The sequence below is a fragment of the Rhodoblastus sp. 17X3 genome (genome assembly GCF_030056575.1).
Classification (GTDB): Bacteria; Pseudomonadota; Alphaproteobacteria; order Rhizobiales; family Beijerinckiaceae; genus Rhodoblastus.
On record NZ_JASHHX010000028.1, the window covers coordinates 1 to 43,949 of the forward strand.

General features: G+C 59.2%; 41 protein-coding genes, 1 tRNA gene and 4 pseudogenes. 25 read left to right on the top strand and 21 right to left on the bottom strand.

The annotated features are described in order from the left end of the window. Window positions 1-62: 62 nt before the first annotated feature. Window positions 63-521, top strand: a pseudogene (locus QM467_RS18190) (transposase); the annotation flags it as partial. On the opposite strand, the gene QM467_RS19955 reads toward QM467_RS18190, so the two are convergent. From QM467_RS19955 to QM467_RS18205, 4 genes are all read right to left on the bottom strand, one after another. Continuing rightward, window positions 472-849, bottom strand: a complete 378-nt coding sequence (locus QM467_RS19955) for an AAA family ATPase (protein WP_446737801.1) — start codon at window positions 847-849, stop codon at window positions 472-474. The pseudogene QM467_RS18190 and the gene QM467_RS19955 overlap by 50 nt on opposite strands. Window positions 850-899: 50 nt before the next feature. Further along, window positions 900-1,145, bottom strand: coding sequence for a hypothetical protein (locus tag QM467_RS18195; protein ID WP_283367757.1), 246 nt, complete (start codon window positions 1,143-1,145; stop codon window positions 900-902). 293 nt (window positions 1,146-1,438) lie between these two features. Then, a complete protein-coding gene (locus QM467_RS18200; protein WP_283367758.1) occupies window positions 1,439-2,173 on the bottom strand; it encodes a hypothetical protein in 735 nt (244 codons plus the stop codon). A gap of 72 nt (window positions 2,174-2,245) precedes the next feature. Continuing rightward, entirely contained in the window at window positions 2,246-3,541 is a 1,296-nt protein-coding gene (locus QM467_RS18205; protein ID WP_283367759.1) for a tyrosine-type recombinase/integrase, read from the bottom strand. A 322-nt stretch (window positions 3,542-3,863) separates the two neighbouring features. Between QM467_RS18205 and QM467_RS18210 the strand changes: the two genes are divergently transcribed. The 4 genes from QM467_RS18210 (at window position 3,864) to QM467_RS18225 (ending at window position 6,818) form a co-directional block, all read left to right on the top strand. Then, a tRNA-Arg gene (locus QM467_RS18210) sits at window positions 3,864-3,934 on the top strand. A gap of 474 nt (window positions 3,935-4,408) precedes the next feature. Continuing rightward, the gene (locus tag QM467_RS18215; RefSeq protein WP_283367760.1) at window positions 4,409-5,668 is read left to right on the top strand and encodes a hypothetical protein; all 1,260 of its coding nucleotides are present in this window, start codon (window positions 4,409-4,411) and stop codon (window positions 5,666-5,668) included. Beyond that, window positions 5,665-6,168 carry an N-acetyltransferase gene (locus QM467_RS18220; protein ID WP_283367761.1) on the top strand — a complete coding sequence of 168 codons (504 nt, stop codon included), beginning with the start codon at window positions 5,665-5,667 and terminating at the stop codon, window positions 6,166-6,168. The genes QM467_RS18215 and QM467_RS18220 overlap by 4 nt, the downstream gene beginning before the upstream one ends. Window positions 6,169-6,197: 29 nt before the next feature. Continuing rightward, on the top strand, window positions 6,198-6,818 hold the full coding sequence (locus QM467_RS18225) for a hypothetical protein (protein ID WP_283367762.1): 621 nt from the start codon (window positions 6,198-6,200) through the stop codon (window positions 6,816-6,818). Window positions 6,819-8,386: 1,568 nt separating this feature from the next. On the opposite strand, the gene QM467_RS18230 is transcribed toward QM467_RS18225, so the two are convergent. The 6 genes from QM467_RS18230 to QM467_RS18255 all read right to left on the bottom strand — a co-directional run bounded on the left by QM467_RS18230 (window position 8,387) and on the right by QM467_RS18255 (window position 16,428). Continuing rightward, complete coding sequence (locus tag QM467_RS18230; protein ID WP_283367763.1) at window positions 8,387-8,947, bottom strand: hypothetical protein; 561 nt, start codon at window positions 8,945-8,947, stop codon at window positions 8,387-8,389. 69 nt (window positions 8,948-9,016) lie between these two features. Next, window positions 9,017-12,190, bottom strand: a complete 3,174-nt coding sequence (locus QM467_RS18235; protein ID WP_283367764.1) for a type I restriction endonuclease subunit R — start codon at window positions 12,188-12,190, stop codon at window positions 9,017-9,019. After that, the gene (locus QM467_RS18240) at window positions 12,187-13,158 is read right to left on the bottom strand and encodes a restriction endonuclease (protein WP_283367765.1); all 972 of its coding nucleotides are present in this window, start codon (window positions 13,156-13,158) and stop codon (window positions 12,187-12,189) included. Before QM467_RS18240 ends, QM467_RS18235 begins: the two co-directional genes overlap by 4 nt. Further along, window positions 13,155-14,438, bottom strand: coding sequence for a restriction endonuclease subunit S (locus QM467_RS18245; protein WP_283367766.1), 1,284 nt, complete (start codon window positions 14,436-14,438; stop codon window positions 13,155-13,157). The genes QM467_RS18240 and QM467_RS18245 overlap by 4 nt, the downstream gene beginning before the upstream one ends. After that, window positions 14,431-16,026: a class I SAM-dependent DNA methyltransferase gene (locus tag QM467_RS18250; RefSeq protein ID WP_283367767.1), complete on the bottom strand. Its 1,596-nt coding sequence runs from the start codon at window positions 16,024-16,026 to the stop codon at window positions 14,431-14,433. Before QM467_RS18250 ends, QM467_RS18245 begins: the two co-directional genes overlap by 8 nt. A 210-nt stretch (window positions 16,027-16,236) precedes the next feature. Further along, a complete protein-coding gene (locus tag QM467_RS18255) occupies window positions 16,237-16,428 on the bottom strand; it encodes a helix-turn-helix domain-containing protein (protein ID WP_283367768.1) in 192 nt (63 codons plus the stop codon). Window positions 16,429-16,608: 180 nt separating this feature from the next. Between QM467_RS18255 and QM467_RS18260 the strand changes: the two genes are divergently transcribed. After that, a complete protein-coding gene (locus tag QM467_RS18260; RefSeq protein ID WP_283367769.1) occupies window positions 16,609-17,328 on the top strand; it encodes a hypothetical protein in 720 nt (239 codons plus the stop codon). A gap of 102 nt (window positions 17,329-17,430) precedes the next feature. Continuing rightward, window positions 17,431-17,688 (top strand): hypothetical protein, encoded by a 258-nt coding sequence (locus tag QM467_RS18265; RefSeq protein WP_283367770.1) that lies wholly within the window; start codon window positions 17,431-17,433, stop codon window positions 17,686-17,688. A gap of 95 nt (window positions 17,689-17,783) precedes the next feature. Here QM467_RS18265 and QM467_RS18270 read toward each other — a convergent pair whose 3' ends face one another. The 8 genes and pseudogenes from QM467_RS18270 to QM467_RS18305 all read right to left on the bottom strand — a co-directional run. Beyond that, window positions 17,784-18,266, bottom strand: coding sequence for a hypothetical protein (locus tag QM467_RS18270; RefSeq protein WP_283367771.1), 483 nt, complete (start codon window positions 18,264-18,266; stop codon window positions 17,784-17,786). Beyond that, window positions 18,263-19,810 (bottom strand): YfjI family protein, encoded by a 1,548-nt coding sequence (locus QM467_RS18275; RefSeq protein WP_283367772.1) that lies wholly within the window; start codon window positions 19,808-19,810, stop codon window positions 18,263-18,265. Before QM467_RS18275 ends, QM467_RS18270 begins: the two co-directional genes overlap by 4 nt. Further along, window positions 19,807-20,031, bottom strand: coding sequence for a hypothetical protein (locus QM467_RS18280; RefSeq protein WP_283367773.1), 225 nt, complete (start codon window positions 20,029-20,031; stop codon window positions 19,807-19,809). Before QM467_RS18280 ends, QM467_RS18275 begins: the two co-directional genes overlap by 4 nt. Before the next feature lie 205 nt (window positions 20,032-20,236). Next, the gene (locus tag QM467_RS18285) at window positions 20,237-20,566 is read right to left on the bottom strand and encodes a hypothetical protein (protein WP_283367774.1); all 330 of its coding nucleotides are present in this window, start codon (window positions 20,564-20,566) and stop codon (window positions 20,237-20,239) included. A gap of 203 nt (window positions 20,567-20,769) precedes the next feature. Beyond that, window positions 20,770-22,050 (bottom strand): tyrosine-type recombinase/integrase, encoded by a 1,281-nt coding sequence (locus QM467_RS18290; RefSeq protein ID WP_283367775.1) that lies wholly within the window; start codon window positions 22,048-22,050, stop codon window positions 20,770-20,772. A gap of 416 nt (window positions 22,051-22,466) precedes the next feature. After that, window positions 22,467-22,832: a DUF2019 domain-containing protein gene (locus QM467_RS18295; protein ID WP_283367776.1), complete on the bottom strand. Its 366-nt coding sequence runs from the start codon at window positions 22,830-22,832 to the stop codon at window positions 22,467-22,469. A 5-nt stretch (window positions 22,833-22,837) separates the two neighbouring features. Beyond that, complete coding sequence (locus tag QM467_RS18300; RefSeq protein WP_283367777.1) at window positions 22,838-23,368, bottom strand: hypothetical protein; 531 nt, start codon at window positions 23,366-23,368, stop codon at window positions 22,838-22,840. A 561-nt stretch (window positions 23,369-23,929) separates the two neighbouring features. Then, a pseudogene (locus tag QM467_RS18305) lies at window positions 23,930-24,073 on the bottom strand (iron dependent repressor, metal binding and dimerization domain protein); the annotation flags it as partial. A gap of 592 nt (window positions 24,074-24,665) precedes the next feature. Here QM467_RS18305 and QM467_RS18310 point away from each other — a divergent pair. Genes QM467_RS18310 through QM467_RS18325 form a run of 4 tightly spaced genes read left to right on the top strand, consistent with a single transcriptional unit; the run spans window position 24,666 to window position 29,110 of the window. After that, window positions 24,666-25,373 (top strand): ABC transporter ATP-binding protein, encoded by a 708-nt coding sequence (locus QM467_RS18310; RefSeq protein WP_283367778.1) that lies wholly within the window; start codon window positions 24,666-24,668, stop codon window positions 25,371-25,373. Next, window positions 25,370-27,721, top strand: coding sequence for an ABC transporter permease (locus QM467_RS18315; protein ID WP_283367779.1), 2,352 nt, complete (start codon window positions 25,370-25,372; stop codon window positions 27,719-27,721). The genes QM467_RS18310 and QM467_RS18315 overlap by 4 nt, the downstream gene beginning before the upstream one ends. A 10-nt stretch (window positions 27,722-27,731) precedes the next feature. Next, the gene (locus tag QM467_RS18320) at window positions 27,732-28,916 is read left to right on the top strand and encodes an efflux RND transporter periplasmic adaptor subunit (protein ID WP_283367780.1); all 1,185 of its coding nucleotides are present in this window, start codon (window positions 27,732-27,734) and stop codon (window positions 28,914-28,916) included. Beyond that, on the top strand, window positions 28,913-29,110 hold the full coding sequence (locus tag QM467_RS18325) for a hypothetical protein (protein WP_283367781.1): 198 nt from the start codon (window positions 28,913-28,915) through the stop codon (window positions 29,108-29,110). Before QM467_RS18320 ends, QM467_RS18325 begins: the two co-directional genes overlap by 4 nt. A gap of 516 nt (window positions 29,111-29,626) precedes the next feature. On the opposite strand, the pseudogene QM467_RS19850 reads toward QM467_RS18325, so the two are convergent. Beyond that, window positions 29,627-29,848, bottom strand: a pseudogene (locus QM467_RS19850) (recombinase family protein); the annotation flags it as partial. Between the two features lie 251 nt (window positions 29,849-30,099). Here QM467_RS19850 and QM467_RS18335 point away from each other — a divergent pair. Next, window positions 30,100-30,744, top strand: a complete 645-nt coding sequence (locus QM467_RS18335; RefSeq protein ID WP_283367782.1) for a LysE family translocator — start codon at window positions 30,100-30,102, stop codon at window positions 30,742-30,744. Here the strand turns inward: QM467_RS18335 and QM467_RS18340 are convergent. Then, complete coding sequence (locus QM467_RS18340; RefSeq protein WP_283367783.1) at window positions 30,741-31,634, bottom strand: LysR family transcriptional regulator; 894 nt, start codon at window positions 31,632-31,634, stop codon at window positions 30,741-30,743. The two genes, QM467_RS18335 and QM467_RS18340, sit on opposite strands and share 4 nt — an antisense overlap. 146 nt (window positions 31,635-31,780) lie before the next feature. Between QM467_RS18340 and QM467_RS18345 the strand changes: the two genes are divergently transcribed. The 8 genes from QM467_RS18345 to QM467_RS18380 all read left to right on the top strand — a co-directional run bounded on the left by QM467_RS18345 (window position 31,781) and on the right by QM467_RS18380 (window position 36,820). Next, on the top strand, window positions 31,781-32,701 hold the full coding sequence (locus QM467_RS18345; protein ID WP_283367784.1) for an AEC family transporter: 921 nt from the start codon (window positions 31,781-31,783) through the stop codon (window positions 32,699-32,701). Window positions 32,702-32,713: 12 nt separating this feature from the next. Next, window positions 32,714-33,010 (top strand): monooxygenase, encoded by a 297-nt coding sequence (locus QM467_RS18350; protein ID WP_283367785.1) that lies wholly within the window; start codon window positions 32,714-32,716, stop codon window positions 33,008-33,010. Between the two features lie 32 nt (window positions 33,011-33,042). Further along, on the top strand, window positions 33,043-33,552 hold the full coding sequence (locus QM467_RS18355) for a PaaI family thioesterase (protein WP_283367786.1): 510 nt from the start codon (window positions 33,043-33,045) through the stop codon (window positions 33,550-33,552). After that, window positions 33,549-34,124 (top strand): peroxidase-related enzyme, encoded by a 576-nt coding sequence (locus QM467_RS18360; protein WP_283367787.1) that lies wholly within the window; start codon window positions 33,549-33,551, stop codon window positions 34,122-34,124. Before QM467_RS18355 ends, QM467_RS18360 begins: the two co-directional genes overlap by 4 nt. Before the next feature lie 273 nt (window positions 34,125-34,397). Further along, complete coding sequence (locus QM467_RS18365) at window positions 34,398-34,586, top strand: hypothetical protein (protein ID WP_283367788.1); 189 nt, start codon at window positions 34,398-34,400, stop codon at window positions 34,584-34,586. Window positions 34,587-34,800: 214 nt separating this feature from the next. After that, a complete protein-coding gene (locus QM467_RS18370) occupies window positions 34,801-35,676 on the top strand; it encodes a hypothetical protein (RefSeq protein ID WP_283367789.1) in 876 nt (291 codons plus the stop codon). Window positions 35,677-35,682: 6 nt separating this feature from the next. Then, window positions 35,683-36,354 carry a Pr6Pr family membrane protein gene (locus QM467_RS18375; RefSeq protein WP_283367790.1) on the top strand — a complete coding sequence of 224 codons (672 nt, stop codon included), beginning with the start codon at window positions 35,683-35,685 and terminating at the stop codon, window positions 36,352-36,354. A gap of 214 nt (window positions 36,355-36,568) precedes the next feature. After that, window positions 36,569-36,820: a bestrophin-like domain gene (locus tag QM467_RS18380; protein WP_446737802.1), complete on the top strand. Its 252-nt coding sequence runs from the start codon at window positions 36,569-36,571 to the stop codon at window positions 36,818-36,820. Window positions 36,821-37,290: 470 nt separating this feature from the next. Here QM467_RS18380 and QM467_RS18385 read toward each other — a convergent pair whose 3' ends face one another. Then, on the bottom strand, window positions 37,291-39,156 hold the full coding sequence (locus tag QM467_RS18385) for an FMN-binding glutamate synthase family protein (protein WP_283367796.1): 1,866 nt from the start codon (window positions 39,154-39,156) through the stop codon (window positions 37,291-37,293). On the opposite strand from QM467_RS18385, the gene QM467_RS18390 reads away from it, so the two are divergent. The 5 genes and pseudogenes from QM467_RS18390 to QM467_RS18410 all read left to right on the top strand — a co-directional run. Then, complete coding sequence (locus tag QM467_RS18390; protein ID WP_283367792.1) at window positions 39,155-41,227, top strand: di-heme-cytochrome C peroxidase; 2,073 nt, start codon at window positions 39,155-39,157, stop codon at window positions 41,225-41,227. The two genes, QM467_RS18385 and QM467_RS18390, sit on opposite strands and share 2 nt — an antisense overlap. A 16-nt stretch (window positions 41,228-41,243) precedes the next feature. Beyond that, window positions 41,244-42,347, top strand: coding sequence for a catalase (locus tag QM467_RS18395; protein WP_283367793.1), 1,104 nt, complete (start codon window positions 41,244-41,246; stop codon window positions 42,345-42,347). 541 nt (window positions 42,348-42,888) lie between these two features. Beyond that, complete coding sequence (locus QM467_RS18400) at window positions 42,889-43,392, top strand: cytochrome c oxidase subunit 3 (RefSeq protein WP_283367794.1); 504 nt, start codon at window positions 42,889-42,891, stop codon at window positions 43,390-43,392. Window positions 43,393-43,396: 4 nt separating this feature from the next. After that, a complete protein-coding gene (locus tag QM467_RS18405) occupies window positions 43,397-43,789 on the top strand; it encodes a hypothetical protein (RefSeq protein ID WP_283367795.1) in 393 nt (130 codons plus the stop codon). A 67-nt stretch (window positions 43,790-43,856) separates the two neighbouring features. After that, window positions 43,857-43,949 (top strand): annotated as a pseudogene (locus QM467_RS18410) (c-type cytochrome); the annotation flags it as partial.

Here is a 43,949-nt window from a genome sequence, read left to right on the forward strand (position 1 = left end):
GCCGTTGCGGCGGCGGGGGCGGCGTGATTCACTTCTTCTGCTGATTTGCGGGAGAAGCGACCATGATGGGCGTGCAGGCGGTGGCGGCTCGGTTGTTCTACGACTTCTGCCTTGATGACCACGTTCCCGCCGACCACCAGCTGCGCGGCATTGACCAGCACCTCGATCTCGAACGCATCCGCGCCGCGTTGAAGCCTTTCTACAGCAGCACCGGCCGCCCCTCGATCGATCCCGAGTTGATGATCCGCATGCTGCTGGTGGGCTATTGCATAGGCATCCGATCGGAGCGCCACCTGTGCGAGGAGGTCCATCTCAATCTTGCATATCGCTGGTTCTGTCGCCTTGGTTTGGACGGCAAGGTTCCCGACCATTCGACCTTCTCGAAGAACCGGCATGGCCGCTTTCGCGACAGCGACATCCTGCGCCATCTGTTCGAGAACATCGTCGAACGTTGTCTGGCGGAAGGCCTGGTCAGCGCGGAAGGGTTCGCCGTCGAACCGTCCATGAATTCGCCCCAGGCGATCGACGAAGCGAACACGCCGGGATGACGACGTTGCCGGTAATGCAACGGCTTCCATCAGGAAATTCGCCCCCGCTGGTTACAATTGCGGCTATCGAAATGGCGAGCGTCGTCTTTCCCGTTCCCGGTTGACCTCCGAGAATGTGGGTCTTGCCGCGCGCCAGCCATCCACGCCAAATCCAGGCGATCGGTTCGGGCTTGATCGTCGAGCCGCGGATCAAGGTAACTTGGGGAGAAGTTTCTGACGAGGAATCGCTAGAGTCGGCGACGAATGTACGTTTGGGAGCATCGATTTGACGCACGTGATAGAGTTTGGCCTGTTCGGCCATGAAGGCATCGCGGCGCTACTGCGACCACTGAAGATAATCCTGCGGAGTGCTCATTTGGCCTCTCCGGGATTTGAGCCTGTAATTTCTTTGAATACCCAAATCGCTTGAAGCAACACGTGGCGGAGTTGGCGCAGGAGCGTTTCGGTCTCGCGATCGCTGCTGCGCCAGGTGGCCTCCGAAAGCGAAATCCCGAGGGATTCAAGCAAGTTTGCGCAATCGTAGAGATACTGGCGGTTCAAACGAGCAACATCCTCGCGAGCCGACTTCGACGCAAGAGCGGGGGCGTTTCGCGTCATGCGCAAACTCCCCCGAGTCGCGCCAACGCGACCCAAATGCGAGCCTGAGGCAGCGCAAGGTTATATCGCCGCGCGATATAGAAGGCGGCGAAATCAATCTCAGGCGCAGACGTATCGAAGCGAGGGGCCGTGTCGTTGCGAAGGATCATGGCCCCGTTGCGGATGTTAGCGCCCATATCGGGGCTGCGCATTTCAGCGGGCGCGACCATTGGGCGCCTCCCGCGAAAAAATTTGAACCTGGCCGGGATCGTTGCGGATCGAGCGCGACGTCGGCAGAGAAGTCAGCCAAGCGTTCAGGTCCTCGACGGAAATGACCGTGCGGCGACCGACTTTGCGTCCCTTGAGGCGACCGCTTCGCAATCGCTCGGAAGCGTTTCAGACAAAGAGGCGACGATACGCAGTTCCGCAAGCAATTTCTTCAACTGCGATATTGGTTGGTGTGCGCACCATTTCTCGCGCTCGATCAGATTCGCAATTCGATGAGCCCAAACTTCAGCGACGCGGGGTCTGCCCGGCTTGCGTTTCGCCCGATTAACTTGTGACGGCCACTTGCCTTTTCGTTTTTCTGTTCGGTACCAGCGTTCAAATGCGTTTGTTTCAACCAGCAGTTTGCAGCCGATCAGCTTCCACCGCCATTCATCAAAATGGCCGTTGGAAGGGGCGGGTTTAGCAAGGCGCGTTGGGTGATCGGGCAGCCCCTGACGGCTTGGGATGACAAGGCTTAGGGCCACGGCGGGTAATAGGATGGGTCCGCCATCGACTGATGCCGCCATCGTACATTCGCTCATCGTCGCCGGAATAAAATAAATTGGCAAAGAACCTCGAAGAGCCGCCTGTCGAATTGTCGCTGCGGCCTTCTCTTTCCATAGACTCCAATCAATCGATGCATCGCGCCCAACACTCGGGTGCTTCTTCATTTCATTCAAGGGCAAAGGACGCGGGGATTGGGCAAACATCCCGTGTTGAAGTCGCTCGACAGCAGCCGATATGGTCAAAAATGGCTGAAATTGATTGGGATTTTTTGCCATTTCGAATTCGCCTCAGCGCCAGCCGATGTTTGCTATGCGGAGTATGAGCGGAAGTGAGATTGGCGGAAAATCTCAGGCGCGACCAATGGCCATTACATTGGTTGCTTCGATGGTGCCGAGGCTCGGAAGCGCCGCCCGAATGGTGTCGGCTACGTAGTTGGGCGCAAGGTGAGCATAATGCTTCTCAGTCATTCGGGTATCGCTGTGCCCGAGTTGGGCAGCGATGACGCCCATCGGAACGCCCTTCATGGCTAGCGTGCTCGCATAAGTGTGACGGAGGATATGGAAGGTTGCGGGTGGTTCAAACTTCGCGTGAGTCGACGCCGCAGCAAGCGGCCGCTGTTGCTGCGACGGAAGCCATTGTTCCCCATCGTCGCGCCGGAAGATGAAATCGACCGGTGCGCGGCCAGCGGTCAACTCAGCAAAAAGCCGCTGACCTTCATCATTGAGGACGACGTGACGAGGCTTGCCGGCCTTTGACCGGCGAACGGTGATCGTGCCAGCGTCGGAGTTGAAGTCGCCTGCCTGCATGCGGACCAATTCGCCGTAGCGGCATCCGGTGAGGAGGGCGCCTCGAACGAGGTCGCGAAAGTCCTTGTCGCAAGCATTGATAAGGCGCTGGCATTCGGCGCCTGTCAGAAAATGAACAACCGGCGTGTCAACTTCACGGAACGGTTTCACTTTTCGCCAGGCTTCGTCAGAGCCGGCACGACCTTCGTGAAAGGCATGGTTCAAAGCCGCCTTGAGAATGGTCATTATCCGGTTTGCGGTCGAACGGCGGGCGCGAACGGCCTCGGCGTCGGATTTGTCCAACACTTTGGTCGCGCGCGTCGCGGCGGTCCTCTTGGTGCGGACGAGTTTGGCGGCGGCGGCAAGCGTCGAGTGCCAATCTCGAATGCGCTTCGTGGTCAGCTTCGCAAGTTCTGTGTCTCCAAGTTCCGGTACAATACGAGCGTCAGAAGCGTGACGGTCCGCCTTTGTCCCCTTTGATCCGCGACGTTCACGAGCCTCGAAATAGTCGCGCAACGCATTGGCAACGGTATAGGGCCCAGTATCAGGGGCAAGTCCGAGTTCCCGGCGCTCCTCAATCTTCCACCAGTCGCGCGCGCCTTGCTGAGCCTGCTTGAAGGCAAAGATGGTTACGCCATCGGCGTCCTGCAGATCGTCGGCAATGCCCAGTCTGGTTTCGGCGTAGCGGCCTTCACCGATAAAACGGCGCGCCACCCATGTCCCGCCGCCTGTCTTGGTGCGGCGGTAGCCAACGTGGAGTCCGATTTCAAGAACGCGCCAATAAGGATTGCGCCGCGGAACGAGACGAAGTCGGGCGGCGCGGGTTTCGAGGTTGGTGTCGCGGACGGTGCGAGCCATGAAGACTTTCCTCAGAATTAGGCGTACCCAACTTGTGCCCAATATCCGTAGGCGAACATGCGCGAACGGTCAAGGTCCGTAATGGCTTATATATCAATGATTATAAGGTGTTTACCCGTTCGCAAGTGATCGCTGAAGTACATGTTATCACTCTCTCACGGCGAAAACATGGGTTCGAGTCCCCTAGGGAGCGCCAATAAAATCAAATAGTTGGCGTCGCGATTCCAATTGTTGTGCAATATCGCCTAGCGTTGATTGGCTACAGCACTGGTAATTTCTCGACAACAGCCAGATACGAGTTCTGATCGGGTTGTTCCTAAGAGCGCCTGAGCCGGTCCGAGCGCTGTCCTCCGAAGGCAGAGGCCAGGGGTTCGAATCCCTTCGGGTGCGCCAATAAATCAATAAGTTAGCTTGTCCGCGCGGCCGGGGTGTATTGGCTTAGCGACCACATAGCGACCGTGTTGCGGCGCCGCGGCCGCAGACGGCTTTAAGGAGACTGTCTCGGACCGGAAACGCGTCTTCCGAGCTTTTTCTCGCAATGCCCGGCGCAACTCCGTCAGTGGACCGAAAGCCGGTGGAGACGTTCTCACCCCATAGAGGTCTAAATACCGCGGATACCGGAAGGCATGGGCCCTCGGCGGCAAGGGTAAAGACGGGCGGGAAGTGGACATTCAGCGAATTTCCGGTCCGCTCGGATTAGCGACTATCCGGAGGAAATCCGCAGCGTCGTGGAGGCCCCAGAGAAGTTTTTTTCTGACACCGCCGAGGCCCTTATGATAAAAAGCCCGGTGAAGTTTAAGCGAACAAGGCGCATCGCAGAGGTAAAAATTGATGGCGGGTTCTGCGAGCAATGGCCAAGGCAGGAGCATGGCCATCTGGTTTCCGATGAAAACGCAAAGAGTCGGGACGCCATCAGTCATTCTCCACTTCAACCTTTGGCGGCTCAAGGGCAAAAAAACTGGTCTCGCACGTCTAAAGTTTTGGTCTGATCAAAGGGAGGAGTCGCAGTACCTGCTCGATATGGGCATCATGGTCACGTCACCAGCCGATTTGGCAGAGATATCGATCCATCTGCCTATCCAAATCACGGACGGCGATATCAAGGACCTGGGCCCCAGTTTCGCCGACGGCAATCTTGCCACCGCGGTATTCAATGAGAGCCTGGAAGCTACCAATGGCCCTTCGCAATCAGTGATAATCTTGCAAAAGGCTGTTGGCGGGACGTACTGCCGTGTACTCAAATTCCCTCTATCACGTGATAGAATTCCGGCTTCCCACCTTGCGATCAGTCCCGAATTCGATGGCACAACTCTGACGATAACATCGGCAGCTTTGGCCGCGGGCCTAATCGGAATTGCGCCGAACGAGGATCTTTATTTCAGGCTTCGGCTCACGATTCCAAAGAATGGGGCTAACACGTTTGTGAATGCCGCCATCCCTGATGACGACTTTCTGACCAGCAGCGTCGATGTCACCGAATATCTGGACTTCAGGCTCAACCAGGCACGCAACCTGAACCTAGGAATTGTTCACAAAATGGTCGGCGCGAATTGGCCGATGGCTGTTCCGATCACTCGTCTCGACTTTCTGATGGCAGTCGGAGTGACCGTTGATGTGGTCGTTGGCCATCCAGTGTTCCATAAGTGCCGTCTTTTGGAGCCAGGGAAATTGTGGGAATCCTATGTCAATGAAGACCATTTGCAGAAGGGCATGGCAATTTACCATTGGAAACAAGAAGCCAAAGGAAGCTACCTCGTTGACTTCAATGCCTTTGTAAAGTTGCGAATGAGGACGAGCAGCGGGCGGATCATTGGGCGTTATCTGTTGATCGCGTTGATTTTTGGTGTATTCGTCGGCGTATTAGGTAATTCTGTGTACGATTCGGGCAAATGGGCTTGGGCCCGACTGTTCGGGAAATCAACGGACATGGGTTCGCCGCAGCAGACCTCATGTCCAGCGCCTGCCGCAGCCAAGCCGTTGGAGACGACGCCAGCCGCGCTGCCCCCCAATCAGATCGAGGCGCCCAAAGGCAGCAAAGTCGAACAGCCTGCGTTAAATGGCGCGAAAACAGAACCCGCGCAAAATGGAACCGCGGGGACGAATTTGGGTGGAAAGGTTAAGCAATGACGACGAAGCATGCGATAGCTCATCGCCATCTGCACGGTGGCGACTTGGAACTAACGACCGCCGAGTTGGAAGCCTTGGCGTTCGTCCTGCCGCTATCTCCAGACTATCCCGATATCAGAAGCTGGTTCGTCGAAAAGGTCGTACCGGGTCTGCGGTGCGGGTCGCGGCATATCGTTCGTATCGATCGTAACAACAAGATCGTAGCCCTGGGAATTGCGAAAGCCGAAGAAGAAACAAAGATATGCACTGTCCGTGTTGCGCCCGAATTTGCTGGCCGCGGGATGGGGATACGTGTCTTCGAGAACCTGATGAGTTGGCTTGGCACGGACAGGCCGCTGGCAACGGTCAGCGAAAATAAGTTGGCTGATTTCCAACGGATTTTCGATCACTACGGTTACCGGCTGACTTCGGTTCATACCGGCCTTTATCGGCCAGGACGTTCCGAATTCGTCTTTAACGAGCCTAATTCGCCCTGGGGCCAGCCATTCCCGATCAAATGAAAAATTTTGGACTGGAAGCCCTCTGAGTCTTGAGCGTCTGCGGCGACGAATGGCACGCCCATGGTCAGCGCCAGTTCCTGCGCTCGTTGGACTTCGGCCTTTTGAATAAGGTCGACGACTTCCTCTGTGACTGCTGGTCGGGCTCTCGTCTGATCCTGTATCCGCCACCTAAGGATATCCGTCAGGCGGCCGGTTACGACGACAATAGCCTTTGGGGCGAGCTCATTGACTGCATCCGGCGGCACCTTGTTCCCATCGACGATCAGATGGCCGTCCACCAGACAAACTCCCTCTTTGGAATGTGCGGCAGCCCGGATGCGTTGGGCGAGCACCAACTGATCTACAGGACGCAGGCCATCGACAAAAGAGCCCGCGACGATATGGCGGATGCGCGGCTCTCTGGCTACCAGCCGCTCGCACAGAGTGGATTTCCCGACACCGGATACACCGGCGACAAGGATGATGCCGTTCTTGATCACGACAGTTCTTTCATTAGTTCAAGCTCCGCCGGCTTCGCTCGCCGCCACGACATTGGGGGGGAGAATCCGCTTGAAACTCGAAGCTTACGAAGCGGGATAGGGCTGGGTAGCATTGCAGGAGCGCTTAAGAACAAAGCGCTCGCCTCTTTGGCCCCCTCAAAATACGTTTGAAATTCGATTTCTGTTACGCACGCTCGATCGGCTACACATGGCCACAGCATATCTGGCGGCATGATGACGGTACTGTCGATATGGACGAGCCCGACCATGGCCATGGTCGGGCTCGAGGCATACACCAACGCAGCGACTTTCGTGCCGGACAACTTTGGAAATCGACGACGCAACTCCACGGTCTTTCGGCCCGACATGATTAGGTCCGCCCAGATTGGCTTGATGCTCAACACGATTTGATCAGTCCGGTCCAGCTTACACACCGCCTTTTATGTCTGTTGGCTTTCTTTGGGGCCTCGGTCGACGCTGATCGACAATACCTAGTAATTGGAGATTCGGGTGATTATGGCAGCCCAATATGCGATTTCGGCGACGCCGCCAATGCCTCATCGCATTCTCGCCGAGGCTATAGGACTGGGTTATTTTTGTTGAATAGCCGCTAATGTATCCGTTGCCGACCGCTCCTACGCAAAGATGCCTTTGTGGTATTGAGCCCTGACATTGTTCCTTGGATGAAAAAGGAAAACGTACCTGTTCGTATCGTAAGCCGATATAGATCGGCCATTTAGAGAAGCGTTCTTGTTTCTTTTACAGGCTGGCCCGAATCGAAAAAAATTCGTTAGAATCATCGTTGAAGCTAGTTGAAAGCGTGAAAGAATGCACGATCCAAAAAGTAAACTACGTCAGCCATCGCAACTCTGTAGCAATCACCTTTCCATCGCGTATCAAGCGATAATAGCAGTCTTGGTAACAGCATGCCAAGCGCCCTTCGGCACTTCGTCCGTGAATCAAAGCACTGTAGTGCGCCCATACCTCGTCTCCCGATTGGTATTGAGGAAACGAACTTATCGCCCACGGGTCGGATTCGACGTCAATTCGAACTGATCGTTTCAATTCGCTTGGGTACGGTCGCATGTCGGGAGGACCGAATTCGCCATCGCGATGCAGCCAATGTGGATCGTGCCCGAGGCGGATCTTAATTCGTCGCCATAAAGACGGACGTAAGGCGGAGGCATCGACACTTTGCGTCATCTTTGCGCCAGCCGAAGAATAAGCGTCGACCCTATGCTGATGTGGTTTATGAAACCTTAAGCGTTCGCCGTAGGGTTACCAAAGTGTCAGCGCAGTTTGCGCTCCAGCCGCCGAAGCGTTCGGCCGCCTGGCGACGCGAAAGATCTTCGGCGACCGCCGTCAGAACACGCGCCGACGTAGCACGGCCATCGGCAGCATAACGAACCGATATCGCGGGGCGATATGGACCGCGCAGGAGATTAGCGATTTCCCAGATTTATCCGGAAATGGCCTTGGTCCCTTTTGAGCGTGATCTTTGCCTTATTTATATCGTTCAGACTGTTCCTTAGCGCTCGATCGAGCGCGAAAGCCCCTTTTATATTGGAAGGCGATAGCGATCGGCTTGCAGATAGAGTGCTGTTTTTCTCCTTCACGACTTGCAGGATTTGACGAGGAAAAAACCGCTCAAACTATAGGTGGCTCTAGGTGTAGATTTGTAGAGCACTGCGCATAGCCGAGTGCATGTGGTCGTCTGTTCGCGAGCGAGTAGGCGTCGTTCAGGCTAGCCGCGGATATCCGGCCAGCATTTGGGCCGCTTGGCCGTGTGTGATCACACGCTGAAAGCTGGCGAGCCGAGGATCGGTCAGCTTCTCTGGCCCGCAGAAAAGGACGGTGGTCCAGTCGTGATGGGCATTCAGGGTCGGCCGCGACTCATGGGTCTTTGCGAAGCAGGCGGCGCGCATCGGATAGGCTTCTGGCTGCCCGGGTGCGAACAATTCGCTGACAAGCTTGAACTCGATATGGATCGCCAAAATGCGGCTGGTAGCTTGGTTTTCAAGGAAGAAAATTGCGTCAGATTCGGCTCTCTTGGTGTTGATCGGTCGGCAGGTGCAATTGCTTTCTCGGCCGCACCAATAGTTCGCCCAGAAGGGCTGTTTCGTTGGCTTGGTCGACCAGCGCACGTTGCGTTGCTCGTCGATGAGGATCCGCGCACCGCTGTAGGTGGATTCGACCGGCGTGCCGGCGATCAGCCAGTCGCGAACCTTCTGGGACTGGAAAACGCCCTCTGCGATGGCGTCGAGGTAGGGCTGAGCCTTGGCGGAATAAGCGGTCGGCATGGGTGGCGGTTCTTTCGGGAGCCTAGGTTGAAGCGGGTCAAGTCGATCGACGACGAGGAGACGCCGCGCTCACGCCGCCCATGCCGCCGAAAGCGCCTCTGCCTGCTGTAAGACATTGAGCACAGCGGCGTCCTGCAGATCGGGCGGATAGCCGTATTTCCGCAGTAGCCGTTTCACATGCCGCCGGATGTTGGCCCGGGCGCTATCGCGGTGGGTCCAGTCGGTCGTCACGTTGCTCTTGATGACGATCACCAATTCATGCGCGATCACCCGCAGCGCCGGTTCGCCCATGGCCTCGCGCGCGCTCTGGTTTTTGGCCAGGGCGTCATAGAAGGCGAGTTCCTCGTTGCTGAGGCCGGTGTCCTCGCCTCGCGCCCGCGCCGCCCTTATGTCCTTCGCCAGCTGGATCAGTTCTTCAAGAATTTGGGCGGTCGTCAGCGCGTTGGCATGATAACGGGCAATGGCCGCCACCAGCCGATCGGAAAACAGCTTGGCCTGCGTGACGTTGCGCTGGGATTGAGCGTGGACGTCGCCATTGATGAGCTTTTTCAACGCCTCGATGGCGAGGTTCTTTTTACTGGTCTGGCGCACTTCGGCCAAAAACTCGTCTGACAGGATTGAAATGTCCGGCGATTGAAGCCCCGCCGCCTTCATGATGTCCACGATCTCGGTGGAGACAACCGCGCGGCTCACGATCTGCTGGATGGCGAGTTCACGATCGGCCGAACTGCGCTTTCCGTCGCCAGGCATGGTTTTGAGCAGCGCCGCGCGGATCGCCTGGAAGAAACCGACCTCATCGCGGATGACACGGGCCTCGTCGCTCGCGCCAGACAGCGCAAACGCCTTCGACAGCGCCACGACCCCATCGGCATAGCGGCGGTGCGCCCGCTTCTTGCCTTCGTCTGTTGCCTCCTTGGCGGCGTCCTCCTGCGCGAGCGTCAACACCCAATCCATCGCGCCGGCCATAACGGCAAGCCGAGACTGCGGCGTCGCCTTTGGGTCCAGCGCCGGCCGATAATCGAATCCGCCCAATGTATCCGGCCGGAACATCGCCTTCACGACCTCGTAACGCTTGACCATTTCCTCAATGGCCTGCGCCTCGTCGATGCCGGTCTGGTCGCGATCGCCGCCGGAATAAAGCCCCAGCGCGCTTTTCAGGTTCTGCGCGATGCCGATGTAATCCACGACCAGCCCCGCGGGCTTGTCCTTGAACACGCGATTGACGCGGGCGATGGCCTGCATCAGGCCGTGGCCTTTCATCGGCTTGTCGACATACATCGTGTGCATGCAGGGCGCATCAAAACCGGTCAGCCACATGTCGCGCACGATCACGAGTTTTAGGGCGTCCTTCGGGTCCTTGGCGCGTTTGGCGATGCCCTCCCGCCGAGGTTTTGGGCGCTTGCCGATATGCGCCTGCCACTCCAGCGGGTCGGACGCAGCGCCGGTCATAACGACCTTGATCGCGCCGGCGTCGTCGTCGTCGCTATGCCAGTTGGGCCGGACCTGGATAATCGCGTCGTAAAGAGCCACGCAAATCCGGCGGCTCATGCAGACGATCATAGCCTTTCCGGCGAGCGCCTCGGTCCGCGCCTCGAAATGTTTGACGATGTCCTCTGCCACAAGCGCGATGCGCTTCTCCGCGCCGACCAGCGCCTCGACGCTTGCCCATTTACGCTTGAGGCGTTCCTGCTCGCTCTGCGCCTCGTCGCCGGTCACTTCATCGACTTCTCCGTCGATCAAGGGCTTTTCGTCCTCGTCGAGTTCGATCCGCGCCAGGCGGCTTTCATAATAAATCGGCACCGTCGCGCCGTCCTCGACCGCGCGGCTGATGTCGTAAATGTCGATATAGTCGCCAAACACGGCGGGCGTGTTTACGTCCTCTTTCTCGATCGGCGTTCCGGTGAAGCCGATGAAGGAGGCATTAGGCAGGCCATCGCGCAGATATTTGGCGAAGCCATAGGAAATCTCGCCGGTCTTGCTCTCGACCTTCGCGCCAAAGCCATATTGGCTGCGGTGCGCCTCATCGGCGATGACCACAACATTTCGACGCTCAGTCAAAACTGCATAGTCGGTCGTGCCAGCGTCCGGCGAGAATTTCTGCAAGGTCGTGAAGATCACCCCGCCCGACGGGCGATCCAGCAGTTTCCGCAAATGGTCGCGGTCCTCGGCCTGGAGCGGAGTCTGGCGCAACAGGTCCTTGCACATGCTGAAAGTGCTGAACAATTGATCGTCAAGATCGTTGCGGTCTGTCAACACCACGAGCGTTGGGTTTTCCATGGCCGGATGCTTGATGATCTGGCCAGCATAGAAGGCCATCAGCAGGCTTTTGCCGGACCCTTGCGTGTGCCAGATGACGCCGACCTTGCGGTCGCCGCCAGGCGCGGTTGCGGCAATCGTGCAGGTCACCGCTCGGCGCACGGCGTGGAATTGATGATAGCCGGCGAGTATTTTGATGACATCGCCGCCGGTGTCGCCAAAGACGATGAAATCTTTGATAATGTCGAGAAAGTGACGGCGGTCGAACACGCCCTTCAAAACCGTCTCTAATTCCGGCTTCCCCTTGGGCGCCAAATCGTCGCCGGTGATCGTTCGCCAAGGCATAAACCTTTCGCGGTCAGCGGTCAGAGAACCGATCCGCGCGACGATGCCGTCCGACGTCAACAAAGCCGCGTTGGTGCGAAACAACGAACTGATCTGGTTCTTGTAGGTTTGCAACTGATTGAAAGCGCCGTCGATGGTCGCATTCTCGTCGCGGGGGTTTTTCAATTCGATGACGCCGAGTGGCAGGCCATTGACGAAAATCACGACATCGGGGCGGCGGTTGGTTTTGTTCTCGATGACGGTGAATTGGTTGATCGCCAACCAGTCGTTGGCGTCGGGTTCATCAAAATCGAGCAGCCGCGCCTGTTCGCCGCCGATGGTCCCGTCGTCGCGCCGGACCTCGACGGGGACGCCCTCGACCAGATAGCGATGCAGCCGCCGGTTCTCGCCAATGAGCGACGGCGTTTCGGATTGCAGGATTTTGGCCAAAACTTCTACGCGCGTTTCTGTCGCGAGACTCGGATTCAGCTTTTGGATCGCCTTGCGCAGCCGCTCGACGAGAACGACATCGCCATAGCTCGCGCGCTCGGCGTGCCGTCCATCCGGGCCAATGTCGAGGCCGCTGACCGGCTGATAGCCCAATTCTTCAAGCCAAGCGAGCGCGGCGTCCTCGACATGACTTTCGGTGATCTTTTGTATCATACGAGCACTAAACCGGGCCTGAGGCCGAGTTGCTCGCGGAATGGTTCCGGGATGTCTTGCCAGTGTTCGATCAGCAAATCGACAAGCTGGCTGCCATTGATCAGCCCAATCCGGGGGAAGCCATTTTCCAGCGCAACGTCCATGGCGGTGGCTTGAAAGTCTGCGGTCGTGATAAACGCTCCCTGGCCGCCGAAGGGGATCGCCTGCCGAAGCTGACGAACAACATTGGCGCTGATTTTGGAACCCAATTTATATCGCTTGGCTTGCACAAAGAGCTTCACTTTGGCGAGATTGGATGCGTTTAGTTCGCCCGTCGCATCCACGCCGCCGTCGCCGGTTTTTCCGGTCACTTCCGATCCATCGAAGCCCAACGCCGTCAAAAGATTGGCTACAAGGTATTCAAATTCTTTGGGGTCGAGTTCCAGCACCCGGTTCAGAACAACCTCGTATGGGTCATAAGCCTTGTGGGCGAGTGCGGGAGCTAGATTTCCATGACCGGTCGCCGCCAAGATTTCGTCCGCCGGCGAAATCCCAAAGACGGTTAGCGATGAACGCAGCGTATTTTGTAGCGGCACCGAAAGACTGGAGCGCGCCAGTGGCTTGCTGGCCCAAGCCACAGACCGTCGATTTGGATACGGGCACGCGGGATCATCTGGAACATAGGTATAGGTGTTTCCTGGCCCAACAATTCCATGCCAGAGCAATTCGGTGTTCGCGTCTGGAGTAATCACGAGGTCGCCCGGTGCAATTTCCAATAGGAATCGTCCGATCTGCCCGACTTGTATGCCGATGACCGTGTTGCTTTTGTCGTCGGGATAAGCCGCCTTGTAGAGTGGATAGAGCGCGTCGTGCGACGTTACGCTCGAAAGATCGCCCAAGTCAGACCACCCGATCCCTGCGTAGCCGCCCTTCAAAAATTGAGGGGTAGACTTGCCGCCGTCCGCTCGAACGCACCACGCCTTTGTCACGCGCAAGCCTCCATAATATTTTCGGCGTCCCGCACGCGGATTTCGCCGGACATGAGTTTGGGGAGGAGGAGGTCGCGTGCAGCAGCAAGAGAATTATTCTCGAAATATGTTTGAGGGAAGCGGAGTAGCATTGGACGAATTTTGTCGTTAAAGGCTTGGCGTATTTCAGCACGAGGAATAATTACGGGCATATTTTCTAACGAGTGTCTCCATGTCGCATAAGGAATAGTTGTGCCTGTCGAATGAGTTGTTGCATATTCAATAGTAGATTTGCTATGCAGCAACATGCAAGTAAATGCAAAATCACTTGCTTTGAGTGGATGAAAAACAAATACAGTAGTTCTTGTCGTGCCCTCAAATGGCGAAATGCAAACTTTGTGAAAATATGGACGCATTGCACCAAATAAAATATCATTCTTATAGAATTTTATAAGACTGCTCTGCGCGTCCGATCCTGGCTTGGTCTCGGTCAAGGTCAGTGACCTAGGCGAAATGCAGTCGATCGGAACGTATGGTTTAGCTCGTGTGTCTTCCGATGGTGTTGCGCGCTCATTGCGCTGGCCTATCAAATCGCCCAGACAACCAATTGTCCACCCTTCTGGTTTTCCATCGTCATCGATACGGTCGGGGAAAAGGGACCAAATGTCCGTCGCAAGATAAGGGGCTCGGCCTTCCATTTTCGCCCGCGTGGGGCCGAAATCGAAGAACCAATCCTTGAAGATCAATCGTGCCATAGATTCGAGCGTCTCGTTCATGCGGCGGTTGAGGTCAATTTTGTCGTCGAGTGCGCCGAGGACGGAAGATATAGCTTCTTGATCGGGCTTCGGAGGAATTAACAACTCGAATTTCGGCACATCGCCGCATCGGAGGCTATCGAAAACCGCGCCAACATTATTGAATTTCTCAATCTGAGCCCACCAGCCCGGAGAAATTGTGAGCCATCGCAAAAACTGCGGAAGTACGCATTTTCCGTTGGCACGTAACAGGACGAGGTTCTGGCCGAGTGCAAAATCACAATTTTCGCCAAAAGTCGCCGTAACGCCGGGATTGGTCCTCCTCGAAAGGACGACATCATGAACGCGTGGCTTCGCCTTCTTTGTCCATTCTATGAAATCATCGGTACTGATACGCCGCGCATCGCTGAAATCAATGCGGCCATTTTTCATCTGCGGAATGGCTACGTAGGGATAGCCATTCGGTGCGGCTGCCGGCGTCTTGTGAACGCAGTCAATCAACTTCACCCCTGCATTTTCGAGGGTAAGAGTGCGCCAGTCATTCATCAACGCCAACTTTCGCTAAGCTGGCGCGAATTGTCTTGGCTAGATCATCCGCCTCAGAAAACTGTGCGTCTAAAACGCTACGTAATGCATCAAACCGCTCGGCAAATGGCACATCATCATCCTCGACATCCGCCGCGCCAACATAGCGCCCCGGCGTCAGCACGTGGTTATGGTTCCTTATATCCTCCAGTGTCGCCGCCTTGCAGAAGCCGGGCGCGTCGACAAAATCCTTGCCCTCGCGCCATGAGTGGTAGGTCTCGGCGATACTGGAAATGTCCTCGTCCGAAAACTCTTTCCGCGTGCGGTCTACCAGCGTTCCGAGCTTGCGCGCATCGATGAACAGGACCTCGCCGCGCCGGTCGCGCAGCTTGCCGCCGGGGTTCTTGTTGCGGGCGAGGAACCACAGGCAGGCCGGGATTTGCGTCGAATAGAAAAGCTGGCCTGGCAGCGCCACCATGCAATCGACCACATCGGCTTCGACCATCGCACGGCGGATCACGTCCTCGCCGGATTGGCCTGATGACATTGAGCCATTGGCCAGCACCACGCCCGCCGTTCCGTTTGGCGAAAGGTGCCAGAGGATATGCTGGAGCCAGCCAAAATTGGCGTTGCCGGCCGGCGGCGCGCCAAAAGTCCAGCGCGCGTCCTCCCGCAGACGATCGCCGCCCCAGTCGGAAATGTTGAAGGGGGGATTGGCCAGGACATAATCGAAGCGCAGGTCTTTTAGCTCGTCCCTGTGAAAGCTGCCCTCATTGTTCCAGCGGATGTCGGCGTCGATGCCGCGCACCGCGAGGTTCATCTTGGCCAGCCGCCACGTCGTGTAATTGCTCTCCTGCCCATAGATGGCGATGTCGCCGAGTCGGCCGCCGTGGCTTTCGACGAATTTTTCAGACTGGACGAACATGCCGCCTGAGCCGCAGCACGGATCATAGACGCGGCCCTTGTAGGGCTCCAGCATCTCGACCAGCACGCCCACCACCGAGCGGGGCGTATAGAACTCGCCGCCGCGTTTGCCTTCCGAGCCGGCGAAACCGCCGAGGAAATATTCATAGACGCGCCCGAGCAGGTCCTTGGCCTTATCGCCGGGCTCGCCGGTGGCGACGCCGGAAATGAGGTCGATCAGTTCGCCCAGCATTACCTTGTCGAGGGCAGGGCGGTTGTAATCCTTGGGCAGCACGCCCTTGAGGCCGGGGTTCGCCTTCTCGATCTCGGCCATGGCATCGTCGATCAGCTTGCCGATGGTCGGCTGCTTGGCATTGGCCTGCAAGGACGACCACCGCGCTTCCTTGGGCACCCAAAACACGTTTTCCGCGAGATATTCATCCGGGTCTTCTGCAGCCTCCGCGTCTTCGGCCAACAGCAGGGCGCGCTTGGCCTCGAAGGCGATGGAAATGTGCTTGAGGAAGATCAGTCCGAGGGCGACATGCTTGTAATCAGAGGGCTCAAGATTCTTGCGCAGCTTGTCAGCAGCGAGAAAAAGCTGGGCCTCGAAGCCGAGATTGGCACCATTGCCGTTGCTTTTCGATTTCTTGGCTGCAGGCTCGGCGGCGGGGCTGGCGGCGTCTTTTTTCGGGCGGCCTCTGGGCATTTCATTCCTTAAAATGTTTTGAATTCAGAGCGCGTAGGCACCGAAAAAACGTTAGTCCAGCCGCTAAAATGCTCGGCAGGGAGAAAGAACCTCGCAAACCCAAAACGGCAAATCACCGGAATGATTAGTCTAGACCATAACCGCGCTGGTTGGCCTCGAAAATAGGCTAGGTCATCAAATTCGCAAAGCGGCATTCCGCCCGAACTTTGCCTAGGCGCCTGTCAGATCGTCCTTGAGCAAGGTCCACGCCTCGACCCGGAGGCCAACCGCGATACGGGCAATGTTGTCGACCGACACGTTACGTTCGGCTCGCTCGACGGCGCTCAGATAGGTTCTGTTGATTCCGCATTCGTGGGCCAACGCTTCCTGGCTAAGGCCGCGCTCAGCACGGATCCGGCGCATGTTCTTCGCCAGGATATCTCGCAGGGGGCCTTTGTGCGTCCTTTTCACGGACGCAATCGTGCGGATTGCCGGTTTTAAGGCGACCGCTTTTAAGTTACATTCGTTCTTGGTCTTGGCCCTTTTGTTTTTGCGAAGCTGGCTCCTCCGATACCGAGGCCGCTGGCCGCGGCGGAGCGGCAAATGCGATTGTTTGAATGTGATAGATGCAAAGCAGTAAACCGGATTAAAGAGTTTCGCCTCGATAAACAGCCGATTTGCGGCGCTTGTGGTCAGGAACTTACCGATTTTCCATTTTGTCGAATTGTTCGACGTGCACGGTCAGCGTGGGGAGCAATAATTTTCGTGCTGACCATCGTTGGCTTTGGCGGTGTCTTTGCGCTAGCGCTGCCTGATGCTTCTCAGCGAGGCCAAACGGCTTCGCCTGCCGCTGTTGCACCGCCTCCTACTGCTTTGGTGCGTCCCCCCACTCCGTCGCCGCCGGCTGTTTATCAGTCAAACGCCATACTGGATGCGGGCAGAAAATCACGCGTGGCTCCTTTGTCCGTTCGAACGCCAAGTGGGAGCGGCGGCTATTACGTGAAGCTTACGGATCCTTCGAGCGGCGAGCCGCGATTAGCTTTCTTCGTCAACGCGGGGAGCCAATTCGATACGAAAGCAGCGCTCGGTAAGTATCATATTCGTTTTGCGACAGGAGAGCGGTGGCTAGGGTGCGCATACAATTGCAAAAAGCCCATATTTTGGCCAAAGACGCATTATTTTCGCTTAGATTCAACATTTACTTTTAGCTCAAATACAAAAGACGAAGGCATAGAATACCAAGGCCATACCCTGGAACTTATCATGCAGCGCGATGGAAATCTGAGCGAGACGGAAATCTCCGAAGCCGAGTTTGGAGATTAACGCCGCCCGGCCCAGCCCACGTCTCCAAGGAAATCACGGATGACCTCATCGATACCAGCGTTTCAGAGACGCCAAAAGCTCTTGGATCGGGCATCGCGAAAAATGGAAAAGCTGCTGCAAGAGGAACCAGACGCCGCGCACGCCATGGAAACGGTTGAGGCGATCTTCGAGGAAGCGGGTCTGCTATCGGGAACGACCAGCAAACATAGCGTGTTTCATTTCGTCGAAAACGCCATCGCGGAAAATCCGCTGCTTTTCGAAATCAGCGTCCCATGGATGATGGAGCATTCCGCAGATCCAGAGAGCGCCGAAACGCCGGAGGAGCTTGCAAACATGTTCGTCCCGAAAGAATGGGACTGACACCAAAATCTCAGATCGGCCTACGGCACGCAGAAACCCCGTTTGCGACGAAATATGCGAAGACTTTGTGTCGCTCATTGGCCCGGGCGCATTCATCAGCAGCGCTCGATAATCGTCTCATCATCTAGGCGCACATAGTCCGGACCATAGGAGATAACGGAACGGCCGCGAAGTCGCCAAATGAGGCCGCCCGGCTTGCCCGGGCTGGGAATGTTGAAAAGTTCGCACGCTGTCCAAGCCCACTCACTTTCCGTGACCCAGCCCCATGTGTCGAGAAAATGCCCCCCATCGTCCAGCGCCTGCCGGCATTCGGTTTCAGAAACGCGATCGGTGAATAGGCCCGCAGTCTCATCTTGCCGCGCATTTATCTCAATCTCCGGCCCGTCGATTGTTGCGACAATTGCGACATTGCGACAATCGCGTGGCAAGGTCGAAACGGGAGGCGTTGCGACAGTTGCGACATTGCGACAATTCGGCTCGTTGTGTCGCAATGTCGCGATTGTCGCAGGAGGCGAGGCGTTCGCGCGGGCAAAAACCTCGTCCATAATTTCAATGGGATCGAAAGCCGGCGCGCTCATTGTTGGGCGCCTTGAATGACAATCCAGCGAGCGCCGCGACCTTCGCCGCGCCGTCCAATGTGGCCATGCTCCTCCAATTGCGCGATGGCCTGTTCAGCCGCCGCTTTCGAGCGCAGGACATTGGGGCCGCTGTTGAGAATGTCGCGCAAGGCGAATTCGGCCTTGCCCTTGGCGCGGAGCCAATCGGACAGTTTGACCGCGTTACGCAAAGCCGGCGTTTGCCGCGCAGCGCCAGAGAGCCGCAAGGCTTCGGACAGATACCAGGACATGAGCTTGCAGGCGGCGCCCATCACCGCGCCGTCTATCTCTTGCGCCTCCGCATTGGCGACGATGGTAAGAACGCCAGCGATGCGGGCCGCGTTTTCCGCCGCCTTTGCTCCAACGTCGCGCAATCCTTCAAGCGATTGATCCGGCGCCATGCGCTTTTCGATGGCGTCGTGGAATCGAACCCAAAGCCCGCGCGCTTCCGCGCTCAGTTCGATGACGCGCGGCGTCAATTCATTGCCGACGACGTTGGCCGCCGGCGCGGGCCGTTCCAACAAATCGAGGATGCAAGCGAAATAGCGGCGCAATGGCGCGGCCATTTCTTCCGTAGGTTCATGATAGAGCCGCGAACCGGCGAGGGTTTCCGGCGCCGCGATCAGCAAACGCGACAATAGGCCCTGATCGCGCAAGATCGGATCGGAAAGAAAGGCCGCCGCCGCGTCGGGCTGGACCATCAAATGCAGCGCCAGCCGCCGGCCCGGTAGGTCGGTAATGCCATCGCCAGCGCGCAAGCGGCGAATCCCTGAGCCGTCCCAAAGCGTCGAGAGCGCTGCCGCCGTCTTAAGACGATGGTCAGGCCCGAAACCATGGCCGCCGGTCATTTGTCCGCCTTCCGCGCTGAACAGGCCCAGCGCGCCCGGCAGGACCGCCCAGAACTTAGCAAGCGCCTCAACCGTAGGTTCGGGCGCCGTAAGCAAGGGCTTGATCGGTTCAGCTGGCGCTGGCCCGAGCGCCAAAAGCCCCGATTCCCTTTCGATCCGATCCAGAGCCTTGTCGTTTTCGATCTTGCGATGTTGCGCCGCCCAGGCCGCTTGCGCGATCCGCCAGCTTTCCAAAGCAATTTCGTATGACTGCTTTTCCTTGCGCTCATAGGCCCGGACTGGCGCCAGCGCCTCATTGTCGGTTGTCGATTTCCGGTCGCCAGATGCGGCGACAGTGACGAGGAACAGGCTCAGGGGCCGCGTTTGTCCATAGGGCAAGTGCACGTCCGCCAGTTTTTGCGCGGCGAGCGCGGCGACTGCTAGAACCGATTGCGCGGCGAGAGCCGGCGCGCACTGGCATTTGGCCGCGATGCTGTTTGCAGCGCCAGAAAGAACCGGCCCGAGAGCTTCGATGGGATAGGGTTGCGCCGCTGGCGCCGGCGGGACCAGCGGCAGGGGCGCCGGCGAAGCTTGCCCGCCCCCGTTCTTGTCTTGGCTATGCCGTTCGCGATTCGCATTGGCGAAATAGGCGTTGCGCTTTTCGGGCGGCCAGTCGCCATAATCGGAAAGGTCCGTCATTTCGCGATCCTTCCCGCAATCGTGACAATGTCCCGCGCCTCGTCCAAGGCGTGCGCGACAAGGCGCAATTTGGCGAAGGCTTCGGCCAGATCGCCGCGCGCCGCCGCGCTCTCGGCCAACAGACCGTTGAAGGCGATCAAACGGGCGGCGACCACCACGCCATCGCCCGCGAGAGCATTAGCGACCGAAACGCGGTCCTTGGAGGCAAGGGGCTGGGTCATCCGAAAATCCCTCCCAGTCCCGCCAGGACGGCGATGGCACGCGCCAGCGGAGGCGACAGGCGATATCGTCGGGCGTTATAAGGCGCAGCGAAATCGGCCTCACGTTCGGGTGTGGCGATGGTATTGAGGGTTTCGTCACGAACGAATTGTGCCCCGTATCCCGCGATAGCGGGCCGGGACGGGCTTTTTGCGTCAACGGAGGGCATTAGCGCTCCTCCTGATCTTGCTGAGAGCTATTGGCAACCGACGGGCTTAGGAAGCGCTCAACCCAAGCGTCGATCGCTTGCGGCTCGTAAAGGGGTTTGCGTCCGAAAAGCCTGTATTCTGGGCCGCCTCCCACAACCGCAAGTTTGGCAAGCGTGGATTTCGTGCGTTTAATGCCCCACTTTTCTTTAAGGTATTTTTCAACCTCATCACGAGTTAGGAATTTTGCTGTCATCGCATGATCCGATTCACGGGTGGGCAGAGCCCGCTGCTTGCGGTGCCGTTCGTGACCGAGTTGCGATGAAAGAAGGCGCGTCTTCGGAACAACCACGGCAAACGCGACGCCGCCCTCGGAGTGGAGTTCGGCTCAGCGGTTGCTCAGATGCCGTGGTAGACGGGCGCATCAAAGCTAAGTGAAGATTAGTTGGTTCTATCGATTGTCGGCAATACCCCGGCAACAAATATCCACATCGGGTCGCTACGCGTTCGCCCACGGTTACGGGTAGGCCCTCTTTTTCCGCGAGCAATTGGAGGTTATTTCGCCGGGCGAAGCTGTAGAACCGTGGATTCTGGCTTGCCGTCGCCCATCATATTGGCGATCCGATCAGCCACCGTATCGGCGGCTGCGAGCAACACTGCGTCGGCCGCGTGCGTATAACGGCTTGTGACGCTGTTCTTCCGATGGCCGAGCAGGTTCGCGATAGTGAGTTCTGAATAGCCCGCGTCGTGGGCGACCGACGCGACCGAATGGCGCAGCACGTGCGGCGTCACGTCGGGTGGCAAGGCGGCCTTCTTGGCTATGCGCAACCAGAATTTTGGGAATCCGGTCATTGGTCCTTCGCCTTTACTCGCTGGAAACACTGGCTCGTCTGGCCCACATGTTCTCATCGCTGCGGAGCGGATCGCCGCACAAGCCAGATGCGACAATGGCCGCAGCGATTCACCGGTTTTAGTGTCACGCAGGCGCGCCGTCCGGGTCGCCAGATCGACCTCGGCCCATCTTAGGCCTATGGCCTCGCCACGGCGCCAACCGGTCATCGCCAAGAATATTGCCAGCGCCAATGCAGGAGGCCACATTTCGGCTTCCAGATCGTGTAGCGCAGCGCCGAGCCGAGCGTATTCATCAACCGTCAAGCGGCGCTCGCGCCGTCCGTCAGCGGGACGATCTACGCCACGAACGGGGTTGTCGGCGCGCAGCCCTTTCTTGATGGCGAAGCTGAAAATTCCGCCGAGCAGCCCGACCGTCCGGGTGGCCGTTCCCATGCCACCAGCGACGCGCGCCAGCCCGTGCTTGCCGGTCTTGATCCGCGCAGCGGTCTCGCCAGTTGCGACCGAGTGCATAAATTCTTCAATGTCGTCCCTGGTAACCGCTGCAACGGGGCGGCGAGCGAGCAGCGGCTTGATATGCCGCTCGATCCGGCCCGCGTCGATCGTCAGCGTGGATGCCTTTTTTTGTTTGCCGCGGCGGACGATGAGCCTGCCGGCTTGCGCCTCAGCCAAGTACAAATCGCAAAGCTCCCCGACCGTCGCGGCCTTGCGCTTGTCTTGCTTGTCGCCGGAAGGATCGGCGCCCCGGACGACTTCACCGAGCAATCGGGTCGCCTCGTCGCGCGCCATTTCAGGCGTCCACGGCGAGCCATGACGGCCGATGGTAGCCCATCGCTGGCGGCCCTCGCTCGTGCGGTACTTCAACAGATAAGTGACGGCTTCGCTTTTCTGGCGACGGGCGCAAAACCCCGAAACTTTTGCGTCCCAAATCGTCTCTCCTGGCTGGAGCGCGCGAATGTCCTTCAGCCCAATCGTTTTCTTCGCCACGTTCGCCTCGAGCTTTGCTTGGTCGCTAGGCGGGCCTAGCGACCAATTAGCGACCAACTTTCAGCAAACAATAGTAATGATACGGACAGGAGCGCAACTGAAAATCCTTAAAAATCACTGGTAAAAACTGAACCAGAAATCCTCAGCAAAGGTCTGGAACGATAGGGCATTACCCTCCGAAGGCAGAGGCCAGGGGTTCGAAGCCCTTCGGGTGCGCCATTCTCTCAATGCACTGATTTTTATGGCATGTGAAATACGCCGTTGCGGATAAAAGCGGGCACCGGCGCGTGTCAGGTTGTTCAGAGCGGGTAATGCTCATCGCGTTGCCATCAGCAGTCGACCCGATGCAGACGATCAGCAAATCGATGGAACGCCCGCTGTAGCTCTTTGAGCGGTAGTCTGAGTGCGGGAATAAATTACCTGCACCATTTTCCCTTGGCGTAACTATCGAGAAAACTCCATGCGTCCATCCTAGGAAAATATGTCGGACCCTTTCGAACCTCCTCGAGCGCAGCGATTGCTTGTTCGGGGAAGCGCTTGAGGAGAAATGCAGCGGCGACAACTCTTATCCCCTGGTCGGGGTCATCAAGCAGGGGGACCAACGCAAGACGACCTTCTGCCCCAAAGCAATCGAGTGCCTCGATGATTTTATTGGTGTGTTTCACCTTTACTTTTTGTTTCCTAAAATTCTCATCGTCGCACGCAGAATAATAGGTCATTGCCGATTGTTTGAATTCTTGGACAAGGTCGGGGATTACTAGTTGAGACCATTTAATCACCATAGAAATCAGTCTCCCCTGAGTATCCCGATTTTCTGCAGGACACTTATTCCCGCGTTCCATTTGTCTTCAAAGCTGGCGCCATCGAGGCTGGCGCGACGTGAGGAGCCATCGAACTCGAGAAGCGTTCTAGAATATTCGCCGTTGATTTCCTCATGCAAAAGTCTCGGAATCCGAACGATATTTGTTGTCGATTGCAACTCGACTTCCGGAATGTCCCCGCTCGCGCTCTGCTCGACGATGTGGTGATATTCGTAGCCGTCGCCCGCCGGACCGAAATATTTGCCGAGATCAATCTTCTTGAACTCACTGAATGACGAAAACGCCTTTTCATCTGGACTGACGCGCAGCTGTTCGAGGCTATAGGGGCCTTTTTGAACGAACTCGATCGCGGCATCGGCATCCCGTTTCAGGGCCGCATTTTCCTGGGCCATGGCGGCGAAATCGGCGATTGTTGCGGCCCCGGCGACGACATCCAGGCCAGGAACGGCGTCGCCCGCCGCTTCGACGGCAAGACTTGCCGCGTGATGCAACAGCATGTGAACGAGCGCCCGGCGAAGCTGCCGTCGCACCGCCAAACGCGCGAGCTTTTCTGCTGGCGCGGCTTCCGCGGCGGCGCCATCCTTCGGTCGAAATTGTCCGCCCTTGCCGCCCTCCGCCCCCTGGGCCATCCGGGATGCTGCGGATCGTCGGGCGAGGCCTTGACCAGTCTGACCACCTCTGCCGCACGCAGAGCTTGATCTTCTGACAAGGAAGGAAGATCCATGAACAATGTGGCGAACGCGGCTCGCGCAGGCTCCCCTTCGTTCAACGCCGCCGCGACGCCGGTCAATCTTTCGACGAGACCGGAACAGTCGACCCGATTTTTCACGACTTGGGCGAAAAGTCTGTTCAATTCCTCGACGGGACGCGGGATGAAACCGTTCGCTGTCTTGGTCAGCAGTCGGATCGAGCCGATGGCAGGACCGTGCCGGAAAGCGGTCCTCGACCGAACGACTCTTTTCGGAGCGAGAGCGGTCGAAGGAACAAAGACAGGGTTGTGCCGCAAACGGTATTTTCCAGTTCCATCCCGGAAGAACATCCTCCTATGCCGAGATGCGTCACGTCTTCTTGAGGAAACGTTCGAACGCCTCCAACGTCTTTTCGCTGACGTGATGCTCGATGCCCTCGGCATCGTTTCTCGCAATGTCCGGGTCCACGCCCAGGGCGCGAAGGACGGCCTCGACGATTTCATGCCTGCGACGCTCCGCCGCCGGTCTGATTGTCGTCCGTTGCGAAAGTCTGCGCTGTTGCCGGGCGATCGTTCATTTTCTCAACCGCGTCGTGACGGAGGCGACGCAGCGCGCCGGTCGCCCCCTCTTGATTCAGCGCAACGCGCGGATATCACTTCCGGTCCAGTCTTGCTATGCTGTCGACGCCTGAAATCTGGATGCTTGGTCATGGCTTATCAGAGAGTTCAACTCTTCGTGAACGTGAACGAGGATACCAAGCCGAATACTGTCATTGACCATGCCATCGAGTCCGCGCGACGCGAAGCCGCTCATTTGTCGGCGCTTATCATCGCGCAAATCGTCGATTTTCCAGGCCATAGGCCGTACGGCGGCGAAAAGCGGCAAAGCGGTCACGGTTACATCGCGTCCCGCAATTCCGCCACCAACCGAGCCGTTTGCTTGGCGGTCTGAGCGAATATTCGTAACTATTCGTCGCGATCAAGAATTGTATGAAGATGGCATCTCGCTTGGCGCTAAGCGTCTGGAATTCTTCCAAGGATGCAGCAAGTCAATGCGCGGCGGCGCGTCATGATGTTGATTCAAGGCGCCAAGAGGCCCGCTTGCCATGCCGCCAATCGTATTTTCCTCGCGGAATCTAAACAAAACCTATCGCGTCGGCAGCGTCAACGTCGCCGCGCTGCAGGGGCTCGACCTTGATATTTTCGAAGGTGAGTTCATCGTCATACTTGGGCCTTCCGGCAGCGGCAAATCGACGCTCCTGAACATTCTAGGAGGCTTGGACAGCGCGTCGTCCGGCGACGCGGCGTGGCGCGACCATAATCTCGTCGAAGCGTCCGACGAAGAGCTGACGCGCTATCGGCGCGAGCATGTCGGCTTTGTCTTCCAGTTCTACAACCTCATCCCCAGCCTGACGGCCCGAGAAAATGTCGAGCTTGTCACCGAAATCTCCGAGCAGCCGATGCGGCCCGAGGATGCGCTCGCCAAGGTTGGCCTTTCCGCGCGCCTCGACCATTTCCCCTCCCAATTGTCCGGTGGCGAGCAGCAGAGGGTGGCGATCGCCCGCGCCATAGCCAAGCGTCCCGATGTGCTGCTTTGCGACGAGCCGACCGGAGCCCTCGATTGCCGCACTGGCGTTGGAGTCCTGTCCGCGCTCGACGAGGTCAACCGCAGCTTTGGCACGACCACGGTCGTGATCACGCACAACGCAGCCATCGGCGCGATGGCCGACCGCGTCATGTATATGGCCGATGGCAGGATCGCCCGGATCGAAAGCCATTCCGAGCGGGCTCGTCCGGAGGACATCCGCTGGTGACGGCGCTCGACCGAAAGCTCCTGCGCGACTGGCGGCGATTAGCCGGACAGGCGATCACGATCGCGCTCGTGCTGGCCTCGGGCGTCGCGGTTTTCATTTCCTCGCTGAGCGCTTACCAATCGCTGGTGACGTCGCAGCGGAATTATTATCGCGAAAGCCGCTTCGCCGACGCCTTCGCAAGCCTGAAGCGGGCGCCGCTTTCGGTGGCCGCGCGCATCGCCGAAATTCCCGGCGTGATCCAGGTCGAGCCGCGGCTGGTCCAGGACGTGACGATCGGCGTCGAAGGCGCCTCGCTGCCGGTTTCCGGGCGCATGATCGCGCTCGCCGCCGGCGACGAACCGCAGATCAATCGCCTGCACATCGTCAGCGGGCGCGGCCTTGACCCTGCTATTCCCGCGGAGACCCTCGTCACCCAGGCTTTCGCCGAAGCCAACCGGCTGGGGCCCGGCGACCGCGTCTCCGCGCTCCTGAACGGCCGCAGGCAGAGTTTCCGCATCGTCGGAACGGTCCTGTCCCCGGAATATGTGTTTTCGACCGGGCCGGGCGAGCCTCTGCCCGACGACAAGCGGTTCGGCGTGTTCTACGTCTCCCGCGAGGTCCTGGCACACGCCTTCGCCATGGAAGGAGTCTTCAACGACGTCGTGTTGCTCGTCGCGCCAGGCGCCAATATGCCGGCGATCCTCGCGTCTCTGGACGCATTGCTCGATCGCTGGGGCGGCATGCTCGCCCACGACCGCAGCCTGCAATTGTCCCACCGCTTCCTGCAGGACGAGTTGCGCCAGCAGGGAACCATGGCGGCGACGATTCCCCCGATCTTCCTGCTGATTTCGGCCTTCCTGCTCCATGTCGTGATGGGGCGCCTCGTCGCGACGCAGCGCGAGCAGATCGCCGCGTTGAAGGCGCTCGGATACGACCATGAGATCACGCTGCATTTCGCTAAATTCGCGGCGCTAATCGTGCTTCCGGGCGTGGCTCTCGGCGTCGCCGCGGGCGTCGCCCTCGGCCACGTCATGCTTTTCAGCTACCGGCCCTTTTTCCGGTTTCCGGAGCTCGACTACGATCTGGCGGCCTGGGCCCCGATCGCCGCGACCGCGATCGCGCTGTTCGCCGGCCTCGGCGGCGCGACAGGAGCCGTTCGCTCCGTCGCCCGGCTGCGGCCGGCGGAGGCGATGAGGCCCGCCACGCCGCCGGCTTATACCGCGCGCTTCTCCGCAATCCTTTCCCAGGCGCCGTCCCGCTGGAAAATCGCGGCGCGGGGAGCCGGCGATCATCCGCTTCGAACCGGCGTGACATTGCTCGGCCTGGTCGTCGCGGCGCCGCTCGTCCTGATGGGCCTGTTCTGGACGGATGCGCTCGATTATGTCGTCGACGTGCAATTCGCCGCCTCGGAGCGCGCGGACGCCGTGGTTCAGTTCGTCGAGCCGCTGCCGGCGCGGGTTGTGCAGGAGGTCCGGCGGATGCCTGGCGTGCTGCTCGTTGAGCCGCTGCGGATCGCGCCGGTCCGCCTACGATCCGGCCATCTCGAATACCAGACTTCGCTGACGGGTTCGTCGGATCGGTTGCAGCTTCGCCGCCTGCTCGACGACGCGCTGGATGTCGTCGTCGCGCCGAAGGATGGCTTGCTCCTGTCAAGACGGCTGGCTGAGCGCCTGCGCCTGAGGACCGGCGACCCGGTCGAACTGGACATTCTCGACGGCCACCGCAATCGGGCCGTGGTTCCGCTCGCAGGCGTCGTGAACGACCTAATCGGCCTGTCCGCCTATATGGATCGGGAGAGCCTGAACCGCCTCCTGCAGGAAGATCAGACCGTCAGTGCGGTCGCGGTCCGTCTTGACGCCTCGAAGGCGGACGCGTTCTACGCGGCGGCCAAACAGACGCCGAAAATATCGACTGTCAGCCTGAAAGAGCGGTCCATTCGCAACTTCCGCGACTCGACCGGCGCGGTGGTGCTGCTTCTGGCGGGAATTTACACCGCCTTTTCGATTACGATCGCCATCGGCGTCGTCTACAATAATCTGCGGATCGGTTTTCAGGAGAGGGCGCTGGAACTTGCGATGCTGCGCATTCTCGGCTTCACGCCTTATGAAACGGCACGGATCTTCTTTTCCGAAATCGTCGCCGAAGTCTGCCTCGCCATCCCCCTCGGCCTCGTCGCGGGATATTTCCTCGTCCGGCTGCTGGTTCTAGCCTTTCAAACCGAAACTTTCGAAATTCCCGCCGCCATCGCGCCGCGCTCCTATTTCTGGGCCGCGTCGCTGGTGGCAGGAGCGGCTTTCGCGAGCGCGGCGGTCATGGGACGCAAGCTGTGGCGGATGGACCTCGTGTCGGTGCTGAAAGGGCGGGAATGAGATGAAGCGGTTGAAATGGGCAGCCCTCGCTCTTGCCGGCGCCGTCGCCGCGGCGTCTGTCATTTTCATGCGTCCGCCGACCCGCGTCGAGGCGGCGACGGTGGCGCGCGGCCTGTTCATCCAGACCGTGCTCAACGAGGGCAAGACGCGGGTGAGGGATCGTTATCTGGTGACGGCGCCGGTCGCGGGGATCGTGGCGCGGACAGGGCTCGAAGTCGGCGATCCCGTCGATCCCTCCACGGTGATCGCGGTCATTGCCCCCGGCTTGGCGCCGCTCGAAGATCCGCGCGCGCGCCAGGAGCTTGAAGAGCGCCTCGGCGCCGCCGAAGCGGGACGCCGTCGCGCCGTCGCTGTGCTGGAAAGCGCGCGCGCCCGGCGAACTCAGGCGCAGGCCGATCTGGAGCGCACCGCCGCGCTGGAGACGAAAGGCGTCGTTACCGCGACCCGCCGGGAACGCGACGAACTGGCCAGCACGCTCGCCGAAAGGGAACTGGCCAGCGCGGAATTCGGCGCCCACATGGCTGAGCACGAGGAGGCTCTGGCGCGGGCCGCCCTGGACGTCGTCGGCAGGAAGGAAACGGAAGCCCGCCGTGTTGAAATTCGCTCTCCGATCGAAGGCGTAGTCCTGAAAATCGCCCAGGAGAGCGAGGGACCGGTCGCCATCGGGTCGCCAATCATGGTGCTCGGCGACCCGAGACGCCTCGAAATCATCGCCGACGTTCTCACCACGGACGCGGTCCAGATCCAGCCGGGTGCGAACGCCGTCATCGAACGCTGGGGCGGGCCACGCCTGCTGTCGGCGCGCGTCGCCCGGATCGAGCCGGAGGCCTTCACCAAGGTCTCGGCGCTCGGCGTCGATGAACAGCGGGTCAATGTCGTGCTCGACTTCGCCTCGCCGCCCGAGGAATGGCGCCGGCTCGGCGACGCCTTCCGGATCGAGGCCCGCATCGAAATCGCCAGAATTCCAGACGCCACCATCGTGCCCCTCGGCGCCCTTTTCAGGCAGCAGGCCGATTGGCGCGTTTTCGTCATCGAGAACGGCCGCGCTCGCATTCGCGCCGTCACGATCGGCCGTCGCGGCGAAAACGACGCCGCGGTGACGTCCGGACTCGCCCCCGGCGAGCGCGTCGTTCTTTTTCCTCCCCCCTCCCTTCGCGATGGCGACAGGGTCACAGCCGGAGATCGGGAACCGTGATCGAGACGCCCCCGGCGAACGCCAGCAGGATTTCCTCGTTTCTGCGTCCCGACGAGGTGGTGCGCGTCCTTGACGGTCGTCTCGGCCGGGTGCATGCGCGCCAGCGGCTGGGAATCGAAGACGACCACGAGATGCAGGCGTTCGGCCTCGCTGCCTTGCGCCTTGTGGATCGAAACAGCGTAGGCAAGTTCTAAGTTTTCCTCGACCTTTTCGCTGCGAGGATATTTCCCGTCATGCGGAACGTCCTTGCTGTACCCAACGGTTATGTTCGGCTTGCGGGAGAACCGCACGACAAACCGCTTCAGTCGCGGGCTGTTGCCCGTCCGTAACGTGTTCCAGATTTTGCTGTCGAAGCCAAAAGCGCCGACGACACCAATCTCGCCGTTCGTGGAATGAGCCTCCAGGGCGTCCACCTCCGCGTTGACGATCTCGGTCGAAAGTCCCGCCGAGCAACCGCGGCGTCGAAAGCGGTCTTCACCCGAAAAAAGACGTCGATTACGATGGCATGCCGCTACGGAGTTGGATCCAAGATCCTGTAAACCGCAGCCCCGGCTGCACCTCATCGCCTTTGCGATCGCCGTCGGACCAAGACCGCCGCGATGCAGCTCCAACACCTTGCCATGATCCAAAGTGATCGACCGCCCCTTATAGACACCCCTTGCTTTGGCGGCCTCGATCCCGACATGCTGACGCTCCTTGCTAAACGTCAGCTCCATCTCGGCAACCATGCCGAGCACGGTAAGCACCATCTTCCCCAGCGGGCCGCCCGTATCGATGGCGGGCTCCAACACGCGCAATGATGCGCCCTTCTGCTCAAGTTCGTGAACGAGGTTGAGAACGTCGCGCGTCGACCGTCCCAGGCGGTCCAGCTTGACGACGCAAAGGGCGTCGCCGGGACGGATGAAGGCGAGAAGCCGAACGAACTCCTGCACGCCGTGGCGATGCTGTGTGTCCCGGCCACTTGCGGAGAGACGTCCGATCCGCAACGGATGGTGGGGCTGCTCATGGACGGATTGCGCTATGGTGCGAGACGAGCGGAAGATGCGCGCCGCCCATGACCCAATGCAGACGAGTTGGGTCCGATAAGTGGCTTGCCGTCGTCGCCCTCGAACGAACCTCCTCGCGCAAACCGACGCCGCGCGCCCCGAGTGGATGCGTCATCGATGACCGGATGTGAAGTGATATGCTGAGCGCAAACATCTCACCATTGCTCGCCTTCATCGCCGCCGCCTGCGTCTTGACCATTACGCCCGGCGTGGATACGGCGATGGTGCTCAGGAGCTCGGCCTCTAACGGGCCGATCGCCGGTGTGGCGGCAAGTGCGGGCATCTGTGCCGGCCTGCTCGTTTGGGGCGCGGCAGCGGCGCTTGGTCTTACAGCGATTTTGGCTGCTTCCCCCGTTGCGTTCACAGCGCTCAAGGGGGCTGGCGCAGTTTATCTCCTGTGCTTGGGCGCCAAGCTGATTGCAAAGCCTCGCTCCGCGCTCGATGTTGCTGATTCCGCCGGCAGAACGCGCGGTCAAACCGGCGTCGGCGACGCGCTGCGGCGGGGATTCCTGACCAACATGCTCAACCCGAAGGTCGGAATCTTTTACGCGACATTCCTTCCACAATTTGTTCCGCCCGAAGCGAACAGCGCGGGATTCTCTTTGCTTCTCGCGGGCATCCACGTGCTGCTGACGTCGCTGTGGTTTTCCATGCTGATCGCCCTGACCGTCCCGCTCGCCGGAATTATTAGAAAGCCTCTTGTTGTCAAATTATTAGACCAGCTGACTGGATGCATTTTCGTGGCGTTTGGCGTCAGGCTGGCCGTTGCGCATCGAGGTTAGTTCGGCAACGCGTCTGCTGTGTCTGTCACCGTCTCCAAGACCGCATTGGCTAGCGCCGAACAGAAACGGCTGCTTGCCCGTTCCTGGCGTTCGATAAGGACGATTTTCCTTTGCAGTTGAGGCTCGCCGAATGGAAGGCGTGTCAGGTTAAGGCTGCCCAGGTCTTGTCGAGATAGCGGCGCCACCGCGACACCAAGTCCCTTTTCAACCATGCGTACTATCACGGCCAGGCTGTCGAGAACCATCTCTTCACGCACGGTCCAGCCGAGCCGATCCAGTTCACGCGCAATCATGCGGCCTGCCCAGGCGCGCGAGTCGAACCGGATGAACGGCATATTCGCAAGCAGGTCTTGGGGCAAACCGCCTTCGTGGCCAGGCGGAGCGATCAGCCAAAAGCTCTCTTCATAGAGCGGCGCCCAGACCAGCCCATCCGGATGTGGCTTCACGGGCCCGGTCACGATGGCGGCGTCGAGGTCGCCCGTCGCGACGCGGCTCGCGAGTTCGGACGACATGCCCGCCGCCACATGCACGCGCAGACGTGGATGGGCCCGGTAAAGCCGGATCAGCGCGTCGGGCATCGGTCCGGATAGCGCGGTCTGAATGACCCCAAGCCGCAGACGTCCTGCGAGCGCGCGTTCGTCGCTGAGGGCGTCCGGAATCCGATCGTAGAGCGCCAGAACCTCTTCGGCCCGCGCGAGCACGATGCGCCCCGCCTCGGTCAAAGTCGGAACGCGACGCGCGCGGTCGAAGAGCTGAACGCCGAATTCGGCTTCGAGCGCCTTTACTTGCAGACTGACAGCCGATTGCGTCAGGCCGATCGCCGTTCCCGCCCGCGCAAATGAGCCATTGCGGGCGATGGCTTGGAGCGTTCGCAGCGCGCGAAGAGACATCTAATCCTGACCTGTCTGATAAGAAAACCTCATTGAAGCCAAAAGAATAATGAATTTTTCATCATGAGCAAACGGCGTTAGTCTCATCACATTCGCCTGGCCGACACCACGGCGAACCCCTGACAGTGATTTGGAAAGGTTATGCTATGCTGGGCGCGGTGTTGATGGCCTTGGCGCCGATCGCCCTTCTCATTGGGCTCGGCTCATGGCTGCGCCGCCACGGCCTCCTTGCCGAAACGTTTTGGCCTCAGGCGGAGCGGCTTGGATATTATGTTCTTTTGCCGTCGCTCTTTTTCGATGGCCTCGCCACAGCGCAACTTGGCGGCGCGCCGATCCGCGATCTGGCGGCGACCCTGATCGTGTCGACGTTGGCCGTTGCGGCGCTGATCGTCGTCTGTCGGCCGCTGATGCCCCTCAGTGGTCCCGCCTTCACATCGGTGTTCCAGGGCGGCGTCCGCTTCAATAACTATGTCGGCGTCACACTGGCTGCCGGCTTGTTTGGAGCGCAAGGGGTCGCGCTCGCGGCGGTCTGCAACGCCGCCATTGTGCCGACGGTGAACGTGCTCTGTGTCCTCGTCTTCGCCCGCCACGGCGAGACGCAGCTCGAAGCGCGCGCCATCCTCAGGCAAATTTTGATCAATCCGTTGGTAGTCGCGTGCTCCGGAGGCATTGCGCTGCAAACGCTCGGATTGCGGCTTCCGGCCGCCCTGGAGCCGGCGCTGAAAGCGCTTGGCGCGGCATCCTTGCCGCTCGGCCTCATGTGTGTCGGCGCGGCGCTCGATTTTTCTGCGACGCGGCGATGGATGGGCCCGGTCGTGTTGTCCTCGGCGGCGAAATTCATGGCGATGCCCATAGCCACGATCGCGACAGCCAACGCGCTGGGCCTGCATGGACCCGCCTTTACGACGGCGTTGTTGTTCCAGGCGCTGCCGACGGCGTCTTCCGCTTATATCCTGGCGCGGCAACTCGGCGGCGACGCGCCGCTGATGGCGGGCATAACCGCGAGCCAGACCGTGATTGGCTTCACGGCGCTTCCGGCGGTTCTCGCCGCGGCGCTTCCGGCATGAAGGAGGAAACCGATGATCTTGACCCACGTGAAATTTGCTTTGGCCAAGTCAATGACCTTGGACGAGGCGAAGGCCATTTTCGAGCGCACCGCGCCAAAATACAGGGGCCGTGAGGGCCTTCTGCGCAAAACCTATCTCTTGTCCGAAGATGGGCTGACCGCTGGCGCGGTCTATTTCTGGAAAGATCGGGCTTCCGCGGAGCGCGTCTTTACGGATGAATGGCGCAAGATGGTGACCGAGGTCTATGGCGTGAGCCCGCAAATTTCCTTTTATCACGCGCCTGTGACGGTCGAGAACGCCCCCGCGTGACGCCCGGCCAGCCCAACAAGGAGACAAGAAGCATGAAAGCGATCCAGGATTACTATCCGCCGGAATTCGCGCATTGCTTCGGCTGCGGACCGGCGAACGCGCATGGCCTGCGCCTCAAGAGCTATATCGAGGGAGACGAAACAATCGCCCGCTGCGTTCCGCCGGCTTATTGCACGGGCGGATTTCCTGGCCATGTCTATGGCGGCATGATCGCTTCGCTGCTCGATTGCCACGGCGCAGCCTCGGCCGCCGCTTTCGCGTATCGAGATCGCGGCCGAACCATGGGCGACGCCGGTCCGGCAATCCGCTTTGTGACTGCCTCGCTGAAAATCGATTTCAAGCGTCCGACGCCCCTCGGCGAACTGGTCGTCAAGGGGCGCCTGGTCGCAATCGCAGGGCGCAAAGCGACCATTGCCCTTGACTTGCTGGCCGGCGCCGATCTCTGCGCCTCGGGCGAGATGATTGCTGTGGAATATCGCCCAAAAATCGAGTGTGCCAGCAACGAAGGGATTCGCGCCGCAGGAAAGGAAGCGACGTCATGAGCATCGCTACGCCCGCACTCAGTCGCTTTCCAGTTCCTTCGCTCTCCGACATGCCGGATGACATTCGTGAACGCATTCTGGCGGTTCAGGAAAAATCCGGGTTCATTCCGAACGTGTTTCTCGTTCTATCTCACCGACCCGAAGAGTTCCGCGCTTTCTTCGCCTATCATGATGCGCTGATGGAAAAGCACGGCAATCTCACCAAGGCCGAGCGCGAAATGATCGTGGTCGCCACCAGCAGCCTCAACCAGTGCCAATATTGCGTTGTGGCGCACGGAGCGATTCTTCGCATCAGGGCAAAAAATCCGCTGATTGCAGACCAGGTCGCGACGAACTACCGAAAGGCGGACCTGAGCGACCGTCAAAAGGCCATGATTGATTTCGCCATCAAGGTCTCGACCGAGGCCTTCAGAGTGGACGACACCGATCTCAATTCGCTCAAATCGCACGGCTTCACCGAGGAAGACGCATGGGACATTGCGGCGATCACGGCTTTCTTCGGCCTATCAAATCGCCTTGCCAACGTGACAAGCATGCGACCGAATGATGAATTCTACTCGATGGGCCGTTGATGGCCCTGATTGATATGCGGAGACGCGCAACGGACAATCGATCGGTTCCGCGCGTCTGCTTGAGAACGACCGTTCCCATGTTCGCAACGGGCATTGTTTTTTGGGCGGCAATGACTGCATGGGGTCGACTTCGGCCGGTGGCGCCCAAAGCTCCGTTCGCGCTATGCCGTGAAGCTCAAGGCCGACGGTCCCTGACGGGCGGGTCGCCGCCGTTGCACGATCGGCAACTTCCGGCTCTAAGGCAACTTTCCCGACGAGGTCCGCGACCGTCTCATGTTGACCCATGGCGGTCCTTCGCCATACTTGGTCGGATCGTCAACGAATGGTTTCAAAGCGGAACTTCGCGATATTGTTGCTAAGCCCTCGGTCAATAATCATGCGATGATCCTAAATACGGCACTTGCCGCCGGCAAAATTGAATTGCGCTATAAAGAGACTGTCGCGAAGCGCCTTGCGCCATGAGCGCAAACTCTGCGGCGGCTGTCCCAAATGATCTGCTGCTCCGTCATTTGATGGCCTGAGTCGTCCGCTAGTCTAGTAAAAGTAACCGGAAGAGCCGCTGCGGGCGACGGCGGAAGGGTCTTTTTTGGCGGCGTCGTAGTCAGATTCGAGCGCGGCGAGAAGTTCGCCAACTCTGAACGTCTGCAGCTTCCAAAAGTATTAGCGGGAGATTGCCATGCTGACGCGTAGACACGTGAATTTGCTTCTCGTCGCCAGCGTTGCGGCCTTTCATCAGTCGGAAGCCAGGGCGGAAAATACTGCAGTATTTTCCGCATACGCAATGCGGACGACATGGCATCCGATACCTTCGATCGGCGATTGGCCGTTGGATCACACGGCCGTCGCGGTATCGAACGGTGACGAGTACGGGTGTTTTGGACGCAAGCAATCCGAGGAACCCGGCAATGCGCGCTTGGTCGCACAGGGCAGGGGCGACTTTGCATGGGCGAAGGAAATCGCCGGCAGGGAAGACTTTCACGCGGGCATTGATTACGGGGTGACTGGCATCTGCAATCAATGTGCAAACAGGATTCTGCTTCCTGCCAATATTGATGTCAGAAACGCATTCGGCAACGAGATCGCAACGCCAATTTTCGGCAGCTACGGACTTGGGCAGGACGCTTTGATAAAAAGGGTCGAGGATGCGGCCTTCGCCGTTAATCAGCAGTTCCCGGGCCGCATAATGGACGAGACTGTCCACGAAGTCGTCGCGCGAATTTCGGCCGGGCTGAATGGCGAGTGGGAAATACTCAATGCAGATATGGAACGATTTCTAAAGCCTGCCCTGGGCACGGAGTACGACAAGTTTAAATCAGACATTGAGGATGTTTATCAATCACTGTACTATAAACGAGTTGCGCTATATGACGCGTACTCGAACGGCCGCATTGACAAGCCTCGTTTCATTGCGCGGATGAATCAAGGATTTGCATCTGCGCTGGATGACCTGCATGACGTCATGGGGGACGGCGCCTTCAAGAAGATCGTTCCCGTGCCGCCCGGCGTCGCCGCGGACTATGTTTTTTATAACCTCCCAGGCCAGTACAGGTAAAAAAGAGTGCGCCTTGAAGCATCCCTGCTGAATTCGACTGGGGCGGCCGGCCGCCTTTCGACCTTGCTGGCGGCGCTTCTGGCTCTTGCCGCATTGTTTGGCCTGGCGATCCAGTTCGGCCTTCAGCTCGGCTACACTCCGGGTCCATGGGTCGCGCTTTGGGTGTTGCTGCGATTTTTCACCATCATGGCCAACGCCCTGATCGTCGTCGTCTTCGCCCGCGCGGTCTTTTCGCCGATCTCGCCGATTGTATTGAACGGCGCCATCCTCTTCACCCAGCTCGTCGGCGTCGTCTATCTCACGATGCTGCGCAATCAAGCGCCGGAGACCGGCTGGGACAGCGTCGCCAACGCGCTCCTCCATTATGCGACGCCGCTGTTGGCGCTCCTATACTGGCTTACCTGCGCGCCGCGTGGCGGCCTGAGCTGGCGCGCGCCGCTGCTCTGGACCTCGGTTACGATCGCCTATGCCGCCTATGTGTTCACTCGCGCCGCGGTGGATGGCAAATATCCCTATCCTTTTTACGATGTCCCCCGGCTCGGCTTGGGTCAGGTTCTCGCCAATTGCCTCATCATTGGCGTCGGCTTCACGCTTTCGGGCTTCGCGCTGGTCGCGCTGGACAAGAAGCTCGCTGCGAAGTCCAGGCGGGAGACGCCCGCTCCAAAAGCCCCGTTTTGAGGCCAAGGTCAAAGGCGAGCTTTACGCGCTGTGCCCATTCAGCGATTTGGCATGTCGAACTCCGTGTCGATCGCATTGGCGCCGTCGTTCACCGTCCGACGGTCTTGGCCCCCACGGTCCGGAAACGCCATCCGAGTTTAATCGCAAGATCGAGATGGGGCGCGCTCGGCTTTCGAATGTTACGGCGGGGCCGCCTGCGGTTCTTTGATGGGTGGTGGGAATAGGCGCCGTTTTGAATATTGTTCTGATCTGGATGCAAGACATGGAGATTCATGTTCATCTGATACTCGGAGCCGTGCTGGCGGCTATATTGGGCGCAGTTATTTTTCTAATAGCCGAGCTTGATAATCCTTTTCGCGGTGAGGCAGCTGTCGGTCCGGACTCAATCGAACGGGTTTACCGAACGGTCATGAATCCTGCCGCCACGACGATTCCGTCTGAAGCAGCGATCTCCCAGCCGCGTTAGTCTTTGAAGCGGCGAATGATGCAAAGCGGGCGCGCATATACGGGCCAGATCGTTAGGACACCGTCATGCGCTTGCGGACTCGTTCGATGCCAAGCCGTTGGCGCTCCGATCGTGTGCGACGTATGCTACTGTGACGACTGTCGGGCAGGCGGCAGGCAGATTTAGGGACTGCCTAACGCATCGCGCATTCTCGATACCGATGGCGGGGCGCCCTATCTGAGCTATCGAGACGACAGGTTCAGTTGTACGTCAGGCGAAGACTTCCTGGTTGGCTACAAGATCAGAGACAACGCGCCGACCCAGCGGTTCGTGGCGTCGTGTTGCAACAGCGGTATGTATGTCAAGTTCGCGCCTGGCCATTGGATCTCAGCGTATCGCACCAGTTTTGAAGGCGACCTGCCGCCGATCGAGATGAGGACGCAGACAAAATATCGTCTTGCGGATAACGCGACGCCACGAAACCATAAGCATCATTCTTTTCCTTGTTCGATGATCTTCTTTTCCAAGGATTTGGCCAGGTTGCGCGCCGCAATCGCATTCGAATCCGCGGGGTCGTCGGTCGGATAGAGTTCGCTCAGCGGCCGCGAGACGCCGTCAGGTCCGACGATGCGCACATGGAAGCGCCGGAGCCGCCGTGGATGCGGCACCCCGCAACTGTGAGCGATCACCTCCACGTCATGCCGCATGTTGCGGCAATAATTCGCCACGCGGACCGCCTTGTCAGCGGGGTCGAGGCCTTTCTGCAATCTCTTGTCATGCGTGGTGATGCCGGTCGGACAGGTGTTCTTGTTGCATTTCAACGACTGGATGCAGCCGAGCGCGAACATGAAGCCGCGCGCCGAGTTGACGAAAGTCGCGCCTGCGCAGAGCGCCCACGCTGCTTCAGCGGGCGTCGTCAGCTTGCCAGACGCGATAATCGGGATGCGCTCGGCCAAGTTGTGGTTCTTGATGATGTCGCGCACCAGCGGCAACGATTCCCTTATGGAAAGCCCGACATTGTCCATCAGGGCCATGGGTGCGGCGCCGGTTCCTCCGTCGCCGGAATCCAGTGTGAAAAAATCCGGTACGACGCCTCGTTTGTTGATTCTCACCATCAGGTCGTCGAGCCAGCCATAAGCGCCGACGACGGCCTTCACGCCAACCGGCTTGCCGGTGATGGTCTTGACCCGCTCGATGAAGTCGAGCAATTGCTCGTTGTTGTTGATTTCGGGGTGGCGGTTGGGGCTGATCGAATCCTCGCCGACAGGAATGCCCCTGATCGCCGCGATTTCGGGGGTGACCTTCACGCCGGGCAGGATGCCGCCCTTGCCGGGCTTGGCGCCTTGCGAGAGCTTGACCTCGAACATTTTGACCTGCGGAATCGCCGCAAGCTCCCGTAATTTTTGCTCGTTCAAGCCGCCGTCGTCGTTGCGCACTCCGTACTTGGCCGTTCCGATCTGGAAGACGATGTCAGCGCCGCCTTCGAGATGATGCGGCGAGAGTCCGCCCTCGCCAGTGTTCAGCCAGCAGCCGGCCATTTTGGCGCCCTTGGACAGGGCGCGAACCGCTGGTGCGGAAAGCGCGCCGAAGCTCATGCCCGAAATGTTGAAGAGCGATGGGGCGATGTAGGGATTGGGCGTATCCGGGCCGATGACGAAAGGCGGCGTGGACTCGACATCCTTTTCGAGCGTCGGATAAGGACAGTTCACGAAGATCGGCGTGCCGGCTTCCTTGATATATTTGGTCGAGCCGAAGGCGACCGTTGAGTCGCAGTCTTTGGAGGCTCTTTCGACCCAATTGCGTTCGGCGCGGTTGAAGGGCAGCTCCTCGCGGTCCATGGCGAAAAAATATTGCCGAAAGAATTCGCCCAGGGCGCTGAAAACATACCGCATGTGTCCGATGAGCGGGTAGTTCCGCAAAATAGCGTCACGGCTTTGGATCCGGTCGAACAAAAAGACGCCCAGGGCAAGCAGCGCACAGCAGAAAAACGCGAACACGAACAGCGTCGACAGGAAATCGAGCGTTTTCATCACCGAGGACGCGATAAGAGTCATGGCTGACAACCTCCCTGGCTTAAGCTCGTGACGGCGTTTCGTTCGTTTCGCCGCGATCGTTAAAGCGCCGCCGCCACCGCATGCGATCCTGCCTGCATCCGTGGCGTGAACCCGTCTCGCTCCTCCCCGTTCGTTTGGTCGACGGCGGATGTTACACGACGCGTAAGAGACGGCTTGGAAACCGGGACGATTTTCGATCTCCAAATAGATGTAACTCTCGCGAGGCGTCAGACGTAATTGTGTTCGAGCGCAATTGGCATAAATTTGATTGCGCGGGTCAATCGGGGAGGCTGACGAGGACATGCGCAAAGCGGTTTGGCTGGTTTTCGTTCTCCTCGCCGCCTGCGCATCGGGACTCGTGGGCGTGATCGAATTTCCGGAGCAGGCGCGGCCGCTTCTCCCGCCATCGACCGCCGTTCTCCTGCCGCCGCCTTTACCCGCGCCAAAACGTCCAAAAGTTGTGCGCTGGCTTGACCAGAACTGGTCGGAGGCCGACCGTTTCTGGTCCCATCACGCCAGCCAGGGAACCGCCACGCTTCCTATTCCGTACGATTGGTTCATGGCTCTCGAGCAACCGGGCCTTTCGATTTTTTTCACGCCGGGCCTGCTCAGCGATAGCGACTATCTAGCGCGGATGGGCTTTATTCCCAGCCCGAAAACGCTCAACGCTGGCAAGAAAGAGCTGCAATCCTATGGCTATGGGCAGGCCGGCGTCTCCCGTCCGGTCGCGCCGACGACCAGCTTGCATTGGGCGGAAGCCGATAATCGCGACGGATTGCCGGTCGGCTTCGCGCGCACAAAAGTTCCCGTCGACCCGCGCGACGGGAAGCCATCGCTCGACCGCATCGGCCTGACCTGCGCCGCCTGCCATACCGGACATATCGAGTATAAGGGCGCGAGCCTGAGTTTCGATGGCGGTCCGGCTATGCTCAATCTGAATGCGCTGGAGCGCGCCGTCTCGCTTTCGCTGTTCTACACGCTGAAAGCGCCGGGACGTTTCGAGCGTTTTTGCAATCGCGTGCTGGGGCCGCAGGCTTCCGCCGACGATCGCGAAAAATTGCGCGCGGGACTTGCGAAGATTTTCGACTCCATTGTGGTGGCGACGCGCGCCTCATATGCCTTGAAGGACGCTAAGGGACAGGAAGACACGCCGGAAAATTTCGGGCGGCTCGATGCGCTCAACCGCATCGGAAACCGGCTGTTCTATGAAGACCTAGGCGGACCCGCAGGCGGCGCGACGCTCGCTCCCAATTTCCACGCCACCGACGCGCCGGTGCGCTTTCCCGCTTTGTGGGGAGCGTCATGGTTTGCGCTCGCCGAATATGACTCCTCGATTGAACAGCCGCTGGTGCGCAATGTCGGCGAGGCGCTGGGCGTCGGCGCGCTGATTGATCTCGACGGCGGCCCAGACGGAAAAAAACTGTTCGCCTCCACTGTGGCGCTCGAAAATCTCGTCTGGATCGAGGACCTTCTGCGCGGGGGTGATTTCTTCTCGCCCGAAGCCGGCGGCCTGCGCGCGCCGAAATGGCCAGCGGCGCTCTTTCCCGACGATCCCGCCTGGAAAGTCGATCCCGCGCGCATTGAAAAGGGACGCGTGCTCTATGCCGAGCTTTGCGCCGGCTGCCATCTCGGTCCCGTCGACGATCCTGCCTTCGACAAGGCCTATCCGGACAAGGCGTTGCGACATTCCGACGGCTGGATGAAAAATGGAACGCTAAAGCTGCGGGAGATCCCGGTCGCTGTAGTCGGGACCGATCCGGCGCAGTCGCAGGTGCTCAGGAGCCGCATGATCGAGGCGCCCTCGCGCTTTGGCCTCGATCCGCGCCAAGACCTTGGGGAAGCATGGAATTGCGGCGCAGCGCTTCCTGACGCTTCCGGAACAGCGCTGCCTTTCGGCGTGGCCCTGATGGATGCAGTCGACCATATCGCGCGCAAAAGCATGGACCAGCGCGGTTTGACGGAGGACGAGCGCAAGGCGGTTTTCGGGCCGCGCGGAAACTGCCCCAATCCCGAGCCGATGGCCGTCTATCGCGCGCGGCCGCTCGATGGCGTCTGGGCCCTGGCGCCCTATCTGCACAATGGCTCCGTTCCCTCGCTCTATTGGCTGCTTCGGCCCGCCGATCAAAGACCCAGAAAATTCTGCTTGGGCGCACGCGACTACGATCCACGCCGCGTCGGCTATCCCGCCGATCCCTCATGTGCGCCAGGCGAAACGCTCTTCTTGGAAACCGACGACATGGGCAGGCGCATCAAGGGCAATAGCACCGCCGGGCATTCTTTCGAGGGCGACTCGGCCGGTCGTCCCGGCGTGGTCGGACGGGCGCTCAATGACGACGAACGCAATGCGCTGATCGATTATCTCAAGACGCTTTAAATTCGAGGGAATTTTCATGCGCAAACGCGTGGCGCTGCCCCTGCTTTTCTCCGTTCTCGTCGGAGCGAGTTTTCTCGCCGAGAGGTTTTCCCGGGAAAAACCGTTGCCCGAGGATCAGGCGATCGCAGAGATCGTCGCGCGCGCCCGCGCGCTGCTCACCGCGACCTATCCGGGTTCGGCGAGGGAGCCGGCGCTCCGCGGAGCCCATGCAAAAGCCTCTGGCTGCGTCAAGGCCGTCTTCACCGTCGATTCCGATCTGTCCGACGCCTTGCGTGTTGGAAGCTTTGGTCATCCCGGTGAAAGATACAAAGCGTGGATTCGCTTCTCGAACAGCGCCTTCACGCCGGGGCCGGACAAAAATCCCAATGGACGCGGCATGGCGCTCAAATTGATCGACGCCGATCCTGACCATGCCGTAGACGCGCGGACGAATCCGCCGCACGATCTGCTATTTATCAATTTCCCGGCCTATTTCTTGGCCGACGCCAATGATTTTCTGGCCTTCGTCCGCGCCGGCGGTTTGCAGGGCGACCAGCAACACGCGCTCAGATATTTCTTTCCCGGCTATAATCCCTTCGCGTGGCGACTGCGCGAGGCGGCGATCGTCTATCGCAACGCGACGCGCGAGATCGCGTCCCCCTTGCGGACGGACTACTGGTCGATGACGCCCTATAAATTTGGGCCCGACCACGCCATCAAATATGCGGCGCGGCCGTGCATAGCGAGCACCGGCCCCGCGCCCGCAAAGGACGAGCCAGATTATCTGCGCGACGCGCTGAAAGGCGAGCTGAACAAGGCGCCCGGGTGCATGGAGCTTTTCGCGCAAATGCGGGTCGGCGACATGCCGCTTGACGACGCAAGCCTCGAATGGTCGCAAGAGCTCTCGCCGCTCAGACGGCTCGGCCGCATCGACATGCCCCTGCAGGATATCGCGGCCGAAGGGCGCGACGAGGCATGCGAAAACTTGAGCTTCAATCCTGACAATGCGCCGGCCTTGCTTGCTCCACTCGGTGGGGTCAATCGCGTGCGCATAAGGCTTTATCAAGCGAGCGCCGCCTATCGCCTTGGCCACAATGGCGCGATCGCGACGGACCCCGAGAAAGCCTGGGATCATTTTTGATCCCTGAAAAGATCGCAAGACGAGCAGGCTTTGTCGCTGAACGAACGTGGTCGACCATGACTGCCTGGCCGCGGCATTCACGAAAATCCCGCCAACGACAGCTTTTGGCGCCCAGCCGACCTCGCCAGCGATGAGTGCGGACTTCCGCTCTCCGCCGGTTCGAGACATCGATTGCCAGTCGACGAACGTGGTCCGGCGGCCGAATACTTGAAGAAATAGCCGCAGCGTTTGGACGGATACGATCGCTTCAAAGCGGTCGCAGACGATCTCCATTCGCAGCGGGATCGAATTCACGCGTACTACGTCAAGGTGATAATTGCCCAAATTCAGGGAAGAAGGCGTCTATGAATCTAGGGGCTATTCATTTGTCGCGCGAGTTTGTTCCACAACAAAGTTCCAGCACCCCAGCGGTTGCATTGATCGCTCCGCGTTCAGGGGGCTGAGAATGAGCGAAGCATGTGACGTCCCTGGGCGAGGGAGTGAGGTTCGTCAATATGGTTCAGGCTGGGGGCCATTGTCGCGACTTCCCGGAAACCCTTTGATGTGGGTGCTCATTGCTTCCGAGTTGGCGGTATTCGGCTTGGCGTTGATGGGCTATGCAGGGGCGCGCGCAAAAGACCCAGCGGGTTTTGCCGCGGCCCAGGATCAACTTGACCGCCTGGCGGGAACTGTGAACACCGCGGCCCTGCTGACAAGCGGTCTATTGGCGGCTTTGGCGAATGAAGCGCGGCGAAAGGGACTGCGTCGCCGAGCCCGCTGGTGCCTCTCCGGCGCGGGCGTGCTCGGCATTGTGTTTCTCATCGTCAAAGGGCTCGAATATTCGAGCGAGCTCGCGGCCGGCAATGACATCGATTCAAGCCCGTTCTTTACGCTTTATTTTCTCGTCACGGGATTCCACGCGCTGCATGTCGTCCTGGGTCTGGGGATTATTCTAATTGTAGCGCGTTTCGACACGGTCGAAAACATCGAGACCGGCACAGCCTTCTGGCACATGGTCGATCTTATTTGGATCATGGTGTTCCCCTGCTTCTATCTGTTGAGGTAAATCGATGAGCGCATCCGTCCGTTCTTTGCTCGCATCCTGGGGTGCGCTGATGGCCTTGACCTTAGCCATGGCCTTTGCCGGGGATGTCGTCCACGCCTCGCGTCTTGGTCCATTGTGGATCGTGCTGATAGCCGCGGTTGCCGCCTGGAAATCGCGGATCGTCCTTGGTTCCTATCTTGGATTGAGCGCCGTACCTGCAGCTCGGGCGGGATTCGTCAGCGCGGTGATGGTCATACTTGCAGTTGTCGCCACCTCTTTCCTCATCTTTACGACATCGACGCATGGAGCGTTGTCGAAGCAGGCGATGGCGGCAGAGCTTTCGCAAGGACCCGCGGCGCAATTCCTTCCGTTGCTTGCGACAGGGCAATCAGAGACGCGCAAGCGGGGCGCCAGTTGACTTTGGTTAAGGAGCCCGCGCGAAGGGCCGCCTAGTTTTCAGTAGCAGAATCTGCCGGAGGAAACGAATGAGTGACGTTCTGACCAAATCCACTGCCCGCAACATCTTCTATGGCGGGTCGCTGTTTTTCTTTGTCATCTTCGTCGGGCTGACGGTCCAC

Bases quoted from the DNA above. Each gene is read 5' to 3' on its own strand.
- QM467_RS18235 (WP_283367764.1), bottom strand. From the start codon at position 12,190: ATGATACAAAAGATCACCGAAAGTCATGTCGAGGACGCCGCGCTCGCT.
- QM467_RS18265 (WP_283367770.1), top strand. From the start codon at position 17,431: ATGGAAAAGCTGCTGCAAGAGGAACCAGACGCCGCGCACGCCATGGAA.
- QM467_RS18360 (WP_283367787.1), top strand. From the start codon at position 33,549: ATGAGCATCGCTACGCCCGCACTCAGTCGCTTTCCAGTTCCTTCGCTC.
- QM467_RS18300 (WP_283367777.1), bottom strand. From the start codon at position 23,368: ATGCTGTTGCATCACGCGGCAAGTCTTGCCGTCGAAGCGGCGGGCGAC.
- QM467_RS18195 (WP_283367757.1), bottom strand. From the start codon at position 1,145: ATGACGCGAAACGCCCCCGCTCTTGCGTCGAAGTCGGCTCGCGAGGAT.
- QM467_RS18220 (WP_283367761.1), top strand. From the start codon at position 5,665: ATGACGACGAAGCATGCGATAGCTCATCGCCATCTGCACGGTGGCGAC.
- QM467_RS18345 (WP_283367784.1), top strand. From the start codon at position 31,781: ATGCTGGGCGCGGTGTTGATGGCCTTGGCGCCGATCGCCCTTCTCATT.
- QM467_RS18270 (WP_283367771.1), bottom strand. From the start codon at position 18,266: ATGAGCGCGCCGGCTTTCGATCCCATTGAAATTATGGACGAGGTTTTT.
- QM467_RS18350 (WP_283367785.1), top strand. From the start codon at position 32,714: ATGATCTTGACCCACGTGAAATTTGCTTTGGCCAAGTCAATGACCTTG.
- QM467_RS18390 (WP_283367792.1), top strand. From the start codon at position 39,155: ATGCGCAAAGCGGTTTGGCTGGTTTTCGTTCTCCTCGCCGCCTGCGCA.
- QM467_RS19955 (WP_446737801.1), bottom strand. From the start codon at position 849: ATGGCCGAACAGGCCAAACTCTATCACGTGCGTCAAATCGATGCTCCC.
- QM467_RS18255 (WP_283367768.1), bottom strand. From the start codon at position 16,428: ATGCGCCGGATCCGTGCTGAGCGCGGCCTTAGCCAGGAAGCGTTGGCC.
- QM467_RS18355 (WP_283367786.1), top strand. From the start codon at position 33,043: ATGAAAGCGATCCAGGATTACTATCCGCCGGAATTCGCGCATTGCTTC.
- QM467_RS18370 (WP_283367789.1), top strand. From the start codon at position 34,801: ATGCTGACGCGTAGACACGTGAATTTGCTTCTCGTCGCCAGCGTTGCG.
- QM467_RS18200 (WP_283367758.1), bottom strand. From the start codon at position 2,173: ATGGCAAAAAATCCCAATCAATTTCAGCCATTTTTGACCATATCGGCT.
- QM467_RS18230 (WP_283367763.1), bottom strand. From the start codon at position 8,947: ATGCCGACCGCTTATTCCGCCAAGGCTCAGCCCTACCTCGACGCCATC.
- QM467_RS18385 (WP_283367796.1), bottom strand. From the start codon at position 39,156: ATGTCCTCGTCAGCCTCCCCGATTGACCCGCGCAATCAAATTTATGCC.
- QM467_RS18215 (WP_283367760.1), top strand. From the start codon at position 4,409: ATGGCCATCTGGTTTCCGATGAAAACGCAAAGAGTCGGGACGCCATCA.
- QM467_RS18245 (WP_283367766.1), bottom strand. From the start codon at position 14,438: ATGAATGACTGGCGCACTCTTACCCTCGAAAATGCAGGGGTGAAGTTG.
- QM467_RS18205 (WP_283367759.1), bottom strand. From the start codon at position 3,541: ATGGCTCGCACCGTCCGCGACACCAACCTCGAAACCCGCGCCGCCCGA.
- QM467_RS18275 (WP_283367772.1), bottom strand. From the start codon at position 19,810: ATGACGGACCTTTCCGATTATGGCGACTGGCCGCCCGAAAAGCGCAAC.
- QM467_RS18365 (WP_283367788.1), top strand. From the start codon at position 34,398: ATGTTGACCCATGGCGGTCCTTCGCCATACTTGGTCGGATCGTCAACG.
- QM467_RS18250 (WP_283367767.1), bottom strand. From the start codon at position 16,026: ATGCCCAGAGGCCGCCCGAAAAAAGACGCCGCCAGCCCCGCCGCCGAG.
- QM467_RS18295 (WP_283367776.1), bottom strand. From the start codon at position 22,832: ATGGTGATTAAATGGTCTCAACTAGTAATCCCCGACCTTGTCCAAGAA.
- QM467_RS18400 (WP_283367794.1), top strand. From the start codon at position 42,889: ATGTGGGTGCTCATTGCTTCCGAGTTGGCGGTATTCGGCTTGGCGTTG.
- QM467_RS18260 (WP_283367769.1), top strand. From the start codon at position 16,609: ATGCGATTGTTTGAATGTGATAGATGCAAAGCAGTAAACCGGATTAAA.
- QM467_RS18405 (WP_283367795.1), top strand. From the start codon at position 43,397: ATGAGCGCATCCGTCCGTTCTTTGCTCGCATCCTGGGGTGCGCTGATG.
- QM467_RS18310 (WP_283367778.1), top strand. From the start codon at position 24,666: ATGCCGCCAATCGTATTTTCCTCGCGGAATCTAAACAAAACCTATCGC.
- QM467_RS18335 (WP_283367782.1), top strand. From the start codon at position 30,100: ATGCTGAGCGCAAACATCTCACCATTGCTCGCCTTCATCGCCGCCGCC.
- QM467_RS18280 (WP_283367773.1), bottom strand. From the start codon at position 20,031: ATGACCCAGCCCCTTGCCTCCAAGGACCGCGTTTCGGTCGCTAATGCT.
- QM467_RS18395 (WP_283367793.1), top strand. From the start codon at position 41,244: ATGCGCAAACGCGTGGCGCTGCCCCTGCTTTTCTCCGTTCTCGTCGGA.
- QM467_RS18340 (WP_283367783.1), bottom strand. From the start codon at position 31,634: ATGTCTCTTCGCGCGCTGCGAACGCTCCAAGCCATCGCCCGCAATGGC.